Origin of the sequence: Streptomyces sp. NPDC051684 (assembly GCF_044453445.1) — a bacterium.
GTDB lineage: Bacteria > Actinomycetota > Actinomycetes > Streptomycetales > Streptomycetaceae > Streptomyces.
In genome coordinates, this window is sequence record NZ_JBITCS010000018.1 from 136,181 (window position 1) to 180,667 (window position 44,487).

Here is a 44,487-nt window from a genome sequence, read left to right on the forward strand (position 1 = left end):
GGGCGCCCCGGGCCCGCGCAGGCGGGGGGTGGGGGTTGGGGGTTGTGTTTTGGACCCGCCCCCGCGAGCCCGGCCTGATCCAAACGACAAGCCCTAAGCCACAATCTGGCTTCGGCACGCCGCCGGTGTGCCCCACGCGGCCCGTAGAGGGCGGGCCTTGCGGAGCCACAACGACAGGTCGAGCTCCTCCGTGTAGCCCACCGCGCCGTGGAGTTGGAGCGCCGCGCGGGCCGCCGCGTAGGCCGCCTCCCCGGTCGCCAGTTTCGCCGCCGCGATGTCCGACGGCGTCATCGACAGCGCCGCCCCGAACAACAGCGGGCGCGCGAACTCCAGGCCCACCAACGCGTCCGCCAGACGGTGCTTCACCGCCTGGAAGGTGCCGACCGCGACCCCGAACTGCTCGCGCTGCTTCACATAGTCGACCGTGCGGCGCAGCAGCTCCAGGCCCACGCCGAGCGACTGCGCCGCCGTCAGGAGCGCCGCCATGTCCACCGCCTCCCGGACCTTCGCGCCGCGCGCCACGACCTCGCCGCCCTCGTCCGGCGCGAACAGCCGCCGCGCCGGGTCCGCCGACTCCCGCAGCGGTCCGTGGCCGGAGGCCAGCCGTACCGTACCGTCGTCGGCCACCACGAACACCGCGTCCGCCGCGTCCGCGTCCAGCGCGTACGGACCGGAGGGCACCGTGACCACCGCGTCCCCCGCCGCGATCCGCGGCAGCCATTCCTTCGCCGCCTCCGAGCCCTCCTCCAGCAGCGTCGCCACCGCCGCCGTCTCCACGACCGGACCCGGTACCGCATGGCGGCCCAACTCCACGTAGGCAACCGCCATTTCCACTGGCAGTGGGCCCATACCCTCGTGCGCCTCCGGGACCGCCAGCGCGAACACCCCCGTCTCCGCGAGCCGCCCCCACAGCGCCCGCCCGGGCCCCGCGTCGCCGCCCGCCCACGCGCGGACCACCGACGGCGTGTCCGCCGCCGTCAGCATCCGGTCGAGCGTGCGGCCGAACTCGGCCTGCTCCGCGTCCAGGAGGAACCTCATCAGCGGCGTCCCTTCGGCAGGCCGAGCAGCCGCTCGGCGATGATGTCGCGCTGGATCTCGTTCGTACCGGCGTAGATGGGCCCCGCGAGGGAGAACGTGTAGCCCTCCGCCCACTCGCCCTCCGCCAATTCACCGTCCGCGCCCAGGAGTTCCAGCGCCGTCTCGTGCAGCGCGATGTCGTACTCCGACCAGAACACCTTGTTCAGGCTCGACTCCGCCCCGATCTGCTCGCCCGCCGCGAACCGCGACGCGTTGCCGTACGTGAACAGCTGGTACGCGCGCGCCCCCACCACCGCGTCCGCCACCCGGTCCCGCAGCGCCGGATCCGCGCCGCGCTCCCGCCACAGCTCACGCAGCCGCTCGGAGGCGGCGAGGAAGCGGCCGGGGGAGCGGAGCATCAGCCCCCGCTCGTTCCCCGTCGTCGACATCGCGATGCGCCAGCCGTTGCCGACCTCCCCGATCACGTCCTCGTCCGGCACGAACACGTCGTCCAGGAACAGCTCGGCGAACGCCGGCTTGCCGTCGATCCGGCCGATCGGGCGGACCGTGACCCCGGGCGCGCGCAGGTCGAACATCAGGTACGTGAGCCCGTGGTGGGGCTTGGCCGCCTCCGGGTCCGTGCGGAAGATGCCGAACGCCCGGTCCGCGAACGCCGCCCGCGAGGACCACGTCTTCTGCCCGCGCAGCAGCCAGCCGCCGTCCGTGCGCACCGCCCGCGAGCGCAGCGACGCCAGGTCCGAGCCCGCCTCCGGCTCCGACCAGGCCTGCGCCCAGATCACCTCGCCGCTCGCCATCGACGGCAGCACGCGCGCCCGCTGTTCGTCCGTGGCGTGGTCGAAGAGGGTGGGGGCGAGGAGGTTGATGCCGTTCTGCGAGACGCGGCCCGGGGCCCCCGCCGCGTAGTACTCCTCCTCGAAGATCAGCCACTTGAAGATGTCGACGCCCCGGCCGCCGAACTCCTCGGGCCACGAGACGACCGACCAGCGGTCCGCGGACAGCTCCGCCTCCCACGCGCGGTGCGCGGCGAAGCCCTCGGCGGTCTCCAGCGACGGCAGGGGATCAGAAGGTACATGGGCGGCCAGCCACGCCCGCGCGTCCTCGCGGAACGCGTCCTGGTCCGGGGTGAACTCCAGGTTCATCGGGCGCCCGCCTCCTTCATGGCGCGGACGTCCATGCCGCCAAGCGAGTCGGCGGCCGTCTCCGCGTTGTGCGCGTGCGCCAGGTGGTGCAGGCCGAAGACCGAGTCCATGCCCGCGTGCAGGCCCTGGAGGTCCTCCGCCTGGTTCACCGCGCGCTTGGTCAGTGCGAGCCCGAGGCGCGGCATCTCGCCCACCCGGTCCGCCAGATCGCTGGTCGCCGCCGACAGCTCGTCCCGCGGCACCACCCGGTTGACCATCCCCACCTCGTACGCCCTGCGCGCGCTCATCCGCTCGCCCGTGAACAGGAACTCCTTGGCGATCCGCGGCGGCATCGCCCACGGATGCGCGAAGTACTCGACGCCCGGTATCCCCATCCGGACGACCGGGTCGGCGAAGAACGCGTCCTCGCTCGCCACGATCAGGTCGCAGATCCACGCGAGCATCAACCCGCCCGCCACGCACGCCCCTTGGACGGAGGCGATCACCGGCTTCGGCAGCTCGCGCCAGCGCCGGCACATGCCCAGGTACACCTCCGACTCGCGCGCGAACCGCGATTCGGCGCCCCGCTTGTCGGAGTGGTCCCACCACAGCCCGGCCCGCCGCTCGAACGGCAGATGCGCGTCCCGCTCCGGCGTCCCGATGTCGTGCCCGGCAGAGAAGTGCTCGCCCGCGCCCGCGAGCACGACCACCTTCACGTCCTCGTCCTCGGCGGCCCGGTAGAAGGCGGAGTCCAGGGCGTACGTCATCGCCGAGTTCTGCGCGTTGCGGTACGTCGGCCGGTTCATCGTCACGTGGGCGACCCGGCCCCTGACCTCGTACAGGACGGGGGTGTCGGGGCCGCCGGTGGCTGCGGGGTGCGCTGCTGGCATCGGAAACATCCTTCCCTAACAAGTGTTTGGTAGGTTAGCTTATGAGCATGGACAGCGTCGAGGACTTCCGGGCCGGTTTCCGTGACTGGCTGGAGCAGGAACTCTCGGGGGAGTACGCCGAGTTGCGGGGCAGCGGCGGGCCGGGGCGCGAGCACGAGGCGTTCGCCGAGCGCCTGGCCTGGGAGCGGCACATGGCGGCGCACGGCTGGACGTGCGTCGGCTGGCCCGAGGAGCACGGCGGGCGGGGCGCGAGCATCGAAGCGCAGATCGCCTTCCACGAGGAGTACGCGCTGGCGGACGCGCCCGCCCGCGTCAATCACATCGGGGAGCAGCTCCTCGGCCCGACCCTGATCGCGTTCGGCACCGAGGAGCACAAGTCCCGCTTCCTGGAGCCGATCCGGCGGGTCGAGGAGCTGTGGTGCCAGGGGTACAGCGAGCCCGGCGCGGGTTCCGACCTCGCGGGCGTCCGCACCCGCGCGCGGCTGAGCGAGGACGGCTCGGAGTGGATCGTCGACGGCCAGAAGACCTGGACGTCGCTCGCGCACGAGGCGCAGTGGTGCTTCGTCCTGGCCCGGACCGAGCCCGGCTCGCGCCGCCACGCCGGGCTTTCGTACCTGCTCGTGCCGCTGGACCAACCGGGCGTCGAGGTCCGGCCCATCGTGCAGCTCACCGGGACCAGCGAGTTCAACGAGGTGTTCTTCGACGGTGCCCGCACCCCGGCCTCGTACGTCGTCGGTGACACCGGGGACGGCTGGCGGGTCGCCATGGCCACGCTCGGGTTCGAGCGCGGCATCTCCACCGTCGGCCAGCAGATCGGCTTCCGCCGCGAACTGCGGGAGCTGATCGCGCTCGCCGAGAGGAACGGCGCCATGGACGACCCGCTCCTGCGCGACCGGCTCGCCCGCGCCTGGACGGGACTTCAGGCGATGGCGGCCAACGCGCGGCGCGGTGTCGACCCCTCCGTCGCCAAGCTGTACTGGGCCGCCTGGCACCGCGGGCTCGGCGAACTGGCGATGGACGTGTGCGGCGCGGCCTCCACGATCGCCGAGGGCGAGCCGTACGAACTCGACCAGTGGCAGCGGCTCTTCCTCTTCTCCCGCGCCGACACCATCTACGCGGGTTCTGACGAGATCCAGCGCAACATCATCGCCGAGCGGCTGCTCGGCCTGCCGAAAGAGGTGCGCGTATGAGTTCGGTGACGTCCACGGCTCCCGGATACGTCCCCGGCCACCAGCTGCTCGACGGGCGCACCGCCGTCATCACCGCCGCCGCGGGCGCCGGGATCGGCGGCGCCACCGCGCGCCGCTTCCTGGAGGAGGGCGCCCGCGTCGTCATCAGCGACGCGCACGCGCGCCGCCTGAAGGAGGGCGAAGCGGCGCTCGCCGCCGAGTTCGGGACCGACCGGGTCTCCGCGCTCGCCTGCGACGTGACCGACGAGGAGCAGGTCCAGGCACTCTTCGCGCACACCGCCGAGCGGCACGACGGACTCGACATCGTCGTCAACAACGCGGGCCTCGGCGGCACCTCGGCGCTCGTCGACATGACGGACGAGCAGTGGACGAGGGTCCTGGACGTGACCTTGAACGGGACCTTCCGCTGCGTCCGGGCCGCCCTGCGCGCCTTCCGCGACACCGGCCGCGGCGGCGCGATCGTCAACAACGCGTCCGTCATCGGCTGGCGCGCCCAGGCCGGACAGGCGCACTACGCCGCCGCCAAGGCCGGCGTGATGGCTCTGACCAGGACCGCCGCGATCGAGGCGGCCGAGTACGGGGTGCGGGTCAACGCGGTGGCGCCCAGCCTCGCCATGCATCCGCACCTGGTGAAGGTCACCTCGGAAGAGCTGCTCGCCGAGCTGACCGAGAAGGAGGCCTTCGGCCGGTACGCGGAGCCCTGGGAGGTGGCCAACGTGATGGTCTTCCTCGCCTCCGGCTACTCCTCGTACATGACCGGCGAGACCGTCTCCGTCAGCAGTCAGCGCGCATGAGCCCCTCGCTCGAGCGGCGCCGCGAACTCCTCGCCACGGCGGCCGAGGTGTTCGCGGCGCAGGGCTACGACGCCACCACCGTGCGCCGGATCGCCGACGCCGCGGGGATGCTCGCGGGCAGCCTCTACTACCACTTCGACTCCAAGGACTCGATCGTCGAGGAGATCCTGCGCGGCTTCCTCGACGAGCTGTGGGGCCGCTACGACACCGTGCTCGCCGCCGGACACGATCCGCGCGAGACGATGCGCGCCCTGGTCACCGAGTCGTTCCGGGAGATCGACCGGCACGGCCCCGCCGTCGCCATCTACCAGAAGGAGTCGAAGGCGCTCGCCGCCCGGGAGCGGTTCGCGTTCCTCGCAGCCTCGCAGCGCAAGTTCGAGCAGACCTGGCTGACCACCCTCCAGGAAGGGGTGGCCGCCGGGGCGTTCCGCGCCGACCTCGACATCCGGCTCACCTACCGGTTCGTGCGCGACACCGTGTGGGTCGCCGCGTCCTGGTACCGGCCGGGCGGCAGACACAGCCCCGAGGAGATCGCCCGCGAGTACCTGGCGATGGTGCTCGACGGGATAGCCCAGCCCAACCATCCTTAAAAGAGAGTGGAGTTGATGCGTCATGGCCGAGGCCTACATCGTCGATGCGGTCCGCACCCCCGTCGGGCGGCGCAAGGGCGGGCTCAGCGCCGTCCACCCCGCCGACCTGGGCGCCCACGTCCTGAAGGAGCTCGTCACGCGCAGCGGGGTCGACCCGGCCGCCGTCGAGGACGTCGTCTTCGGCTGCCTCGACACCGTCGGCCCGCAGGCCGGCGACATCGCCCGCACCTGCTGGCTCGCCGCGGGTCTTCCCGAGGAGGTGCCGGGCGTCACCGTCGACCGGCAGTGCGGCTCCTCCCAGCAGGCCGTCCACTTCGCGGCGCAGGGCGTGCTCTCCGGCACGCAGGACCTCGTCGTCGCGGGCGGCACGCAGAACATGTCGATGATCCCCATCGCCTTCGCCTCCCGGCAGGCCGCCGAGCCGCTCGGCCTCACCGAGGGCCCCTACCTGGGCAGCGAGGGCTGGCGCGCCCGCTACGGCGACGCGCCCGTCAACCAGTTCCACGGCGCGGAACTCATCGCCGAGAAGTGGGGCATCACCCGCCAGGACCAGGAGCAGTGGGCGCTCCGGTCCCACCAGCGGGCGCTGCGCGCCATCGACGAGGGCCGGTTCGCGAAGGAGACCGTCGCCTACGGGGACGTCACCGTCGACGAGGGGCCGCGCCGGGACACGACCCTGGAGAAGATGGCGGGCCTCAACCCCGTCGTCGAGGGCGGCACCATCACCGCCGCCTGCTCCTCACAGGTCTCCGACGGGGCGGCGGCCATGCTGCTCGCCTCCGAACAGGCCGTACGGGAGCACGGGTTGACGCCCCGGGCCCGCATCCACCACCTCTCCGTGCGCGGCGAGGACCCCATCCGGATGCTCTCCGCGCCCATCCCGGCGACGGCGTACGCGCTGAAGAAGACCGGCCTGACGATGGACGACATCGACCTCGTCGAGATCAACGAGGCGTTCGCGCCGGTCGTCCTCGCCTGGCTCAAGGAGACCGGCACCGACCCCGAGAGGGTCAATGTGAACGGCGGCGCCATCGCCCTCGGCCACCCGCTCGGCGCCACCGGCAGCAAGCTGATGACGACCCTGCTGCACGAACTGGAGCGCACGGGCGGCCGGTTCGGCCTCCAGACGATGTGCGAGGGCGGCGGCCAGGCCAACGTCACGATCATCGAGCGCCTGTGAGCATCGGTGCGGGGGAAGCCCCGTCGGGGAGCGCATCCCGCTGAGCGGGAACCGGCGGTGGAGCGCCGGGTGAGGCACGGACAGGGTGAGGGCATGACCCGTACTCCTGTTCCTCCCGAGCCCGGTGTTCCTCCCGAGCCCGGTGTTCCTCCCGAGCCCGGCGACGCGCTCGCGCTCAGGCGCCTCGCCGAGAGCTACGCGCTGGCCGTCGACGGGCGGGAAGCCGCCCTGCTCGACGCCCAGTTCACCGACGACGGCAGGCTCGTCGCCCACAAGCCCGACGGCACGGTGCTGTGGGAGCGGGCCGGCCCCGCCGAACGCAACAAGCTCTTCGACGAACTCGCCGTCTTCCCGCGCACCTTCCACCAGGTCGGGAACCACGTCGGCGAGCTGACCGGGCCCGACAGCGCCCGCGCGGTCAGCTACAGCCTCGCCCATCATCTCGGAGCCGACGGGGGCGATGTGCGCTGCCTCGTCCGGTACGAGGACGAGTACCGGCGCACCGCGGACGGCTGGCGGATCGCCGCCCGTGCCGTCCTTCCCCAGTGGTACGAGAGGAGCGAGACGCTGTGAGCGGCAACGTTGTGGAGTGGGACGAGACCGTCGACGTGCTGGTCGTCGGCTCCGGCGGCGCCGCCCTGACCGGCGCGTACAGCGCCGCCACGCGCGGCCTCGACACCCTCGTCGTCGAGAAGACCGAGTACTTCGGCGGGACGACCGCGTACGCCGGGGCCTGTCTGTGGCTCCCCGGCAACCAGGCGCAGGCCCGCGCAGGCCTTGAGGACAGCGCCGACCTGGCCCGCGCGTACTTCCGGTCGCTGGTCGGCGACACGACGCCGCACGAGGTGCAGGACGCCTACCTCGACGGGGCGGGACCCACCGTCGAATTCCTGGAGCGCAGCGCGTTCCTGCGGTTCGAGTACCGGCCGTTCCCCGACTACTACCCGGGCCCCGGCCGCTTCGACGCGGGGCGTGGGGTCTTCCCGGTCCCGCTGGAGCGGCCCGCGGGCGAGCAGCCGCTGCTCGACGCCGTCCGCCCGCCCGCCTGGAGCGAGCGGCTCGGCGTTCCGGCGCCCGAGGGGGCGCTGGAGGACGGGCGCGCGCTGATCGGCCGGCTGTTGCTTGCCCTTGACGCGGCCGGCGGGCGGGCGCGGACGCGCACCGCGTTCACCGGGCTCGTGCAGGACGAGGCCGGCCGGGTCGTCGGGGCCGAGCTGCGCGACGCGCAGGGCCGCACGGTCGCGGTCCGGGCCCGGCGCGGCGTGCTGCTCGCCGCGGGAGGCTACGAGCGCGACGCCGAGCTGCGCCGCGCCTGGGGCAACGGGCCGGGTGCCGACTGGACGATGGGCCCCGAGGGAGGCGGCACGGGCGACGCGCTGCGGGCCGCCCAGGGGCTCGGCGCGGCGACGTCGCTGCTCGGCGAGAGCTGGTGGTGCCCCTCCGTGCTCTTCCCCGACGGCGGAGCGGCGTTCGCGCTCGGCTTCCGCGGCGGGATCTTCGTCGACGCCGAGGGACGCCGGTTCGCCAACGAGTGCCTGTCCTACGACCGGATGGGCCGGGCCATGATCGCGGCGGGGGCCGGGGACGCTCCGGACCGCCCCGTGTGGTGGGTGTGGGACGCGCGGCACGGCGAGGAGCCGCCCGGCATCGTCCTCGTCCCGGTCGACCGGGAGTCGTTCGAGGCGGCCGGGGTGTGGCACAGCGCGGACTCGGTGGAGGCGCTCGCCGAGGCGATCGGGGTGCCCGCGGAGGGCCTCGCGGCCACGGTCGAGACCTTCAACGAGTACGCGGACAAGGGCCACGACCCGGAGTTCGGCCGCGGCGACGACCCCTACGACCGGTTCTTCGCCGGCGAGGGCGAGGAGGGCGCGCCCAACCCGTGCCTGCTGCCGCTGTCGTCGGGCTCGTTCCACGCGGTGCGGATGGTCCTCGGCGACCTCGGCACGAAGGGCGGCGTCACCGCGGACGCGGACGCCCGCGTGCTGCGCGAGGACGGCTCCGTGATCGAGGGCCTGTACGCGGTGGGGAACACGGTGGCGAACGTCACGGGCGCGGTGTACCCGGGCCCCGGCGCGCCCATCGGCACCGGAATGGTGTTCGGGTACCGGGCGGCGAAACGGATGGCCCAGGACGGGTGACCTCGGGTCGTACGGGTGGGGGCGGAAGCGGGACGTCGGGCCCGGCCCCCACCCGTGCCGAGCAGGACGGAAGGCCCGAGCAGGAATCGAGTGGGAGGCGTACGACGATGAGTGGACGTGAAGGACAACTGGCCGGAAAGGTCGCCCTGGTGACCGGGGCGGCGCGCGGCATGGGCGAGGCCATCACACGCGAACTGGTGGCCCGCGGGGCGCGGGTCGTGCTCGGGGACGTGCTCGTGACCGAGGGGGAGAAGGTCGCCGGTGAACTGGGGGACGGCGCCGCGCGCTTCGTACGCCTCGATGTCACCGACGCCGCGTCCTGGGCGGGCGCGGTCCGCGTCGCCACCGAGACGTACGGTCGGCTCGACATCCTCGTCAACAACGCCGCCATCTACACGACGTCCCCGCTCGTCGACGAGGACCCGGCCCAACTGGAGCGGATCCTCAAGGTCGACCTCGTCGGGCCGTTCCTGGGGCTCCAGGCCGTCGTCCCCGCCATGCGGGCGGGGGAGCGGGGCGGCTCGATCGTCAACATCTCCTCGCAGGCCGGGGTCCAGGGCATCTGGGGGCACGGCGCGTACGGAGCCGCGAAGTGGGGGCTGCGCGGCATGAGCCGGACCGCCGCCCTCGAACTGGGCGGCGACGGCATCCGCGTCAACGCCGTCTTCCCCGGCGCCATCGACACGGCGATGACCGCCCACCTCGGCACCACCGAGCACCCGGCCGCCGCGCTCGGCCGCATCGGCAGGCCCGAGGAGGTCGCCCGGCTCGTCGCGTTCCTCGCCTCCGACGACGCCTCCTACCTCACCGGCTCCGAGGTCGCCGCGGACGGCGGCGCGTCGGCCGGGCGGATGCCGGTGTTCGCCCAGCGCGGCCGGGGACAGGGAGACGGGCAGTGACCCCACAGGGCCGCCGCCCCCGCCCCGACGTGCAGGCGCTCATCGACGCCTGCACCGCCAACTTCCCGGCTCTGGGCACCGAGGTCACCGACATCCGTGACGTGCGCGGGTACTTCGCGGAGCGCGCCGCCCCGCCACCGCCCCGGCTCCCCGCGCTGCACCGGGTGGCCGACCAGGACGCCGACGGCGTGCCCGTGCGGGTCTACGAGCCCACGGGCGCGGGCGCGAGCACGCCCGTCGTCGTCTTCTTCCACGGCGGCGGCATGGTGCTGTGCTCCCTCGACTCGCACGACGGGTTCTGCCGTGAACTCGCCGCCGCCACCGGCTCGTCGGTCGTGTCCGTCGACTACCGGCTCGCGCCCGAACACCCCTTCCCCGCCGCCCCCGAGGACGCCTACACCGCGCTCCTTTGGGCCGCGAGAACCCACCCGGACCGGCCCCTCGTCGTCGCGGGCGACAGCGCGGGCGGCACGCTCGCCGCCGTCACCGCGCTGCTCGCCCGGGAGCGCGGCGGGCCCGCCCTCGCCGCCCAGCACCTGTACTACCCGATGCTGGACCCGCAGCGCTCCTCGGCCTCGTACGAGGAGAACGCGCACGGCTACTTCGTCACCGCCGACCATCTGCGCTGGTACTGGCAGCAGTACCTGCCCCGCCCCGAGGACGCCCGCGACCCCCGCGCCACGCCCTTCGCCGCCGAGCGGTTCGACGGGCTGCCGCCCGCGTTCGTCGTCACCGCCGGGCTCGACCCGCTGCGCGACGAGGGCCGGCGGTACGCGGAACTCCTGACGGCGGCCGGGGTGCCCGCGCGGTACCACTGCTACGACGAGGCGTTCCACGGCTTCATGACGATGGGAGGCGAGGCCGCGCTGCCCGAGGCGAAGGCGGCCTGCGCGGCCGCATTCGCCGAGCTGGCGAACCTCACCTACTGAGAGCTCGTGAGCAGTTCGAACCCCTGGTACCCGGCCGCCGCGACCTTCTCGATGATGTCGCCGTACACCCCGAAGCCGCCGACGAACGGCATGAACACCCGTGGCTTTCCCGGAATGTTGGCGCCGAGGTACCAGGAGTTCGCCGCCGTCATCAGCGTGCCGTCGGCCCGCTTCCCGCACTCGTCGACCCACGTGTCCACCGCGTCGGCGCGCGCCTCCACGCCCGCGTAGCCGCCCTCGCGCAGATGCCCGAGCAGCGCGGCGATCCAGTCGGTGTGCTGCTCGCCGCAGAGGATCATGTTGGCGAGGACGGACGGCGAGCCGGGGCCCGCGAGGTTGAAGAGGTTCGGGAAGCCGTCCACACCGAGCCCGAGATACGTGCGCGGGCCCGCCGCCCACGCCTCCTTCAGCGTCCGCCCGCCCCGGCCGGTCACCGAGATCCGGTCCAGGGAGCCGGTCATCGCGTCGAAGCCGGTGGCGTACACGATGACGTCGAGCTCGACGAGCGTGCCGTCCGCGAGCCGGATGCCGGCCGCCTCGATCCGTTCGACCGGATTGGCCCGCAGGTTCACCAGGTCCACGTTGTCGCGGTTGTACGTCGCGAAGTAGCCGTCGTCCGTGACGATCCGCTTGGTGCCGATGGGGTGGTCGGTGGGGACGAGCTGTTCGGCGACGGCCGGGTCGGCGATCTCGGCCCGCACCTTCTCCTCCCAGAACCGGCGCGCCTCGTCGTTCGCCGCGCGGTCGGTGAGCTGGTCGGGGAACGTCTTCGAGTACAGGACGCCGCCCAGCTCCCAGCGCTTCTCGAACGCCTCCCGGCGCTCCTCGGGCGAGGCCTCCAGCGTCTTCAGCGGATGCGCCATGTGCGGGGAGCCGCCCCCGGAGAGCCGGGCGAGGCGGCGCCGCTCGGCGTAGTCCGCCTTCTGCGCGGCGCGGTCCGCGTCGCGCAGCGGCTTGTTCCCCGCCGGGATCGAGTAGTTGGCGCTGCGCTGAAACACCGTCAATCGGGCGGCCTGGCGCGCGATCTCCGGGATCGACTGGATGCCGGACGAGCCCGTACCGATGACGCCGACCCGCAGTCCGGTGAGGTCCACGCCCTCGTGCGGCCATTCGCCCGTGTGGTACGAGGCCCCGGCGAAGTCGGCGATGCCCTCGATCTCGGGGAGGTGGGTGGAGGACAGACAGCCGACTCCGAACAGTACGTAGCGTGCCTCGACCTCGCGGCCGTCGTCGGTGCGCACGGTCCAGCACAGCCGCTCCTCGTCCAGTTCGGCGGAGACCACGGACGTGCCGAAGGTGAAGTGCCGCCGCAGGTCGTGCCGGTGCGCGACGTGTTCCACGTAGCGCAGGATCTCGGGCTGCGTCGCGTACTTCTCCGACCAGTCCCACTCCTGCTCCAGGTCCTTGTCGAAGGAGTACGAGTAGTCGACGGACTCCACGTCGCAGCGGGCGCCCGGGTACCGGTTCCAGTACCAGACCCCGCCGACGTCCGCGCCCCGCTCGAACCCGGCGACGCTCAGGCCGAGTTCACGCATCCGGTACGCGGCGTAGAGGCCGGAGAATCCGGCGCCGACGATGACGACATCCACCTGTTCGGGCATGGCGGTCCTTAAAGGTTGTGGGTGGTCAGGCGAGGGCCAGGCGTCCGCGGTGCCAGGCAGGGGAGCCGAGCAGGCGGGCCGTGGAGTGGGCGCGCTTGAAGAAGCGGTGGGCGGGGTGCTCCCAGGTGATGGCGATGCCGCCGTGCAGCTGGATCGCCTCGCCGGCGACGTGCTCGTACGTCTCGCAGCACACGGCCTTCGCGGCACCCGCGGGTACGTCGCCGTGCGCGGCGGCAAGGAGCAGCGAGCGGGCCGACTCCAGCTCCGTGAACAGATCGGCCAGGCGGTGCTTGACCGCCTGGAACGAGCCGATGGGCCGGCCGAACTGCTCGCGCTCCTTCGCGTACCGCAGCGTCAGCTCGAAGACCGCCGACGCACCGCCCACCGCGTCGGCCGCGAGCACGAGGGAGCCCGCCTCCAGGACCTCGGTCAACACGCGCTCCGCATCGCCGAGTTCACCCACCGGCTCGGCCGGTGTGCGCAGCAGGTCCAGGCGCCACTGCGGCCGGGTCCCGTCCATCACGGGCACCTGCGAGAGGCGCACGTCGTCCGCCGCCGCCGGGACGTGGAACAGGCTCGGGCCGTGCCTCTCCGTGCGCGCCACCACCAGGAAGTCGTCGCCGGGCGCGAGCAGATGCACCTTCGCGCCGGACAGCCGCCACACGCCCCGGTCGAGGGTCGCCTGCGTGCGCGTCCGGCCCGGGTCCCAGTCCGCGCCGCCGTCCTCGGCCCACGCGAGGGAAGCCGTCCGCGCCCCCTCCGCGAGCCCCGGAAGCAGCCGCGCGCACGCCGCGCCGTCCCCGCTCGCCGTCAGCGCCCGCGGCACGAGCACCGCGCCGTCCAAAAACGGCACGGGACTCAGCACCCGCCCCAACTCCGCGCCGACGACCGCGAGTTCACCATCGCCCGCGCCGAAACCCCCGTACTCCTCGGGGATTGCGAGCCCCGCCACCCCGACCCGCCCGGCCAGCGGCGCCCAGGCCGCCGCGCCCTCATGGGCGGCGAGCACCTGGCGCACCGCCGACCGCAGCTCCTCCTGCTCCCTGCTGTACCCGGTCATCCGGCGTGCCCCTTCTGTGGGAACTCGGTCACGCCGGGGAGGCTCGCAGAGCCGCCGCCACCCGGTCAGCCACGGCTTCCCGCTCACCGGGAACACGCCGTCGCCGCCGCCCTCGCGCGCCGCCTACGGTCACCGCACCCGAGCAACCCAGCAGCGAGGAGCGGGCCCGATGCTCACGGAAGCCGAGCGGCGCAAGGCCGCCGATGCGCTGGCGGCGGCGGAGGCCGCGCGCTCGCCGATCCGTCCGTTGACCGAGACCTTCGACGGCATCACCGCCGAGGACGCCTACGAGATCCAGCTCATCGGCATCCGCGAGCGCCTCGCCGCGGGCGAGAGAGTCCGCGGCCACAAGGTCGGCCTGTCGTCCCCCGTGATGCAGCGGATGATGGGCGTCGACGAACCCGACTACGGCCACCTCCTGTCCACGATGGAGCTGTCCGAGGACGAACCCGTGCCCGTCGGCCGGTACTGCGCGGCGCGCGTCGAGGTCGAGATCGGCTTCGTGCTCGGCGCGGCGCTGCCCGGCGAGGAGTGCACCGCGGCCGACGTCCGCGCCGCCACCGAACGCGTCGTGCCCGCCCTGGAGTTGATCGACTCCCGGATCGCGGACTGGCGCATCGCGATCGCCGACACCATCGCCGACAACGCCTCCTCCGCCGGATACGTGACCGGCGCGGGCCGGCCGATCGGCGACCTCGACCTCAGGGACGTGGAGGCGCACCTCAGCGACGACACGGGCGCGGCGCTCGCGTCCGGGCGCGGCGACGCCGTCCTCGGTGACCCAGCCGAGTCCGTCGCCTGGCTCGCCCGCACGGTCGCCCGGTTCGGGGTGCGCCTGGAGGCCGGACACCTGATCCTGCCCGGCTCCTGCACCCGGGCCGTCGACGTGGCGCCGGGCCGCACGTACACCGCCGACTTCACCGGGCTCGGCCCGGTGTCCCTGACGTTCACCAAGTGAGTCACGTGAGTCAAGTGAGGTCCCGTATGACGAAGAAGGCGACCGCCGCCATCGTCGGCTCCGGCAACATCGGAACCGACCTGCTCTACAAACTCCTGCGCTCCGAGCACATCGAGCCGCGCTGGATGGTCGGCGTCGACCCGGCGAGCGAGGGCCTCGCCAAGGCGCATGCCGCCGGGCTCGACGCCAGCCACGAAGGCGTCGATCGGCTGCTCGCTCAGGACGAACTCCCCGACCTGGTCTTCGAGGCGACCAGCGCGTACGTGCACGCGGCCAACGCGCCCCGCTACAAGGAAGCCGGCATCAAGGCGATCGACCTCACCCCGGCCGCCGTCGGCCCCGGTGTCGTGCCGCCCGCCAACCTCACCGCCCACCTCGCCGCCGACAACGTCAACATGGTCACCTGCGGCGGCCAGGCAACCATTCCCATGGTGTACGCGGTGTCCCGGGTCGTCCCGGTGAAGTACGCGGAGATCGTGGCGTCCGTCGCCTCCGTCTCCGCGGGCCCCGGCACCCGGCAGAACATCGACGAGTTCACCCGCACCACCTCGCGCGGCATCGAGGACATCGGCGGCGCCGAGCGCGGCAAGGCGATCATCATCCTCAACCCCGCCGAGCCGCCCGTCATCATGCGCGACACCGTCTTCTGCGCCATCCCCGAGGACGCCGACCACGAGGCGATCGTGCGCAGCGTCAAGGACGTCGCCGCCCAGGTCGCCGCGTACGTGCCCGGCTACCGGCTGCGCGCGGACCCGCAGTTCGACGTGGCCCGCCCCGAGAACGGCGGCATGGCCCGCGTCGCCCTGTTCCTCGAGGTCGAGGGCGCGGGCGACTTCCTGCCGCCGTACGCAGGAAACCTCGACATCATGACCGCCGCCGCGACCAAGGTCGGCGAGGAGTTCGCGAAGGGGACCGCCAAGTGACCAGCCCTGCCCGCACGTTGGACAAGCCCTACTCGGCCGACCTGGACCTCCGTGTCACGGACTCCTTCTGCCGCGACGGCTCGCACGCCCACCGCCACCAGTTCACCACCGACCAGGTGCGCACCGTCGTCGGCGCCCTCGACGCGGCCGGTGTCCCCGTCATCGAGGTCACCCACGGCGACGGACTCGGCGGCTCCTCCTTCAACTACGGCTTCTCGCACACGCCCGAGCAGGAACTCATCAAGACGGCGGTCGACACGGCCGTCAACGCGAAGATCGCCTTCCTGATGCTTCCCGGCCTCGGCACCAAGGACGACATCCGCGAGGCGCACGGGAACGGCGCGCAGATCTGCCGCGTCGCCACCCACTGCACCGAGGCCGACGTCAGCGAGCAGCACTTCCGGCTCGCCCGCGAGACGGGCCTGGAGACCGTCGGCTTCCTGATGATGGCCCACTCCACCACCCCGGAGAACCTGGCGAAGCAGGCCCGCATCATGGCCGACGCGGGCTGCCAGTGCGTATACGTCGTCGACTCCGCGGGCGCCCTCCTCATGGACGGCGTCACCGACCGCGTCTCCGCGCTCGTCGCCGAACTCGGCGACGACGCGCAGGTCGGCTTCCACGGCCACGAGAACCTGGGTCTCGGCGTCGGCAACTCCATCGCCGCCGTCCGCGCGGGCGCCCGCCAGATCGACGCCTCCACCCGCCGCTTCGGCGCGGGCGCGGGCAACACCCCGACCGAGGCGTGGGCCGCGGTCGCCGAGCGCTCCGGCTGGCGCACCGGCATCGACGTACTGAAGATCATCGACGCGGCCGAGGACGAGATCCGCCCGATCATGGCCGACGAGTGCCTCCTCGACCGGAACTCCCTGCTCATCGGCTACGCCGGCCTGTACTCCTCGTTCCTCAAGCACGCCGAGCGCCAGGCCGCCCACTACAGGGTCAGCGCCACCGACATCCTCCTGGAGGCAGGCCGCCGGAGGCTCGTCGGCGGCCAGGAGGACCAGCTCATCGACATCGCCGTCGCTCTCTCACAGAAAGCCTGATGCCGCCATGACGACCACCCAGGACGTACGTGTCATCGACACCGGCGCCGCCCCCACCCGCTTCGCCCGCGGCTGGCACTGCATCGGCCTCGCCGCCGAGTTCCGCGACGGAAAGCCGCACGAGATCGAGGCGTTCGGCACCACCCTCGTCGTCTTCGAAGGCGCCGAGGACCACCGGCTCCACGTCCTCAACGCGTTCTGCCCGCACATGGGCGGCAACCTCGCCCACGGCACCGTCAAGGGCGACACCCTCGCCTGCCCCTTCCACGACTGGCGCTGGGGCGGCAACGGCCGCTGCCGCGAGATCCCCTACGCCCGCCGCGTCCCGCCCCGCGCCAAGACCCGCACCTGGCACGCTCTGGAGCGCAACAGGCAGCTGTTCGTCTGGCACGACCCCGAGGGCAACCCGCCGCCCGCCGACCAGGACATCCCCGAACTCGCCGGAATCCACGGCCCGTCCGAGGAGACCACCCTCTGGTCCGACTGGCAGTGGAACTCCGTCACCATCGACACCAACTGCCGCGAGATCGTCGACAACGTCGTCGACATGGCGCACTTCTACTACGTGCACTACTCGTTCCCGGTGTTCTTCAAGAACGTCTTCGAGGGCCACGTCGCCACCCAGTACATGAAGTCCGAGCCCCGCCCCGACGTCGACCTCGGCACCCTCTCCGCCTCCGGCGGACTGCGCTCCGAGGCCTCCTACTTCGGCCCCTCGTACATGATCGACTGGCTGTACGCGGAGGTCGCGCCGGGCACCGAGATGGAGACCGTCCTCATCAACTGCCACTACCCGGTCGGCCCCGACAAGTTCGTCCTCATGTACGGCGCCATGGTCAAGAAACTGCCCGGCATGAGCGACGAGGAGGCCACCGAGGCCGCCCGCGACACCAGCGAGGGCCTCGCCGTCGGCTTCGAGCAGGACGTCGAGATCTGGAGGAACAAGACCCGCATCGACAACCCGCTCCTCACCGAGGAGGACGGCCCGGTCTATCAACTGCGGCGCTGGTACGAGCAGTTCTACGTCGACGCCGCCGACGTCAAGGAGGAGATGACGGACCGCTTCGAGTTCGAGCTGGACACCCGGCACGCCAACGACAACTGGCGCGCCGAGGCCGAGGAGAACCTCAAGGCGGGCGGCGTCACCTCGTACATCACCGGAGGCGGGGCATGACCCCTGTCGGCTGCGGCACCTGCGGCAGCCAGGTGCTCTGCGAGAAGTACAGCCCGTACCACCTCCAGATCCAGTGGACGCGCGCCGCGTCGGCCGGCTGCCCGCGCCTCGACGCGCAGGGCTGCCCCCAGCTGCGCGCGTCCATCGACCGGGCCGTCGACGAAGGGCGTCTGGAGGTGACCCGACGTGACCAGCGCTGACCTCGCCGAACCCGTGACGGGGCTGCTCACGCTGCGGGTCGCCGAGGTCGTGCGGGAGACCGCCGACGCGGTCTCCCTCGTCCTCGACGCCCCCGAACTCGCCTATCTGCCAGGCCAGTTCCTCACCCTGCGGATCCCCGGCGGCGGCGCCCGCTGCTACTCCCTCGCCTCCTCCCCGCACACCGGGGAGGCGCTGCGCGTCACCGTGAAGAAGGTGCCGGGCGGGGCCGGCTCCGGGTGGGTGTGCGACGAGGTGCGGCCCGGTGACGCCCTGGAGTGCCTGCCGCCCGCCGGGACCTTCACGCCCGCCTCCCTCGACGAGGACGTGCTGCTGCTCGCGGGCGGCAGCGGCATCACCCCCTGCCTGTCCATCGCCCGCTCCGTGCTCGCCGCGGGCACCGGCACCGTCACCCTCGTCTACGCCAACCGCGACCAGGACTCGGTGATCTTCCGGGACGCCCTGTGGGGCCTGACGGACGAACACCCCGGCCGGTTCGCGGTCGTCCACTGGCTGGAAACCCTCCAGGGCCTGCCCACCCGGGCCGCGCTCGGCGCCCTCCTCACCCCGCTCGCGGCCGGCCGCACCGCCTATCTGTGCGGACCGCAGCCGCTCATGGACGGGGCGGAGGACGTGCTGCGCGAGGCGGGCGCGCCCGCCGTGCACCGGGAGCGGTACTTCACCCTGTCCGGCGACGTGTTCACCGCGCCCGCCCCCGTGGGATCCACGGTCACGGTCACCGCCGAGCTGTACGGGCGGACCCACGAGGCGCCGGGCGACGAGCACACCCCGCTCCTCGACGCGCTCCTCGCGGCGGGCGTCCCGGCCCCGTACTCGTGCCGCGAGGGCGCCTGCGCGGCCTGTACATGCCGGGTGGTGGAGGGCACGGTGACCCTGCGGCACAACGAGGTGCTCGACGCCGAGGACCTCGCGGAGGGTTACACCCTCGCCTGCCAGGCGCTGCCGACGACGGATCATGTACGGGTCGAGTACTGACGAAGGTCCGGGCGGCCCAGCGTCCGGACGGCAGGAGGAGCACATGTCCACGATCGCCGTCACCGGAGCCGGTTCCGGCATGGGTGCCACGCTCACCGAACGGCTGCGCACACAGGGCCACAGGGTCATCGGCGTCGACCTCAAGAACGCCGACGTCACCGCCGACCTCGGCGACGACGGGGGCCGCGCCCACGCCGTCGCCGAGATCCTCCGGCTCAGCGACGGCAGACTCGACGGCCTGCTGCCGTTCGCCGGTCTCGCGGGCGGCGCAGGACGCCCCTCCAGCCTGCTCGTGTCCGTCAACTACTTCGGCGCGATCCGCCTGTTGGAGGGCCTGCGCCCGGCACTCGCCGCCGCCGGAACCTCGTCCGTCGTCCTCGCCTCCTCCAACTCGACGACCACGCAGCCCGACTGGCCGGAACAGGTCGCCGCGGCCTGTCTCGCCGGGGACGAGGCCGAGGCCCGCCGCGTCGCCGACGAGGCCGGCGCGCGGGACGGCGGCATCGGCGCCTACCCGGCCACCAAGGCCGCACTCGCCTGGTACGCCCGCACCCGCGCCGCCGACCACCAGGCCGACGGCATCCGCCTCAACGCGGTCGCACCCGGCTACATCGACACCCCGATGACCCGCGCCGCCGCCGAGGACCCGGCGACCGCCGAGGGCATCCGGCAGTTCCTCGCCGCGATCCCCGCGGGCCGGGCGGGCAGGCCCGAGGAGATCGCCGACCTCGTCGAGTTCCTGCTCTCCCCGAAGTCCGCGTACTGCGTCGGCTCCGTCTTCTTCGCGGACGGCGGCCTCGACGCCCGACTGCGCGGTACCGACTGGCCGAAGGTGTGGCACCCGGGGGCGTAGCCCCGCGTCACATCCAGGAGTCGGACCGCACCCACCCGAGCAGATTGGGGATCGTGCGGTCCACCGCCGCGTCCTGCGGCGTCACGTCCGGGGCGGGCGCGTGCCGCGCCGCCCGCCCGGGGCCGTTCAGATCCCGCCAGATCGCCCGCGCCGCCCCCTGCAACAGCGGCGCCGCCAGCTCCAACGGCCGCAGCCCGCCCAGCGAACCGAGCGACACGGCGGCCACCGCCCGGCCCGCACCGCGCAGCGGCACCGCCGAGCACACGAGGCCGGAGAAGGTCTCCCCGCGGTCGTACGCGATCTGCGAAGTGCGCACCCGCGACAGCTCCGAGCAGAACACGTCGGGCCGCGTCACCGTGCGGTGTGTGCGCGGCCGCAGGCCCGCCGCGACCACCCGCTCGATGTCGTCCTTGTCGCCGAACGCCAGGATCGCCTTGCCCGCCGCCGTGGCGTGCGCGGGCAGCCGCGCCCCGATCCGCACCGGGTACGCCCGGTCCGTCGCGTCCCCCACCGACTGCGGCAGCGAACCGGCCCGCTCCAGACACACCACGTCCGTCACACCGTCCAGTACGTACAGCTGGACGAGCTTGCCGGTGGCCTCGTGCAGCGCGTCCAGATGCGGGATCGCCGCGCGGATCAGCCGGTTGTGGTGCGCGGCGAGACCGCCGTGCTCCAGCATGCGAAGCCCGAGCCGGTAGCCCCGGCCCTCCCGGTCCAGCCAGCGCAGCTTCACCAGCTGGTCGAGGATGCGGTGCGCGGACGACCGCGACAGGCCGGAACGGTGGATGATCTCGGTCAGCGACAGCCGGCCGCGTCCGCCGTCGAAGGCCGCGAGGACCTTCTCCGCCTTCTCCAGGAGAGACAGCGGAGCACCTGCCTCCAGGGCCGTTTCGAGCACAGCACACCCCCGTAGAATTGGGCACGGACCGTCGAGTGGACCTTGCCACGGCGGCCGCTGACGTGGGAAGAGACCGGGCACAATAAGCCCCGCCGGCGATTGAGGCGCGGGGTCCGGGGCGGAGCCCCGCGACGTAGGAGGACGCCCCCTTCCCACTGACCGGGAACCGCACCTGTCCACCCCCCGGCGGAGCCGCTTAGCGTCGCCGACATGACCGACCCCACCACCACAAACGTCCTCGCCTCGGTCCGTGCCCTCCTGCCCGCCATCGCGGAGCGCGCCGCGGAGGCGGAGGAACTGCGCAAGGTCCCCGAGGCCACCGTCAAGGAACTGGCCGCGACCGGCTTCTTCCGTCTCCTCCAGCCCAAGCGCTACGGCGGGTACGCCGCCGACCCCACCGTCTTCTACGACGCCGTCAAGGAGATCGCCCAGGCCTGCGGCTCCACCGGCTGGGTCGCCTCCGTCGTCGGCGTCCACCCCTGGCACGTCGGCCTCTACGAGAAGCGGGCGCAGGACGAGGTGTGGGGCGAGAACGGCGAACGAGCCGACACCCGCATCTCCTCCTCGTACGCTCCCACCGGCAAGGTCACCCCCGTCGACGGCGGCTTCCGGCTCTCGGGTCGCTGGCACTTCTCGTCGGGCTGCGACCACGCCACGTGGGTGATCCTCGGCGCGCTCGTGCCCGACGCCGACGGCAACCTCGTCGACATGCGCTCGTTCCTGCTGCCGATCTCCGACTACGAGATCAAGGATGTCTGGGACACCGTCGGCCTGCGCGGCACCGGCTCCAACGACATCGTCGTCGACGACGTCTTCGTCCCCGAGCACCGCGCGCTCTCCTTCGGCCCCGTCACCGCCCTCACCCCACCCGGCGCCGAGGTCAACCCCGACCCGCTGTACCGGCTCCCGTACGCGAGCGTCTTCACCACCACCATCTCCACCCCGATCGTCGGCATCGCCCAGGGCGCCTGGAACGGCTTCGTCGCCGCGACCCGCGAGCGGATCCGCGTCAGCTACGGCCAGAAGGTCGCCGAGGACCCGTTCGCGCAGATCCGCCTCGCCCGCGCCGCCAGCGACATCGACGCGGCCTGGCGGCAGCTGCGCGGCAACATCGCCGAGATGTACGAACTGGCCTGCGCGGGCGCCCCGTTGCCCACCGAGCTGCGTGCCCGCGCCCGCCGCGACCAGGTTCTCGCCACCGAGCGCGCCGCGGCCGCCGTCGACCTGCTGATGGAGAACGCGGGCGGCAACGCGATGCGCACGGGCGCGGGCCCGGCCGGCGTCCAGCGCGCCTGGCGCGACGTTCACACCGGGCGCGGCCACGCCGCCAACGACCCCGAGCGGGCCCTGCTCATCCACGGCCAGGACGCCCTCGGCCTGGAGATCCAGGACGTGATGCTGTGACCACCACCTCGTACACAGCGGACAACACCCGCCGCCTGGTGAAGGCGGGCGGCATCCAACTCGCCTACCACCAGGCAGGACCCGCGGACGGGCCCTCCGTGATCTTCCTGCACGGCGGCGGTCCGGGCGCGAGCGGCTGGTCCAACTTCGGCGCCAACCTGCCGGTCCTCGCCGCCGCGGGCTTCCGCACCATCCTCCTCGACCAGGTCTGCTTCGGCGCCAGCGACAAGCCCGAGCTCGACGCCGACTACTGGACGGCCTCCGCCCGCTTCACGGTGGCCTTCATGGACGAACTCGGCATCCGGCAGGCCGACTTCGTGGGCAACTCGCTCGGCGGCGGCACCGCGGCCCGGCTCGCCCTCGACTTCCCCGACCGCGCCCGCAAGCTCCTCCTCATGGGCCCCGGCGGCATCTTCCTGAATCTCTTCCACGCCGACCCCACCGAGGGCATCCGGCAGCTCTTCGAGTTCAACACCGCGGCCGAGCCGACCCGCGAGCAGATGCGGGCGTTCCTGACCACCCTCGCCTACGACCGGTCGATCGTCACGGACGCCTTCGTCGAGGAGCGCTACCAGCGCGCCATCGACCCCGACGTCCGCCTCGGTACGGCCCGCATGGGCGCCTCCTTCGCCACCCCGGAGTGGGCCGAGCGCACCCAGATCTGGCGCGACGCCGGAAGGATCACCCACGAGACGCTGCTGACCTGGGGCCGCGAGGACCGCGTCAACCCGATCGACGGCGCGTTCGTGGCCCTCAAGACGATGCCCAACGCCCGCCTGCACGTCTTCCCCAAGTGCGGCCACTGGGCGCAGACCGAGAAGGCCGACGAGTTCAACCGCCTCGCCATCGACTTCTTCACCCACTGACGCCAACCCGCCCAATCCTCAGGGGAGTTACGGATGGACATCCGCGCACTCGGCTATCTGCGCATCGAGACGGCCGACCTCGCCGCCTGGCGCACCTACGTCCTCGACATCCTCGGCATGACCGAGGCCCAGGGCAGCACGGACACCCAGCTCAACGTCCGCATCGATGACCGCATCCACCGCTTCCAGTTCGTCGCCGGCACCCAGGACCGGCTGATCGCGGCCGGATTCGAGGTCGCGAACGACCGCGCGCTGGCCCTCGCGGCCCAGGAGCTGGAGGCGGCCGGCCACGCCGTGAAGCAGGCCGACGCCGCCACCCTCGCCGACCGCCGCGTCCAGGGCCTGATCCACGTCAGCGACCCCGCGGGCAACCCACTGGAGATCTACTGGGGCCAGGCCCAGGACCACACCCCGCTCGCCGCGCCCTACGGCAACCGCTTCGTCACCGGCACCGACAAGAAGGCGGGCGCGGGCGACCTCGGCCTCGGCCACGTCGTCCTCCCGGCCGTCGAGATCGAGGAGGCCGTCGACTTCTACGAGAACCTCCTCGGCTTCCAGCTGCGCGACTCCATGCAGCTCCCGCCGGTCGCCGTCCCCACCGGCAAGCCCGGCCAGGACATGTACCGCATGTACTTCCTGTCCCCGAACCGCCGCCACCACAGCCTCGGCCTCTACCCGGGCGCCCTGCCGCCCGGCATCGTCCACTTCATGGTCGAACTGGAGCAGCTGGACGACGTCGGCCACGGCCTCGACCGCATGAAGAAGGCCGGTTACCCCATCGCCTCCTCCCTGGGGCGGCACTCCAACGACCACATGGTGTCCTTCTACGCCCAGGCGCCCGGCGGCTTCCAGGTCGAGTACGGCTGGGACGGCCTGGTCGTCGACCCGGAGACCTGGGTGACCAAGGAGATCACCGCCGACTCCCTGTGGGGCCACGAGTGGAACGGCTGAGCAGCACCATGGCGCCGCCCGTCGACGCGGGGGAGTTCCGGGACGCCCTGTCCCGGTTCGCCTCCGGCGTCACCGTCGTCGCCGGCCTCGACGAGGCCGGCGACCCGGCGGGCCTCGCCTGCCAGTCCTTCACCTCCCTCTCCCTCGACCCGCCCCTCGTCCTCGTCTGCGTCGCCCGTACGTCGACCAGCTGGGCGCGGATCGCCCCCGCCGGCCGCTTCGGGATCTCGGTCCTGGCCGAGGACCAGCGCGCCCTGTGCCGCACCCTCGGCTCCCGCGGCCCCGACAAGTTCGCGGGCCTCGGCCGGCGCATCGGGCGGGACGGCGGCAGCGTCCTGATCGACGGCGCCCTCGCCCAGCTGGAATGCGAGCTCGAACGCACCATCGACGGCGGCGACCACGAGATCGTCATCGGCCGCGTCACCTCGCTCACCGTCCCGCGCGCCGACGGTCGCCCGCTCCTCTTCTTCCGCTCCGCCTTCGGCACCGGCCGCTTCGGCACGGACCAGGAAACGACGGACCTCTTCGCCCAGTGGCTGTGACGCCCGGGACAATGGGCCCGTGCCTACGAAGAAGAAGTCCCAGTCGACGAACGCCGCGCCCGAACGGCGCGGCGAACTCCTGCGCACCGCCGCCGAGGTCTTCGCCGAGCAGGGCTACAACGCCACGACCGTCCGCAAGATCGCCGACCACGCGGGCATGCTCGCCGGCAGCCTCTACTACCACTTCGACTCCAAGGAATCGATGCTGGAGGAGATCCTGCGGACCTTCCTCGACGAGCTGTGGTCCGGCTACGACACCGTGCTCGACGACGCACTCGGACCCAGGGAAACGCTGGAGGCGCTGGTCACCGAGTCCTTCCGGGAGATCGACCGGCACCGCGCCGCCGTCGCCATCTACCAGCGGGAGTCCCAGCAGCTCGTCGCGCAGGAACGCTTCGGGTTCCTCGCCGAATCGCAGCGCAGGTTCGAGAAGACCTGGCTGACCACCCTGGAGCGCGGCGTCGACGAACAGGTCTTCCGCGCCGACCTCGACATCCGCCTCACCTACCGCTTCGTGCGCGACACCGTCTGGGTGGCGGCCTCCTGGTACCGGCCCGGCGGGCGGCACAGCCCCGAGGAGATCGCGCGCCAGTATCTGTCGATGGTTCTGGACGGGATCGCGGTGCGGTGACCTCGCGTGCTAGGATTCATGACGTTGCAGTTTTGGTACCCATAGACTTTATGTGCGCCTGACGGGAATGTTCCTCAGGCGCATTATTGTTTTTCCCGGGGTTTTATTCCCGGTATCCGGCGTTCACCTGGGCGTTCTCGGAATGGGGGCTGCTACCTGTTCTTAAGGAGAACGACATGGCCACCGGTATCGTTAAGTGGTTCAACTCGGAAAAGGGCTTCGGCTTCATCGAGCAGGACGGCGGCGGCGCCGACGTCTTCGCCCACTACTCCAACATCGCCACCTCGGGCTTCCGTGAGCTCCAGGAGGGCCAGAAGGTGACGTTCGACGTCACGCAGGGCCAGAAGGGCCCGCAGGCGGAGAACATCCTCCCCGCCTGATCTCGCTCGTAGATCAATCGACCCCGCCGGGCTGACCCGGCGGTCGTCGGATCGAGCATCACCGGGCCGGGGCCCGCACCGCAACGGTGCGGGCCCCGGTTCCTGCTGTCCCGTCCCGGAAGGCATCGCCGCATGGCCAGTTCTCCCCGCCCGTCGTCCGACCGCCGCTCCTCGTCGGGACGCTCCGCGTCGCAGCCCCAGGCTTCCCGCCGCTCCCGCCCCGCAGCCGGGCAGCGTCGCGCCCCGGAGCAGCGCCGTCGGCCGCAGTCCACGCCGCCCGCCGAGTTCACCATGCCGGAGAACACCACTCCCGCACTGCCCGCGGTGGAGAGCTTCGCCGAGCTCGACATGCCGGCCGCCCTCCTGAAGACGCTGGGCGAGCAGGGCGTCACCGAGCCGTTCCCCATCCAGGCCGCGACGCTCCCCAACTCGCTCGCCGGACGGGACCTCCTCGGTCGCGGCCGCACCGGCTCCGGCAAGACCCTCGCCTTCGGCCTCCCGCTGCTCACCCACACCACCGGCGCCAAGGCCGAGCCGAAGTCCCCTCTCGCGCTCGTCCTCGTCCCCACGCGTGAGCTCGCGCAGCAGGTCACCGACGCCCTCACCCCGTACGCGAGCGCGCTCAAGCTGCGCCTCGCGACCGTCGTCGGCGGCATGTCGATCTCCCGCCAGGCCGGCGCGCTGCGCCGCGGCGCCGAGGTCGTCGTCGCCACCCCCGGGCGCCTCAAGGACCTCATCGAGCGCGGCGACTGCGTGCTCGGCTCGGTGCGCACGACGGTGCTCGACGAGGCCGACCAGATGGCCGACATGGGCTTCATGCCGCAGGTCACCGCGCTCTTGAAGCAGGTCGAGCCGGGCGGCCAGACCATGCTCTTCTCGGCGACGCTCGACAAGAACGTCGACCGCCTGGTCAAGCAGTTCCTCAACGACCCGGTGGTCCACTCCGTCGACCCGTCCGCGGGCGCGGTGACGACGATGGAGCACCACGTCCTGCACATCGCCGACGAGACCGACAAGAAGGCCGTCACCGCGCGCATCGCCGCTCGCGACGGCCGCGTCATCCTCTTCGTCGACACCAAGCGCTCCGCCGACCGGCTCGCCAAGCGGCTCCTCGCCACCGGCGTGTACGCGGCGCCGCTGCACGGCGGGCGCAGCCAGCCGCAGCGCAACCGCACCCTCGAGCAGTTCAAGGACGGCCGGGTCACCGCGCTCGTCGCCACGAACGTCGCGGCGCGCGGCATCCACGTCGACGACCTCGACCTCGTCGTCAACGTCGACCCGCCCACCGAGCACAAGGACTACCTGCACCGCGGCGGCCGCACCGCCCGCGCCGGTGAGTCCGGCAGCGTCGTCACGCTGGTCCTGCCCGAGCAGAAGCGCGACGTGCAGCGCCTGATGCGCGACGCGAAGATCAAGCCGCAGACGACGCAGGTCCGCTCCACGGACGAGGAGCTGGCGGAGATCACCGGCGCGCGCGAGCCGTCCGGTGTCGCCGTGGCCATCGCCGTGCCGGAGCCGACGGCGCCCGCCGCGGCCTCGAAGCCGCGCCGTTCGCGCCGCTCCCGCGGCGGCTCGGGCAACGGCGCGACCCCCGAGGGCCAGCGCACGGCCTCGCCCAACGGCGGCCGTCGCCGCTCCCCCTCGTCCAACGGCGGCCAGCCGGGCTCCACCACAGCCGGCCCCCGCCGCGGCCGCGGCCCCCGGGGCCCTCGCCAGGCGGCTTGATCCAGCTCCCGGCATCCATCTCGGGCCTCGTCGACGGGTGAGCAAATCAAGTTCCGCCGGCGCTTGAGGCGCGGGGTCCGGGGCGGAGCCCCGCGACCTCGGCCCTGTTGGGCCGCGACGGGGCCGCTGGGTGAGCAAATCAAGCCCCGCCGGCGCTTGAGGCGCGGGGTCCGGGGCGGAACCCCGCGACCTCGGCCCCGTTGGGGCGCAACGGGACGCCGGGCCAAGACAATTCAGCCCCGCGACCTCGGCTCCGCCGCGGCGCGACACGTCACCTCACCAGCCGCCTCCGCAACACCTCAACCACCCCCCGCTCCACCCCAAGCCCCTCCGTCACATACCGCCCCAAACTGCCAAACGCCCTCCGCACCTGATCACGCGCGGCGTCCAGATACGCCATCCGCACCTCCTGGACAGGAATCAGCAGCTCCGGATGCTGCATGAGCCCCGCCTGCCGCAACCCCTCCCGAACCTGGGCGTCATGCGCGGCACGGAACGTGTTCGACGCCAAGTAGTCGCCCACCGCGGCCCGTTGATCCACCCCCAGCAGGCTCAGCAGGACGTACGTCATCCAGCCCGTCCGGTCCTTGCCCGACGTGCAGTGGTAGAGCAGCGCACCGGACCCCCCGGACGCCGCGTCCCGGAGCGTCGCCGCGAACCGCGCACGGTTGGCCGCGTCCGTCACGAACATCCGGTACGTGGTGCGCATCGCGGCGGCCGCCTTGCCGTCCCCCAGCGCCTCCTGCTGCACGGCCGGGTCCTTGGACCCGATCGCGGCCATCATCCGCTCGTACTGGCCGCCGTCGGAGACCGACCGCGTGGTCACCGCGAGCCCGGCGGGCAGCCGGTCGGCACCGTCGGTCCGCACCTCGAACGGCACCCGGAAATCGACCACTTCGGCGAGGCGCAGACCGGCGATCCGCGCCACGTCCGCGTCGGTGAGTTCGCTCAGCGCGTCGGCCCGGTAGACGAGACCGTGCCGGACCCGGCCGTGGCCCCGCGCGCGGTAGCCGCCGATGTCCCGGACGTTCACCGCCCCTTCGAGCGGGATCTGCCGGATGCCACCGGTGGCCGGCCTGCCCGGCGCGGCCGCCGCGACGGCGGGGACCGCGGCGAGCGCCGCGGCCGTGCCGAGCGCGGCGCCGAGCGCACGGCGCCGCGAGAGCGCCGCCGCGCCGGTGTTCTCCGTGCTGTCGATGTGCCCTGTTCTGTACGTGTGCGACATACATGAACTCCCTTGTGGATGCGGGCAGTTGGCTGCCCGTCAGGGTGGGGTGGGGAGGGACTCCAGGGTCTTGCGGGCCTCGGTCATCACGCGGTCGACCAGCTCCGCGCAGCTGGGCAGGTCCTCGATGAGTCCCGCCACCTGCCCTGAGGCCATGACGCCGAGGTCGGTACGGCCCTCGACCATGGAGGCCTTCAGGAGCATCGGGGTGTTCGCGGCCAGCAGGACCTGGCTCCAGGTGAGGTCCTTGCCGTGCTTCATGGCGAGGCCGTCGCGCACCATCTGCGGCCAGCTCAGCCCCGAGAGCTTCTTGAAGCCCGCGGCGCGGCGCACGGCCTGCAGCAACGCGCGCGTGCGGCCCGCGTTCTCCAGGGAGGTGACCAGCTCCGAACGCAGCATGCGGTGCGGAAGCCCGTCCACCGCCGTCGTCACCGTGACGTCCTTGACGCTCGCCGCGAGGTACTTCGCCTTCACCGCGTCCGGCACCGTCGAGTCCGACGTCAGCAGGAACCGCGTGCCCATGGCGACCCCGGCCGCCCCGTAGGCCAGCGCCGCGACCAGGCCCCGCCCGTCGCGGAAGCCGCCCGCCCCGACCACCGGGATGTCGACGGCGTCCACCACCTGCGGCAGCAGCACCGACGTCGCCACCTCACCGGTGTGCCCGCCGCCCTCGCCGCCCTGCACGATCACCGCGTCCGCGCCCCACGCCGCGACCTTCTCGGCGTGCCGGCGCGCCCCGATCGACGGGATCACGACGGCGCCCGCGTCCTTCAGCTCGGCGATCAGCTCGCGCGAGGGGGCCAGCGCGAACGAGGCGACCTTCACGCCCTCCTCGACGATCACCTTGACCCGCTCGCGCGCGTCCCCCGCGTCGGCCCGCAGGTTCACCCCGAAGGGCTGGTCCGTGCGTGACTTCACCTCGCGCACGGCGGAGCGGAGCTGGTCGAGCGTCATGGTGGCGGACGCGAGGATGCCGAGCGCCCCCGCGTTGGCCGCCGCCGACACCAGGCGCGGCCCCGCGACCCACCCCATGCCGGTCTGCACGAGGGGATGGCGCACGCCGGTCAGCCGGGTCAGCGCCGTGGGGATGGTGAACGCGCCGGAGTCCCGCGCCGGTTCGGAAGGCGGCGTCATACCGGCTTGACCTCCAGGTTCCGCTTGGAGTCGGGGTCGATGACCTCCCGGATCAGCCGCAGCTCCTCGGCCGTGGGCTCCCGCGTGGTCGGCACCTCGCCCTCGGGGAGCACCAGCGCGAACCCCGTCGCTTCCTCGGCCTCCGCCACGCTCACGCCCGGATGCACGGACACCAGCCGCATCGCGTGGTCGTCCGTGTCGAAGTCCAGGACGGCCAGGTTCGTCACCACGCGCGGGATGCGATGGAACCGCGTCGCCGACGGGCCCGCCGCGGCCGCGCTGTCGTAGCCCACCCCGCTGATCATGTCGACCTTCTCGACGAAGACCCGGCGGCTGTGCTTGGGCACCCAGTAACTCACCGGATTGTTCAGCGTGTTGACCGGGGCGCCGCGCACCCCGAGGAGCTGCCGGTCGGGCCGCTCCCAGTCGCCGATGCACGAGATGTTCTGATTGCCGAACCGGTCGAGCTGGCTCGCCCCCATCATCACGTGCCGCTTCCCGCCGGTCACCATCGTCAGATGCTGCCGGTACGGGAGCCAGCCCTCCGCCGCGCCGTCGAGCCCGACGACCATCGCCTCGCCGTCGGTGAGCAGGAGTCCGGGGGAGAAGGTCCGCTTGGCCAGGCGCGCCCCGGCGGACGGGATCAGGCCCATGGGGCTGGCCAGCACCTCCCCGTTGTCCCGCCAGGCCTCGGCGCAGGCGATCACGCAGTATTCGGCGCGGGTCACAGCGGTGTCCTGTGCGGTCGTCACTTCTGCTCCTCGTGCCAGGCCTGAACGGCGGACTGGTACTGCTTCTCGCCACCGCCGGGCGGCAGGAACCGCTCGGCGAACTCGGGCCAGGGCGTGCTCGCGTACAGCTTCTGGAACGCCTCGTCGCGTTCGTAGTCGGGCACGCAGGACGTGAAGTGCGCGCCGCCCGGCGTCTCCACGACGCCCGTCACGGAATGCCGCTTGACCAGCAGCGTCTGCGGCACGATGTCGGGCGCGAAGCCGTCGACCAGCTGCTCGCACGACACGTACGCGCTGTCCGCCGCCTCGCAGAACAGGTCGTCGAAGTACGGGTCGGGGCCCAGGTACTGGCCGTTGCCCGCGCGGTCCGCACGGTTCACGTGCACCAGGGCCGCGTCGAGCCGCAGCGCGGGCATCGCGACGAACGTCTCCCCGTCCTCGTACGGCGACGTCACCGTCCGCAGCGTCGGGTTGACGCGCATGACGTCCGAGCCGATCCCGGCCCGCACGGGCAGGAACGGCAGCCGGTTCGCCGCCGCGTGCAGTCCCCACATGAACATCGCCTCGTCGATCTCCATCAGCTCGAACGCGCCCTTCTGGCGCGCCGCCCTGAAGTTCGGCTCCAGCGGGATGGAGTCCAGCGTCGCGAACGCGGCGACCAGCTTGCGGATCTTCCCGGCCGCCGCGAGCAGCCCGACGTCCGGGCCGCCGTACGAGACGACGGTCAGGTCCGTGACGTCGCTGCGCAGCAACGCCCGTACCAGCGCCATGGGTTTGCGGCGCGAGCCCCAGCCGCCGATGCCGATGGTCATGCCGCTGCGCAGCCGCCCGACCACCTCGTCGGGCGTCATGGTCTTGTCCCCAGTGGTCATCGCTCGGTCTCCTGTCCGAAGGTGTCGCGGACGCGGTCGGCGACGCCGCTCAGATTCGCCTCGAAGGTGAAGCCCTGCTCGAAGCGGTAGCTGCGGTGCACGTCGACGGGGTCGATCCCGTTGAGCGCGGACTTGGCCAGGCGGAGCAGATAGCCGTCCTTGCGGGCGATGTCGCGGGCCAGCTCCAGGGCGGCCCCGCGCAGTTGATCCCTCGGGACGACCTGCCAGACCGAGCCGTGGGCGTGCAGCTCCGCGGCCGTGGCCGTGCGCGACGTGTAGAACAGCGCGCGCATCAGATGCTGCGGGACGAGTCGGGCCAGGTGCGTGGCCGCGCCGAGCGCGCCCCGGTCCAGCTCGGGCAGGCCGAACGTCGCGTCGTCGCTCGCCACGATCGCGTCCGCGTTTCCCACGAGGCCGATGCCGCCGCCCAGGCAGAACCCGGCGACCGCCGCGATCACCGGAACCTCGCACTGGTACACCGCGGAAAACGCCTCGTAGCAACCGCGGTTGGCGCCGATCAGGGCGCTGTGGCCGCCGCCGGCCGCCGCCCTCTCGCGCTGCATCTCCTTGATGTCCACCCCCGCGTTGAACCCGCGGGAGGTCTCGGCCGCCGTCAGCACGACGCAGCGCACATCGGGATCGCGGCCTGCGGCACGCACGGCGTCCGCCACGTCGTACCAGCCCTGCACCGGCAGCGCGTTGACGGGCGGGAAGTCGACCGTGACGACGGCAATGCCCTTTTCGGGTGAGGAGGTGGAGACACCCATGGCGTTCAGCTACCTTTCCACCTAACGTTTGTTTGGTACGCCGATGACGGTAGCAGGCGGCGAGGGGGAGCGGAATGGGTCGGGCAGCGGTCGGCGCAAGCGGACCCGAAAGGGTCGGGAAGGGGTCCGGGATGGATCTGAGCGGTCGGGTCGTCGTCGTCACGGGCGGCACGAGGGGAGTGGGTGCCGGGATGGCGGGCGCCTTCGCGAAGGCCGGGGCGCGGGTGATCACCTGCGCCCGCAGACCCCCAGAAGTACCCGTCGAGGGCTGCGAGTTCGTCCAGGTCGACCTGCGGGACGCGGCGGCCGTGGAGGAGATGTTCGCGGGCCTCGACCGGGTGGACGTGCTGGTGAACAACGCGGGGGGCACGCCGTACCGCCCGCTCGCGGAGGCGGACGTGGCGCGGCACGCGCGCGTGATCGAGCTGAACCTGACGGCGGCGCTGACCGCGTCGCTGGCCGCCCGCGAGAAGCTCGCCGCCGCGCGCGGCTCGATCGTGATGATCGGCAGCGTCAGCGGCAGCCGCCCCTCACCGGGCAGCGCGGTGTACGGGGCGGCGAAGGCGGGCCTGGAGCACCTCGCGCGGTCCATGGCCGTGGAGTGGGCGCCGGACATCCGCGTGAACACGCTGGTGCTCGGCATGGTGCGTACGGAACTGAGCGCACTGCACTACGGGGACGAGGACGGCATCGCGGCCGTGGGCGCGACCGTGCCCATGGGGCGCCTGGCCGAGCCGGCCGAGGTCGGGGACGCCGCGGTGTTCCTGGCCTCGGACGCCGCCTCGTACATCACCGGGGCGAGCCTGCTGATGCACGGCGGCGGCGAGCTCCCCGCGTTCCTGGACGCGGCAACTGTCAACAAGGAGGCGTGAGATGACGGAAGCGAAGCCGGTCGACGGCGACAACGGAGGCCTGTGCGCGGGGCGGGTGGTCGCCGTCACGGGAGCGGGGCGCGGACTCGGGCGCGCACACGCCCTCGCGTACGCGGCCGAGGGCGCGAAGGTCGTGGTGAACGATCTGGGGGTGGGCCTGGACGGCGTCCCCGCCCCGGACAGCCCGGCGGCCCAAGTGGTCGAGGAGATACGGGCGGCGGGCGGCGACGCGGTGGCGCACGGCGCCGACATAGCCACTTCCGAAGGTGCCGCCTCGCTCGTCGCGGCGGCCGTCGACACCTTCGGGCGCCTGGACACGCTGGTGAACAACGCCGGGTTCCTGCGCGACCGGATGCTCGTCAACCTCGACGAGGACGACTGGGACGCCGTGCTGCGGGTCCACCTCAAGGGCCACTTCCTGCCGCTCAAGCACGCCGCCGCGTACTGGCGGGCGGAGTCGAAGGCGGGCCGCACACCGGCGGCCCGAGTCGTCAACACGTCTTCCGGAGCAGGGCTGTTGGGATCGGTGGGGCAGGGCAACTACAGCGCGGCGAAGGCCGGGATCCTCGGCCTGACCCTGGTCGCCGCCGCCGAGATGGGACGCTACGGCGTGCAGGTCAACGCGATAGCGCCGGCGGCCCGCACCCGTATGACCGAGGCGACGTTCGCCGAGACGATGGCGGCGCCCGGCTCCGGTGCCTTCGACGCGATGGCTCCGGAGAACGTGTCGCCGCTGGTCGTATGGCTCGGCTCGGGGGCCGCGGCGGACGGGGTGACCGGGCGGGTCTTCGAGGTGGAGGCGGGCCGGATCACCGTGATGGAGGGCTGGAGCCCCGGCCCGACCGTCGACAAGCAGGAGCGGTGGACACCGGCGGGCGCCGGGGACGCGGCCCGCGAGCTGCTGGCACGCGCGGCCGTTCCGGGAGGTGTGTACGGGGCCTCGTGACACCGGCGCGGCGGTTCGGCGGGGGAGCCCGGCCGCGCTCTCCCGCCGGGCGGCCTACGTGTCGCACTCCAGGACCGTCCGGCACAGCCCGCACCGCGCCCGCACCCGGCCCCGCACCGGCACCCGGATCCGCTGCTGGCACGTCGGACACGCGAACGCCACCCGCAGGCCACCGCCCCGCCCCTGCGGGCCTTCCCCCGCCGAGAAGGCGTACGGGCCCCCGGGGGTGAGGCCACGCGGGCCGTGGTCCTGCGCGTACCGGCGGTCCTTCGCATAGCGGCGCCGGCCCGCCCAGCCCGCCGCGGTCAACGGCGGCTGCCGCTCGTCGTGCCGCGCCTGTGCCAGCCCCTTCTCGTACGCCGAGAACGCCTGCGGACTCGTGAACCACGTCTCAGGTCCCTCACCGAAGACGAGGGACCGCTTCGCGAGCACGTACCCGAACTCCTCCGGCGTCAGATAGCCCAGCTTCTGCGAGGACGCCGCGTCCTCCCGGTACGCGTCGAGCAGCAGCCAGCCCGCGCCCAGATACGTGGCCGCCGTGTCGGTGAGGATCTCGTTGTCCCGCGTCCCCGGCAGCGACAGGTCCAGGCGGTGCAGATACACATGCATGATCTCGTGCGCGAGCGCCGCCCCGATGTCCCTGCGATGCGTACGGAACCGGTCGTTCAGCTCGATGAAGTACTCGGGCCCCGCCGCCAGTTCGACACTCGCCGCATGCCGCATCTCGCGGAAGCTCACGATCATCCGGGCATCGGGCAGCCGATAGTGCCGCACCAGTTCGCGCGCCACCCGCTGCACACCCAGATACAGATCGTCGGCGTCGGCGAACGCCACGTCCGCCGGGGCCACACTCGACGCGAACGAGTGCACCGAATCGTAGGAGAGGCGCCTGTAGAGCGCCGTGATCGCCGTCCGCACCGTCTCCAGATGCGGATAGCCGTGCACCACCGGTCCGCCGTCCGCCACGCGCGCACCCCCAGGGTCCGCCGGGCCGGGACCCGGCGACTCCAGAGTACGGCCATTAATCCAAGACCTGCCGCCCCTTTGTCCATGGGCCCCTCGGCCCCACCCGGCGCATCGTGATCGACACGCCAAGCCGCCGTGAGAAGGAGTGCGCCGTGCCCGAGCAGCCGCAGCAAGGCCTGCCGTCGCAGAACCCGCAGGACTCGGGGCACAAGGAGGTCTCGCCCGGCCCCACCCGCAGGGCACTCGTCGCCGCGGGCGCGGTCGGCGGCGCGGGCGTCGCGCTCGGCCTCGGCGTGCCGGGCACCGCCCGCGCCACGAACGCCGCGGCCCCCGCCGACGGCGTCGCCGTGCTCCGCTCCAAGGACCTCGACGTCCGCGTGAGCACCGCCTTCCCGCTCGTCGTCTCCTACACCGAGCGCGCCACCGGCGCCGTCCTGCACGCCCAGCCCGACCCGGTCACGACGCTCCTGATCGACGGCGCCGAGCACACCCCGAAGGTGACGTGCACACCCGCCGCCGACCACGCCGACTACCGGCTCACGCTGACCGGCGGCACCACCGTCGACGTCCGCATCGCGGTCGACGGCAAGCAGGTCGACTGGCGCGTCACGAAGATCAGCGACACGGCCCCACTGCGCGTCGGAACCCTCCAGTTCCCCGGCCTCGCCCTGCTGTCCGTCCGCAGCGACCAGCCCGGCGCCGCGCTCCTCGCCGCCACCGTGCAGCTCGACAAGGCCAAGAGCGGCGACACCCTCGTCACTCCGGCCGCCGACAGCCCCGCACAGGCACCCACCGGCTGCGCGTACGCCGTCGTCGCCCACGACAGGCTCGGCGGCGCCGTCGAGACGAACACCAGCTACGACAAGCCCGACGGCGCCGCCGGAACCACCTGGGAGAACGGCCGCCTGTGGCGCGAGACCGTACGCCGCGACGGCCGCACCGAGGCCCGCCTCGCCCCAGGACAGTGGACCCACCGCGCCGCGACCTCCCCGGTCGACGCCACCGAACCCCTCCCGTACGCGACGGTGATCGTCACCGGCGACCGCAACGGCGACGACAAGGTCGACTGGCAGGACGCCGCCATCGCCTTCCGCGACATCGCCCACACCCCGCGCGGCGCCGACGAGCAGCACCTGCGCGTCGTCCCGCACATCCCGTTCAACTTCGCCTCGCAGGCCACCAACCCGTTCCTCGCGACCCTCGACAACGTCAAACGCATCCACCTCGCCACCGACGGGCTGCGCCAGTACACCCTCCTCAAGGGCTACCAGTCCGAGGGCCACGACTCCGCGCACCCCGACTACGCGGGCAACTACAACACCCGCGCCGGCGGCCTCGACGACCTCAACACCCTGGCCCGCGAGGGCAAGAAGTGGAACAGCGACTTCGGCGTCCACGTGAACGCCACCGAGTCGTACCCCGTCGCGAACGCCTTCTCCGAGAAGCTCGTCGACAAGAGCAACGAGCAGTGGGACTGGCTCGACCAGAGCTACCGCATCGACCAGCGCCGCGACCTCGTCTCGGGCGACATCGTCAAGCGCTTCGCCGACCTGCGCCGTGACGCCGACGACGGCCTCAACACCCTCTACATCGACGTGTTCCGCGAGTCGGGCTGGACCTCCGACCGACTTCAGCGCACCTTCCGCGACCAGGGCTGGAACGTCACGTCCGAATGGGGCCACGGCTTCGAGAGATCGTCCCTGTGGTCCCACTGGGCCACCGAGACCGACTACGGCCCCGACACGTCGCGCGGCATCAACTCGAAGCTCATCCGCTTCATCCGCAACCACCAAAAAGACGTCTTCGCCGACAAGTGGCCGACGCTCCTCGGCATCGCCCGCATGGGCAACTTCGAGGGCTGGACCGGCAAGACCGACTGGACCGACTTCTACCGCCTCATCTGGACGCACTCGCTGCCCGCCAAGTACCTCCAGGCACAGCCCATCAAGACCTGGGGCGAGCACGAGATCACCTTCCTCGGCGCCACCCGCACCAGCGTCACCGACGCCTCGGGCGCCCGCCGCATCACCACCGACGACCGCCTCGTCTACGACGACGGCACCTACCTGCTGCCGTGGGAGCCGCGCCGCGCCACCGACCCGGCGAAGCTCTACCACTACAACCCCAAGGGCGGCAGCACGAGTTGGCGTCTCCCGCGCGCGTGGGAGGGCAGAAGCCGGGTGGCCCTGTACCGGCTCACCGACCAGGGCCGCACCTTCGTCTCGTACGTCACCGTGTCCCGCGGCAAGGTGACGCTGAAGGCCGAGGCCGACCAGCCCTACGTCCTCTACCGGGACCGCAGCGACCTCGACCGCGCACCCGGCTGGGGCCAGGGCACCCCGCTGCACGACCCCGGCTTCAACTCCGGCTCCCTGAAGGGGTGGACGGTCACCGGACCCGCCAAGGTCGAGCGCAGCGACCTCGGCGACTTCGAACTCGTCATCGGCTCGGGCGCCGCCGCCACCGTCTCCCAGCGCCTGAGCAGGCTCGCCCCCGGCTCCTACGCGGCGTCCGTGCAGGTCGAGGTCGGCGCCAAGGCGGGGGAGCGGCGCAGGGCCACCCTGGAGGTGCGCACCGTCGACGGCGTGAGCGCCACGAACTGGACCGAGACCTCCACCGCGGGCAACCACGTCGCCGCGGACCGCAAGCACGGCACCCGCTTCCAGCGGATGACCACGTACTTCACCGTCCCGGACGGCGGCGGCCCCGTCATCCTCGCCCTGCGCACGGCGGCCGGAGCGGCGCGCGTCCGCTTCGACAATGTACGTATCGTGAAGTCGCCCGCACCGAACATGCCTGCCGGAACCGTCGCCCATGAGGACTTCGAGCACGTCCCCCAGGGCTGGGGCCCGTTCGTGAAGGGCGACGCGGGCGGCGCCACCGACCCGCGCACCCACATCGCCCAGCGGCACGCCCCGTACACCCAGCGCGGCTGGAACGGGAAGGCGATCGACGACGTCGTCGACGGCACCCAGTCGCTCAAGTCGCGCGGCGAGAACACCGGCCTCGTCCACCGCACGGTCCCGCACACCGTCCGCTTCGAGCCCGGAAAGCGGTACCGGGTCTCCTTCCGCTACGAGAACGAGAAGGCCGGCCAGTACGCCTGGATCACCGCTGCCGACGACCCGGAGGCCAAGGAGCTGTCCCGCAAGGAACTGCCCGTGGCCACCGAACCCACCACGCTCACCTACGAGTTCACGGCACCGGACAAGGGGGAGGCCTGGGTCGGGCTGCGCAAGACGGGCGAGGACGGCACCGCCGAGTTCACCCTGGACGCCTTCGAGGTGACCGAGGTCGCGTGAGCCGCGGTGGGCGGGCCCGGTCGGCGCACCGGGCCCGCCCACCCGTTCAGCGCAGCAGCACCCGCGGCTCGCCCGCCCGGTCGAGCTCCAGCACCCACACCTCGTTCACGCCCTCGCGCAGCACGGGACCCGGCACGTACAAGGCGTCCTGCGGGCCCGCCGACCAGTAGCGGCCCAGACAGAACCCGTTCACCCACACGAACCCCCGCCCCCAGCCCGGCAGTTCGAGCGCCGCGTCCCCGGCCCCCGACACCTCGAAGGCCCCCCGGTGCAGGCCCCGCCCCTCGCCTTGCGGCACCTGCGATGGCAGCGCGGCCACCCCGGAAGCGGTGAAGGCGTCCAGGCGCAGCCCCCGCGCCCGCACCCCGTGCAGGAACTGCCGCTCGTGCAGCAGCCCACCCGTGATCCCCTTCGGCTCGCTCGTGCGCGGCCCGTAGTTGACCCGCCCCAGCGACTCCACCCACAGCTCCACGCGTGCGTGCCCCGCGACCTCCTCGGTCAGCCGCGGCTCCTCCTCCGTGAGCACCCCGGCCCGCACCCCGTCGACGTACACGGTCGCCAGATCCCGCAGCCCGCGCGCCAGCAGCGGATACGGCTGCCGCGGCCCCGGCACCGTCACCGCGTACCGCACCAGGCCACGGTCCACGTCCAGCTCCTCGAACGACGGCGGCACCGCGTACTCCGCCTCCGGGCCGCCCAGCGCCGCAAGGACACCGTCCAGCGCCGTGAACGTCGACAGAGCGGCCGTGACCGGGCCCGCGAGTATCGCCGGCGGCTCGGGCACCTCGGGCAGCGGCTCCTCCGCATACGCGGCGAGCACCTCCCGGAACAGCCAGAACTTCTCCGTGGGCCGCCCGAACTCGTCGATCGGCGCGTCGTAGTCGTACGACGTGACATCCGGCTCCAACGGCCCGTCGTGCAGCGCGCCGCCACCCCGGTTCGCGCCCGCCCAACCCCCGAAGCTCGTCCCGCCGTGTGCCATGTACAGATTCACCGACGCCCCGCACTCCAGGATCTCCCGCAGCGCGTCCGCCGCCTCCCGCGGATCCCGCACGACGTGCTTCGCGCCCCAGTGGTCGAACCAGCCGCACCAGAACTCCATGCACATCAACGGCCCCGACGCCTGATGCCTGCGCAGCGTCGCGAACGCCTCACGCGCGCGGGACCCGAAGTTCACCGTCGCCGGCACACCCGGCACCGAACCCCCGGTCAACATGTGGTCCTCGGGCCCGTCCGACGTGAACAGCGGCACGGTGACGCCGAGTTCGAGCAGCAGATCGGCCAGGGCCCGCAGATAGCGGCGGTCCGAGCCGTAACTGCCGTACTCGTTCTCCACCTGCACCATGATCACCGGACCGCCGCGGTCCACCTGCCGCGCCACCACCTGCGGAAGAAGCACCCGGAACCAGCTCTCCACCCGCGCCATGAACTCCGCGTCCCGCGTCCGGACCCGCCGCCCCAGTGGACCCGTCACCCAGTGCGGCAGCCCCCCGTTCTCCCACTCCGCGCAGATGTACGGGCCCGGCCGCACGATCACCCACAGCCCCTCCCGCCACGCCGCGTCCAGAAACCGGCCCACCGCCGCGACCTCGGCCACCTCACCCGGACGCGGCTCGTGCAGATTCCACGGCACATACGTCTCCACACAGTTCAGGCCCATCGCCCGCAGCATCCGCAGCCGGTGCGCCCACTGCTCCTCGTGCACCCGGAAGTAGTGCAAGGCCCCCGACAACAGCCGCACCGGCCGCCCGTCCACCTCGAAGCCGTCCCCGCCCACCCGGAAATCCGTCATCACGTGCTCCTCCGCGCCTGATGGGCACAACACCCACCGGCCGCCACCCTCACCTCTGGCGGCCGACCCGGTCCATGGACAAAGATCGGCCGGTGTTGGACGGGGACGCCCGCACGCACCACCACGGGAGGGGACACATGCCCACGTACCACACCTGGATGCGGTACTTCACGCCCAGCCCGGCCCACCACCGCCTCGGCCTCGTCTGCCTCGGCGTCGGACTCCAGCACGGCCTCCTGCCCACCGTCGGACCGCGCACCCTCGACCACCACGTCGCCGTCGTCGTCACCGCGGGCAGCGGCTGGTACCAGGACGCCGACGGCCACCGCCGCACCGTCACCGCACCCGCCCTCATCTGGCTCACCCCCGGCCGCCCCCACCACTACGGCGCCGACCCCACCACCGGCTGGGACGAATGTTTCGTCGACTTCACGGGCCCGGCCACCACCACGTACACCGAACTCGGCTACATCGAACCCGACCGCCCCCTCGTCCCCCTCACCGACGCCGCCCACGCCCGCGCCGCCGTCGGCCGCATCGCCCGAGCCGCCCGCCGCGGCAACCCCCTCCTCGAAGTCGAGACCGGCGCCGCCGTCCACGAACTCCTCGTCGCCCTGCGCCGCGCCCGCGCCGACCTCGCCCAGGGCGGCGACCCCGTCCTCCAGGCCCTCGCCCGCGACGCCTTCCAACCCCTCTCCGTCGCCGCCCACGCCGCCCGCCACGGCATGACCCCCGCCGCCCTGCGCACCGCCGTGCGCCGCGGCGCAGGCTGCAGCCCCAAGGACTACCTCCTCGGCATCCGCCTCGGCCGCGCCAAGGAACTCCTCGCCGCCACCGAACTCCCCGTCGCCGCCGTCGCCCGCCGCGTCGGCTACGACGACCCCGCCTACTTCTCCCGCCTCTTCACCCGCCGCGTCGGCACCGCCCCCGTCCGCTTCCGCGAACAACAAGGCCGCGCCGTCCCCGGCGGCTGGTCCGACAAGATCCCCGACCCCGACGACCCACCCATGCTCCACGTAGGCTGACCCGTCATGACCACCAGCAAGCCAAACGACAAGCCGGCAGCCGACCCGGCCGTGCGCGCCGAGCTCGGCCGCCTGCGCGACAGCATCGACAACATCGACGCCGCCGTCGTCCACATGCTCGCCGAGCGCTTCAAATGCACCCAGCAGGTCGGCCACCTCAAGGCCGAACACGACCTGCCGCCCGCGGACCCGGCCCGCGAATCCCGCCAGATCGAACGCCTCCGCCAACTCGCGGAAAACGCCAAACTCGACCCGGCCTTCGCGGAAAAGTTCCTCAACTTCATCATCAGCGAGGTAATCCGCCACCACGAACAAATCGCGGAAGACACCAAACGCTGACCAAATCAACCCTCTCCGGCGATTGAGGAGCGGGGCCCGGGGCAGCGCCCCGCGAGCTCAACCCCGGCGGGCCGCAACAAGATCCACCCTGTCCCGATACCGGCGGCATGCGGCAGCATGACCGCATGCCCGTACTCACGCGCAGCGAAGCGCAGACCCGAGCCCAGCTCATCGACGTCGAGCGATACACCGTCGCCCTCGACCTCACCGTCGGCGACGACACCTTCGACTCCCGCACCGCGGTCCGCTTCACCGCACGCACCGCGGGCGACACCTTCGTCGAGCTCAAGCCCGCCGACCTGCGCTCCGCCACCCTCGACGGGCAGCCCCTCGACCCCGCCACCCTCGCCGACAACCGGCTCCCCCTCACCGGCCTCACCGAAGGCCCCCACGAGCTGCGCATCGACACCTCCATGCGCTACTCGCACACCGGCGAGGGCATGCACCGCTTCACCGACCCCACCGACGGCGAGACCTACACGTACACGCAGCTGTTCATGGAAGACGTCCAGCGCGTCTTCGCCGCGTTCGACCAGCCCGACCTCAAGGCGCGCTTCGACCTCACCGTCACCGCCCCCGAAGGCTGGACCGTCCTCGCCAACGGCGTCACCGAACACCTGGGGGAGGGCCGCTGGCAGGCCGCCACCACCCCACTGCTCTCCACCTACCTGGTCGCCGTCGCCGCGGGCCCCTGGCACTCCATCCGCACCGAACACCGCGGCCTCCCCTTCGGCCTGCACTGCCGCCGCTCCCTCGCGCAGTACCTCGACGCCGACGCCGAGGAGATCCTCGACGCCACGCGCGCGTGCTTCGACCGCTACCACGAGAAGTTCGACGAGCCCTACCCCTTCGACTCCTACGACCAGGCGTTCGTCCCCGAGTTCAACGCCGGCGCCATGGAGAACCCCGGCCTCGTCACCTTCCGCGACGAATTCGTCTACCGCTCCGCCGTCACCGACACCGAACGCCAGACCCGCGCCATGGTCATCGCCCACGAGATGGCCCACATGTGGTTCGGCGACCTCGTCACCCTCAAGTGGTGGGACGACATCTGGCTCAACGAGTCGTTCGCCGAATACATGGGCTACCAGACCCTCACCGAAGCCACCCGCTTCACGGACACCTGGATCGACTTCGGTGTCGCCCGCAAGACCTGGGGATACGACGCCGACCAGCGGCCCTCCACCCACCCCGTCGCCCCCGAATCCGTGCCCGACACGGCCTCCGCGCTCCTCAACTTCGACGGCATCTCCTACGCCAAGGGCGCCTCCGCGCTCCGCCAGCTCGTCACCTGGCTCGGCGAAAAGGACTTCCTCGCCGGTATCAACACCCACTTCGCACGCCACAAGTTCGGCAACGCCACCCTCGCCGACTTCATCGAATCCCTCGCCTCCGGCACCGAACGCGACGTCCACGCCTGGGCCGATGCCTGGCTGCGCACCACCGGCGTCGACACCCTCACCGCCGACGTCACCAGCGACGACGCCTGGTGCCACCTCAACCTGAGCAACCAGGGCAGCCCCGGCACATGGACCGAGCCTGATCCGGCCAAGGACCGCGACGGCATGCGGCACCTGACCACACTCACGTCCACCCCTGCCCGCCGCCCGCACCGCATCGCCATCGGCCTCTTCGACCACGACCCCGCCGACCCGCGCCGACTCACCCTGCGCAGCCGCCTGGACACCGACATCTCCGCCGACGGCGGCCGGGGCCTCTCGGTACCCGGCCCGCGCCCCGCCCTCATCGTCCTCAACGACCAGGACCTCAGCTACGCCAAGATCCGCCTCGACCCCGCGTCCCTGAACACCGCCCTGAGCCACCTCTCGGGCATCCCCGACGCCCTCACTCGCACCGTCGTGTGGAACACCCTGCGCGACATGGTCCGCGACGGCGAACTCGCACCCACCACCTACCTGGAGACCGTCGCCGCCCACCTCCCCGAGGAGAGCGACCTCGCCCTCGTTCAGGGCGTCCTCGCCTTCGCCCACACCCAGGTCGCCGACCGGTACACCCACCCCGCCGAGCGCGCCGAGGCCCTCGACCTCGTCACCGCCCTGTGCGAGGACTTCGTCCGCCGCACCGAGGACGGCAGCCACCCCGGGCTCCGCCTCACCGCCGTACGCCACCTCATCGACGCCGCACGCCACGCCGACATCATCCGCGACTGGTACGACTCCGGGGCCGTGCCCGGTGGGCCCGAACTCGACCCCGAACTGCGCTGGCGCATCCTCGGCCGGCTCAGCGTCCTCGGCGCCGTCGACGAAGCCGTCATCGAGGCCGAACTCGCCCACGACCCCAGCGCCACCGGCCAGGAGGGCGCCGCCCGCTGCCGCGCCGCTCTGCCCGACCCGCAGACCAAGGCCGAGGCATGGTCCGCCCTGTTCACCACGGACCCCGAACACGACCTGTCCAACTACCTCTTCACCGCCACCGCCCAAGGCTTCTGGCAACCCGAACAGGCCGGCCTCCTGCGGGACTACGTCCCCCGCTACTTCACCGACGCCACCGAACTCGCCACCCGCCGCGGCCCCGCGATCGCCGAGGCGGCGGGCCGCCACGCGTTCCCCGTGTACGCCATCGACGCGGACACGCTCCGCGTGGGCGAGCAGCACGTGGCGGCGGCACCCCCCGCCCTGCGCCGCAAACTGACCGACCAACTCGACGACCTGCGGCGGGCGTTGCGGGTGCGCGGGGCGTAGACCCGGGGGTCGCGTCACGCGGCACCGGAACGCTTCGGCTCACGCCGGTACGGGTCGCCGCGCGGCACCGGGGCTTCGGTCCCGGCCAGGTCGCGCCGACGCGCGGCACCGGCGGTCGGCCTGCGCCGGGGCGGCGGCCGTTGTACGTGTGACCGGGAGCCGGGCCCGGTTGTGCCCGGAAGCCGGGGCTCCCGGTTCCTCGGCTCATCTCCCACCCACCCGCCCCCTCCGGGGGCGTCGGCCCGACGGGGTGCCGTTCTCTCGGTCGGTGTGGCTGTTCCGCGGTGGGTGCTGCCGGGCCCGGTGCCTGGTGTCTGGGTCGACGCGGACGCGGGGTTCCCGGCGTGCCGGTTGCGGCCCCCTCGCCCGCTCATCTCCCACCCACCCGCCCCCTCCGGCGGCTTCGGCCCGACGGGTTGCCGTCCTTTCGGCCGACGTGACCGCTCCGCTCACCCGGCGTAGAGGCATGGCATGCACACGTGGCGACGGCCGGAGACCACCCCATCAAGCCCGTCCGGCGTTTGAGGACGAGCCCGAAGGGCGACGGGGTCCGGGGGCGCAGCCCCCAGGGGCCAACCCCGGTGCGGGCCAAGGGAACCGAGCCCCGCACGGGCCGATGCCCCCGAGGGGCAGGTGGTGGGAGACGAGCGAGGCCCGGGGCCGGACGGCAAACGCCCCAAGGCAGAAGCCCACCTCACCCGGGCCGACAGCCCACCCACCGCCTCCACCCCACCCGCACCCCCCGGAGGGGCTTAGGGCTTGTCGTTTGGATCAGGCCGGGCTCGCGGGGCCTGGCACGCACGCTCGCGGCGTTGTCGTCGGTCGACGACGCTCCGCGTCGC

The 44,487-nt window shown here is 72.5% G+C and carries 41 protein-coding genes; 28 read left to right on the top strand and 13 right to left on the bottom strand.

Annotation, left to right across the window (positions count from 1 at the left end):
* Positions 1-93: 93 nt before the first annotated feature.
* From ACIA8D_RS22665 to ACIA8D_RS22675, 3 genes are read right to left on the bottom strand one after another with little or no spacing between them, the layout of a single operon-like run.
* Positions 94-1,038 carry an acyl-CoA dehydrogenase family protein gene (locus ACIA8D_RS22665; protein WP_399234795.1) on the bottom strand — a complete coding sequence of 315 codons (945 nt, stop codon included), beginning with the start codon at positions 1,036-1,038 and terminating at the stop codon, positions 94-96.
* Positions 1,038-2,177, bottom strand: a complete 1,140-nt coding sequence (locus tag ACIA8D_RS22670; RefSeq protein WP_399234796.1) for an acyl-CoA dehydrogenase family protein — start codon at positions 2,175-2,177, stop codon at positions 1,038-1,040. The genes ACIA8D_RS22665 and ACIA8D_RS22670 overlap by 1 nt, the downstream gene beginning before the upstream one ends.
* Positions 2,174-3,046, bottom strand: a complete 873-nt coding sequence (locus ACIA8D_RS22675) for an enoyl-CoA hydratase (protein ID WP_399234797.1) — start codon at positions 3,044-3,046, stop codon at positions 2,174-2,176. The genes ACIA8D_RS22670 and ACIA8D_RS22675 overlap by 4 nt, the downstream gene beginning before the upstream one ends.
* Before the next feature lie 47 nt (positions 3,047-3,093).
* Between ACIA8D_RS22675 and ACIA8D_RS22680 the strand changes: the two genes are divergently transcribed.
* From ACIA8D_RS22680 to ACIA8D_RS22715, 8 genes are all read left to right on the top strand, one after another.
* On the top strand, positions 3,094-4,236 hold the full coding sequence (locus tag ACIA8D_RS22680) for an acyl-CoA dehydrogenase family protein (RefSeq protein WP_399234799.1): 1,143 nt from the start codon (positions 3,094-3,096) through the stop codon (positions 4,234-4,236).
* A complete protein-coding gene (locus tag ACIA8D_RS22685; protein ID WP_399234802.1) occupies positions 4,233-5,030 on the top strand; it encodes an SDR family oxidoreductase in 798 nt (265 codons plus the stop codon). The genes ACIA8D_RS22680 and ACIA8D_RS22685 overlap by 4 nt, the downstream gene beginning before the upstream one ends.
* Positions 5,027-5,620 carry a TetR/AcrR family transcriptional regulator gene (locus ACIA8D_RS22690; protein WP_399234803.1) on the top strand — a complete coding sequence of 198 codons (594 nt, stop codon included), beginning with the start codon at positions 5,027-5,029 and terminating at the stop codon, positions 5,618-5,620. The genes ACIA8D_RS22685 and ACIA8D_RS22690 overlap by 4 nt, the downstream gene beginning before the upstream one ends.
* Positions 5,621-5,642: 22 nt before the next feature.
* Complete coding sequence (locus ACIA8D_RS22695; RefSeq protein ID WP_399234804.1) at positions 5,643-6,800, top strand: acetyl-CoA C-acetyltransferase; 1,158 nt, start codon at positions 5,643-5,645, stop codon at positions 6,798-6,800.
* A 93-nt stretch (positions 6,801-6,893) separates the two neighbouring features.
* Complete coding sequence (locus ACIA8D_RS22700) at positions 6,894-7,373, top strand: nuclear transport factor 2 family protein (protein WP_399234806.1); 480 nt, start codon at positions 6,894-6,896, stop codon at positions 7,371-7,373.
* Positions 7,370-8,938, top strand: a complete 1,569-nt coding sequence (locus ACIA8D_RS22705; RefSeq protein WP_399234808.1) for an FAD-dependent oxidoreductase — start codon at positions 7,370-7,372, stop codon at positions 8,936-8,938. Before ACIA8D_RS22700 ends, ACIA8D_RS22705 begins: the two co-directional genes overlap by 4 nt.
* Before the next feature lie 107 nt (positions 8,939-9,045).
* The gene (locus ACIA8D_RS22710; protein ID WP_399234810.1) at positions 9,046-9,837 is read left to right on the top strand and encodes an SDR family NAD(P)-dependent oxidoreductase; all 792 of its coding nucleotides are present in this window, start codon (positions 9,046-9,048) and stop codon (positions 9,835-9,837) included.
* Entirely contained in the window at positions 9,834-10,766 is a 933-nt protein-coding gene (locus ACIA8D_RS22715; RefSeq protein ID WP_399234812.1) for an alpha/beta hydrolase, read from the top strand. The genes ACIA8D_RS22710 and ACIA8D_RS22715 overlap by 4 nt, the downstream gene beginning before the upstream one ends.
* On the opposite strand, the gene ACIA8D_RS22720 is transcribed toward ACIA8D_RS22715, so the two are convergent.
* Together ACIA8D_RS22720 and ACIA8D_RS22725 are read right to left on the bottom strand one after the other, a co-directional pair.
* On the bottom strand, positions 10,760-12,367 hold the full coding sequence (locus ACIA8D_RS22720; RefSeq protein WP_399234814.1) for a flavin-containing monooxygenase: 1,608 nt from the start codon (positions 12,365-12,367) through the stop codon (positions 10,760-10,762). The genes ACIA8D_RS22715 and ACIA8D_RS22720 overlap by 7 nt on opposite strands.
* A 25-nt stretch (positions 12,368-12,392) precedes the next feature.
* Positions 12,393-13,427 (bottom strand): acyl-CoA dehydrogenase family protein, encoded by a 1,035-nt coding sequence (locus tag ACIA8D_RS22725; RefSeq protein ID WP_399234816.1) that lies wholly within the window; start codon positions 13,425-13,427, stop codon positions 12,393-12,395.
* 169 nt (positions 13,428-13,596) lie between these two features.
* Here ACIA8D_RS22725 and ACIA8D_RS22730 point away from each other — a divergent pair, with 169 nt between their 5' ends.
* Genes ACIA8D_RS22730 through ACIA8D_RS22760 form a run of 7 tightly spaced genes read left to right on the top strand, consistent with a single transcriptional unit; the run spans position 13,597 to position 19,575 of the window.
* On the top strand, positions 13,597-14,385 hold the full coding sequence (locus ACIA8D_RS22730; RefSeq protein WP_399234818.1) for a 2-keto-4-pentenoate hydratase: 789 nt from the start codon (positions 13,597-13,599) through the stop codon (positions 14,383-14,385).
* A gap of 26 nt (positions 14,386-14,411) precedes the next feature.
* Positions 14,412-15,308, top strand: a complete 897-nt coding sequence (locus ACIA8D_RS22735; RefSeq protein WP_399234820.1) for an acetaldehyde dehydrogenase (acetylating) — start codon at positions 14,412-14,414, stop codon at positions 15,306-15,308.
* Entirely contained in the window at positions 15,305-16,354 is a 1,050-nt protein-coding gene (gene dmpG / locus ACIA8D_RS22740) for a 4-hydroxy-2-oxovalerate aldolase (RefSeq protein ID WP_399234821.1), read from the top strand. Before ACIA8D_RS22735 ends, dmpG begins: the two co-directional genes overlap by 4 nt.
* A 7-nt stretch (positions 16,355-16,361) precedes the next feature.
* Positions 16,362-17,528 carry a Rieske 2Fe-2S domain-containing protein gene (locus ACIA8D_RS22745; protein ID WP_399234822.1) on the top strand — a complete coding sequence of 389 codons (1,167 nt, stop codon included), beginning with the start codon at positions 16,362-16,364 and terminating at the stop codon, positions 17,526-17,528.
* Positions 17,525-17,728 carry a hypothetical protein gene (locus tag ACIA8D_RS22750; protein WP_399234823.1) on the top strand — a complete coding sequence of 68 codons (204 nt, stop codon included), beginning with the start codon at positions 17,525-17,527 and terminating at the stop codon, positions 17,726-17,728. Before ACIA8D_RS22745 ends, ACIA8D_RS22750 begins: the two co-directional genes overlap by 4 nt.
* Complete coding sequence (locus ACIA8D_RS22755; RefSeq protein ID WP_399234825.1) at positions 17,715-18,722, top strand: 2Fe-2S iron-sulfur cluster-binding protein; 1,008 nt, start codon at positions 17,715-17,717, stop codon at positions 18,720-18,722. The genes ACIA8D_RS22750 and ACIA8D_RS22755 overlap by 14 nt, the downstream gene beginning before the upstream one ends.
* A 43-nt stretch (positions 18,723-18,765) precedes the next feature.
* Positions 18,766-19,575, top strand: a complete 810-nt coding sequence (locus tag ACIA8D_RS22760; protein WP_399234827.1) for an SDR family oxidoreductase — start codon at positions 18,766-18,768, stop codon at positions 19,573-19,575.
* A gap of 7 nt (positions 19,576-19,582) precedes the next feature.
* On the opposite strand, the gene ACIA8D_RS22765 is transcribed toward ACIA8D_RS22760, so the two are convergent.
* The gene (locus ACIA8D_RS22765) at positions 19,583-20,473 is read right to left on the bottom strand and encodes an IclR family transcriptional regulator (RefSeq protein ID WP_399234828.1); all 891 of its coding nucleotides are present in this window, start codon (positions 20,471-20,473) and stop codon (positions 19,583-19,585) included.
* Between the two features lie 210 nt (positions 20,474-20,683).
* Between ACIA8D_RS22765 and hsaA the strand changes: the two genes are divergently transcribed.
* The 7 genes from hsaA (at position 20,684) to ACIA8D_RS22800 (ending at position 26,972) form a co-directional block, all read left to right on the top strand.
* Positions 20,684-21,877, top strand: coding sequence for a 3-hydroxy-9,10-secoandrosta-1,3,5(10)-triene-9,17-dione monooxygenase oxygenase subunit (gene hsaA / locus ACIA8D_RS22770; protein WP_399234830.1), 1,194 nt, complete (start codon positions 20,684-20,686; stop codon positions 21,875-21,877).
* Entirely contained in the window at positions 21,874-22,743 is an 870-nt protein-coding gene (gene hsaD / locus ACIA8D_RS22775; protein WP_399234831.1) for a 4,5:9,10-diseco-3-hydroxy-5,9,17-trioxoandrosta-1(10),2-diene-4-oate hydrolase, read from the top strand. The genes hsaA and hsaD overlap by 4 nt, the downstream gene beginning before the upstream one ends.
* Before the next feature lie 33 nt (positions 22,744-22,776).
* Entirely contained in the window at positions 22,777-23,694 is a 918-nt protein-coding gene (locus ACIA8D_RS22780; protein ID WP_399234833.1) for a VOC family protein, read from the top strand.
* Positions 23,682-24,236, top strand: coding sequence for a flavin reductase family protein (locus tag ACIA8D_RS22785; protein ID WP_399234834.1), 555 nt, complete (start codon positions 23,682-23,684; stop codon positions 24,234-24,236). The genes ACIA8D_RS22780 and ACIA8D_RS22785 overlap by 13 nt, the downstream gene beginning before the upstream one ends.
* Positions 24,237-24,255: 19 nt before the next feature.
* A complete protein-coding gene (locus tag ACIA8D_RS22790) occupies positions 24,256-24,867 on the top strand; it encodes a TetR/AcrR family transcriptional regulator (RefSeq protein ID WP_399234837.1) in 612 nt (203 codons plus the stop codon).
* Positions 24,868-25,043: 176 nt separating this feature from the next.
* Positions 25,044-25,247, top strand: coding sequence for a cold-shock protein (locus ACIA8D_RS22795; RefSeq protein WP_266720703.1), 204 nt, complete (start codon positions 25,044-25,046; stop codon positions 25,245-25,247).
* 132 nt (positions 25,248-25,379) lie between these two features.
* Positions 25,380-26,972: a DEAD/DEAH box helicase gene (locus tag ACIA8D_RS22800; protein ID WP_399234839.1), complete on the top strand. Its 1,593-nt coding sequence runs from the start codon at positions 25,380-25,382 to the stop codon at positions 26,970-26,972.
* A 271-nt stretch (positions 26,973-27,243) separates the two neighbouring features.
* On the opposite strand, the gene ACIA8D_RS22805 is transcribed toward ACIA8D_RS22800, so the two are convergent.
* From ACIA8D_RS22805 to ACIA8D_RS22825, 5 genes are read right to left on the bottom strand one after another with little or no spacing between them, the layout of a single operon-like run.
* Complete coding sequence (locus ACIA8D_RS22805; RefSeq protein ID WP_399234842.1) at positions 27,244-28,197, bottom strand: tyrosine-protein phosphatase; 954 nt, start codon at positions 28,195-28,197, stop codon at positions 27,244-27,246.
* A 39-nt stretch (positions 28,198-28,236) separates the two neighbouring features.
* The gene (locus tag ACIA8D_RS22810; protein ID WP_399234875.1) at positions 28,237-29,286 is read right to left on the bottom strand and encodes an NAD(P)H-dependent flavin oxidoreductase; all 1,050 of its coding nucleotides are present in this window, start codon (positions 29,284-29,286) and stop codon (positions 28,237-28,239) included.
* A gap of 41 nt (positions 29,287-29,327) precedes the next feature.
* Positions 29,328-30,083, bottom strand: coding sequence for a CoA-transferase subunit beta (locus ACIA8D_RS22815; RefSeq protein ID WP_399234844.1), 756 nt, complete (start codon positions 30,081-30,083; stop codon positions 29,328-29,330).
* On the bottom strand, positions 30,080-30,934 hold the full coding sequence (locus tag ACIA8D_RS22820; protein ID WP_399234847.1) for a CoA transferase subunit A: 855 nt from the start codon (positions 30,932-30,934) through the stop codon (positions 30,080-30,082). Before ACIA8D_RS22820 ends, ACIA8D_RS22815 begins: the two co-directional genes overlap by 4 nt.
* Positions 30,931-31,701, bottom strand: a complete 771-nt coding sequence (locus tag ACIA8D_RS22825; RefSeq protein WP_399234848.1) for an enoyl-CoA hydratase family protein — start codon at positions 31,699-31,701, stop codon at positions 30,931-30,933. Before ACIA8D_RS22825 ends, ACIA8D_RS22820 begins: the two co-directional genes overlap by 4 nt.
* A gap of 131 nt (positions 31,702-31,832) precedes the next feature.
* Between ACIA8D_RS22825 and ACIA8D_RS22830 the strand changes: the two genes are divergently transcribed.
* Both ACIA8D_RS22830 and ACIA8D_RS22835 read left to right on the top strand, forming a co-directional pair.
* Positions 31,833-32,573 carry an SDR family oxidoreductase gene (locus ACIA8D_RS22830; protein ID WP_399234850.1) on the top strand — a complete coding sequence of 247 codons (741 nt, stop codon included), beginning with the start codon at positions 31,833-31,835 and terminating at the stop codon, positions 32,571-32,573.
* 1 nt (position 32,574) lies between these two features.
* Positions 32,575-33,519, top strand: a complete 945-nt coding sequence (locus ACIA8D_RS22835) for an SDR family oxidoreductase (RefSeq protein WP_399234852.1) — start codon at positions 32,575-32,577, stop codon at positions 33,517-33,519.
* A gap of 54 nt (positions 33,520-33,573) precedes the next feature.
* Here the strand turns inward: ACIA8D_RS22835 and ACIA8D_RS22840 are convergent, their stop codons facing one another.
* The gene (locus tag ACIA8D_RS22840) at positions 33,574-34,485 is read right to left on the bottom strand and encodes a hypothetical protein (RefSeq protein ID WP_399234854.1); all 912 of its coding nucleotides are present in this window, start codon (positions 34,483-34,485) and stop codon (positions 33,574-33,576) included.
* 176 nt (positions 34,486-34,661) lie between these two features.
* Between ACIA8D_RS22840 and ACIA8D_RS22845 the strand changes: the two genes are divergently transcribed.
* Positions 34,662-37,787, top strand: coding sequence for an endo-alpha-N-acetylgalactosaminidase family protein (locus tag ACIA8D_RS22845; protein ID WP_399234877.1), 3,126 nt, complete (start codon positions 34,662-34,664; stop codon positions 37,785-37,787).
* Between the two features lie 46 nt (positions 37,788-37,833).
* Here ACIA8D_RS22845 and ACIA8D_RS22850 read toward each other — a convergent pair whose 3' ends face one another.
* Positions 37,834-39,579, bottom strand: coding sequence for a beta-galactosidase family protein (locus ACIA8D_RS22850; protein WP_399234855.1), 1,746 nt, complete (start codon positions 39,577-39,579; stop codon positions 37,834-37,836).
* Positions 39,580-39,716: 137 nt separating this feature from the next.
* On the opposite strand from ACIA8D_RS22850, the gene ACIA8D_RS22855 reads away from it, so the two are divergent.
* The 3 genes from ACIA8D_RS22855 to pepN all read left to right on the top strand — a co-directional run bounded on the left by ACIA8D_RS22855 (position 39,717) and on the right by pepN (position 43,645).
* Positions 39,717-40,604 carry a helix-turn-helix domain-containing protein gene (locus tag ACIA8D_RS22855; RefSeq protein WP_399234857.1) on the top strand — a complete coding sequence of 296 codons (888 nt, stop codon included), beginning with the start codon at positions 39,717-39,719 and terminating at the stop codon, positions 40,602-40,604.
* A gap of 6 nt (positions 40,605-40,610) precedes the next feature.
* Positions 40,611-40,943 (top strand): chorismate mutase, encoded by a 333-nt coding sequence (locus tag ACIA8D_RS22860; RefSeq protein ID WP_399234859.1) that lies wholly within the window; start codon positions 40,611-40,613, stop codon positions 40,941-40,943.
* A gap of 125 nt (positions 40,944-41,068) precedes the next feature.
* Positions 41,069-43,645, top strand: coding sequence for an aminopeptidase N (gene pepN, locus ACIA8D_RS22865; protein ID WP_399234861.1), 2,577 nt, complete (start codon positions 41,069-41,071; stop codon positions 43,643-43,645).
* Positions 43,646-44,487 lie beyond the last annotated feature (842 nt).

Excerpts from the sequence above, each read along its gene's own strand:
- ACIA8D_RS22665 (WP_399234795.1), bottom strand. The coding sequence starts at position 1,038 with ATGAGGTTCCTCCTGGACGCGGAGCAGGCCGAGTTCGGCCGCACGCTC.
- ACIA8D_RS22670 (WP_399234796.1), bottom strand. The coding sequence starts at position 2,177 with ATGAACCTGGAGTTCACCCCGGACCAGGACGCGTTCCGCGAGGACGCG.
- ACIA8D_RS22675 (WP_399234797.1), bottom strand. The coding sequence starts at position 3,046 with ATGCCAGCAGCGCACCCCGCAGCCACCGGCGGCCCCGACACCCCCGTC.
- ACIA8D_RS22680 (WP_399234799.1), top strand. The coding sequence starts at position 3,094 with ATGGACAGCGTCGAGGACTTCCGGGCCGGTTTCCGTGACTGGCTGGAG.
- ACIA8D_RS22685 (WP_399234802.1), top strand. The coding sequence starts at position 4,233 with ATGAGTTCGGTGACGTCCACGGCTCCCGGATACGTCCCCGGCCACCAG.
- ACIA8D_RS22690 (WP_399234803.1), top strand. The coding sequence starts at position 5,027 with ATGAGCCCCTCGCTCGAGCGGCGCCGCGAACTCCTCGCCACGGCGGCC.
- ACIA8D_RS22695 (WP_399234804.1), top strand. The coding sequence starts at position 5,643 with ATGGCCGAGGCCTACATCGTCGATGCGGTCCGCACCCCCGTCGGGCGG.
- ACIA8D_RS22700 (WP_399234806.1), top strand. The coding sequence starts at position 6,894 with ATGACCCGTACTCCTGTTCCTCCCGAGCCCGGTGTTCCTCCCGAGCCC.
- ACIA8D_RS22710 (WP_399234810.1), top strand. The coding sequence starts at position 9,046 with ATGAGTGGACGTGAAGGACAACTGGCCGGAAAGGTCGCCCTGGTGACC.
- ACIA8D_RS22720 (WP_399234814.1), bottom strand. The coding sequence starts at position 12,367 with ATGCCCGAACAGGTGGATGTCGTCATCGTCGGCGCCGGATTCTCCGGC.
- ACIA8D_RS22725 (WP_399234816.1), bottom strand. The coding sequence starts at position 13,427 with ATGACCGGGTACAGCAGGGAGCAGGAGGAGCTGCGGTCGGCGGTGCGC.
- ACIA8D_RS22730 (WP_399234818.1), top strand. The coding sequence starts at position 13,597 with ATGCTCACGGAAGCCGAGCGGCGCAAGGCCGCCGATGCGCTGGCGGCG.
- ACIA8D_RS22735 (WP_399234820.1), top strand. The coding sequence starts at position 14,412 with ATGACGAAGAAGGCGACCGCCGCCATCGTCGGCTCCGGCAACATCGGA.
- ACIA8D_RS22745 (WP_399234822.1), top strand. The coding sequence starts at position 16,362 with ATGACGACCACCCAGGACGTACGTGTCATCGACACCGGCGCCGCCCCC.
- ACIA8D_RS22750 (WP_399234823.1), top strand. The coding sequence starts at position 17,525 with ATGACCCCTGTCGGCTGCGGCACCTGCGGCAGCCAGGTGCTCTGCGAG.
- ACIA8D_RS22760 (WP_399234827.1), top strand. The coding sequence starts at position 18,766 with ATGTCCACGATCGCCGTCACCGGAGCCGGTTCCGGCATGGGTGCCACG.
- hsaA (WP_399234830.1), top strand. The coding sequence starts at position 20,684 with ATGACCGACCCCACCACCACAAACGTCCTCGCCTCGGTCCGTGCCCTC.
- ACIA8D_RS22780 (WP_399234833.1), top strand. The coding sequence starts at position 22,777 with ATGGACATCCGCGCACTCGGCTATCTGCGCATCGAGACGGCCGACCTC.
- ACIA8D_RS22795 (WP_266720703.1), top strand. The coding sequence starts at position 25,044 with ATGGCCACCGGTATCGTTAAGTGGTTCAACTCGGAAAAGGGCTTCGGC.
- ACIA8D_RS22800 (WP_399234839.1), top strand. The coding sequence starts at position 25,380 with ATGGCCAGTTCTCCCCGCCCGTCGTCCGACCGCCGCTCCTCGTCGGGA.
- ACIA8D_RS22805 (WP_399234842.1), bottom strand. The coding sequence starts at position 28,197 with ATGTCGCACACGTACAGAACAGGGCACATCGACAGCACGGAGAACACC.
- ACIA8D_RS22820 (WP_399234847.1), bottom strand. The coding sequence starts at position 30,934 with ATGACCACTGGGGACAAGACCATGACGCCCGACGAGGTGGTCGGGCGG.
- ACIA8D_RS22825 (WP_399234848.1), bottom strand. The coding sequence starts at position 31,701 with ATGGGTGTCTCCACCTCCTCACCCGAAAAGGGCATTGCCGTCGTCACG.
- ACIA8D_RS22830 (WP_399234850.1), top strand. The coding sequence starts at position 31,833 with ATGGATCTGAGCGGTCGGGTCGTCGTCGTCACGGGCGGCACGAGGGGA.
- ACIA8D_RS22835 (WP_399234852.1), top strand. The coding sequence starts at position 32,575 with ATGACGGAAGCGAAGCCGGTCGACGGCGACAACGGAGGCCTGTGCGCG.
- ACIA8D_RS22850 (WP_399234855.1), bottom strand. The coding sequence starts at position 39,579 with ATGACGGATTTCCGGGTGGGCGGGGACGGCTTCGAGGTGGACGGGCGG.
- ACIA8D_RS22855 (WP_399234857.1), top strand. The coding sequence starts at position 39,717 with ATGCCCACGTACCACACCTGGATGCGGTACTTCACGCCCAGCCCGGCC.
- ACIA8D_RS22860 (WP_399234859.1), top strand. The coding sequence starts at position 40,611 with ATGACCACCAGCAAGCCAAACGACAAGCCGGCAGCCGACCCGGCCGTG.
- pepN (WP_399234861.1), top strand. The coding sequence starts at position 41,069 with ATGCCCGTACTCACGCGCAGCGAAGCGCAGACCCGAGCCCAGCTCATC.